The sequence below is a fragment of the Pseudomonas sp. LABIM340 genome, assembly GCF_040017195.2.
Taxonomy (GTDB): domain Bacteria; phylum Pseudomonadota; class Gammaproteobacteria; order Pseudomonadales; family Pseudomonadaceae; genus Pseudomonas.
On the sequence record NZ_CM200227.1, the window covers coordinates 5,577,470 to 5,635,140 of the forward strand.

The window sequence follows — 57,671 nt, forward strand, 5'->3', positions numbered from 1 at the left end:
GCGTGCAGCAGCGCGAACTGCTGCGCGGCAAGATGCACCGCCTCTCGCCGCTGCTGGATAACCTGCTCGGCACCTGGGAAGACTACTCCGGCGCCCGCAAGGAAGAGCTGGTCATCCAGTCCGAACACTACCGCCGCGAGCAGGACGGCCTGCAGAACGAACAGCGCGGCAGCACCGCCGAACTGATGCGCCTGGAGCGCGAGATCAGCGAAATCCAGCGCTGGATGGGCGAACTGGCCGTGCTGAAGAACCGCTTCGCGCTGGTCGAGGACGTCAAGGTGCTGGAGCAGCAACTGCTCGCCGCCAAGGACGCCCACGACGAACTGGCCGGCGCCCTGGCGCACTCCCGGCAGTTCTCCAGCGAAGACCTGGAAGAGCGCATGCGCGACCTGGAGAAGCGCCTCAAAGGCGTCCGCCAGCAGCTCGAACATGCCGACAACAACAGCTACGCCCGCCTGCGCGAGGAGTTCTCCCAGCAGGACGTGGAGCGCCTGATGCGCCTGTTCAACGGTGCGCTGTTCAGCCTGCCGCTGGGCGACAAGGGCGTCGACCTCGACGAGGCCGGCCAGTGGGTCGGCAGCGTCGAGAAGATCCTCGATGCCTTCAAGGGCGAACGCTTCGAAGTGCCCGGCCTGACCATCGACCTCTCCACCATCGAGCCGCCGGCCCTGCAGGCCCTGGCCGACCGCGCCGCCCTGCGCGACCAGAAGGAACGCCTGGAGAAGGAGCTCAAGCAGCTCAAGACCCAGCAGGCCGTGGCCGCCGACCGCAACGCCAGCAAGGCTCAAGCGGACAAGTTCTACCAGGACGTACTCGACGCGCAGAAAGCGCTGGAAGACTTCCGCCGCAGCCAGACCCTGAACGCCGAAGAGCCGGGCAAGCTGGAACAGCTCGCCCAGCTGGAAGCCACCCAGGACGAACTCAAGCGCTCCGCCGACGCCTTCACCGAACGCGTCCAGCAGCTCTCCGCCAAGCTGCAGCTGATCGGCCGCCAACTGGCCGACATGGAAGCCAAGCAGCGCACCCTCGACGACGCCCTGCGCCGCCGCCAGCTGCTGCCGGCCAACCTGCCCTTCGGCATCCCGTTCATGGACCCGGTCGACGACTCCATGGACAACCTGCTGCCGCTGCTCAACGACTACCAGGACACCTGGCAGTCGCTGCAGCGCGTGGATGGTCAGATCGAGGCGCTGTACGCCCAGGTGCGCCTGAAGGGCGTCGCCAAGTTCGACAGCGAGGATGATCCGGAGCGTCGCCTGCAACTGCTGATCAACGCCTACGCGCACCGCACCGACGAAGCCCTCACTCTAGCGAAGGCCAGACGAGCGGCGGTCACCGACATCGCCCGTACCCTGCGCAATATCCGCAGCGACTACGACAACCTGGAGCACCAGCTGGCGCTGTTCAACCGCGAGATCAACAAGCGCCAGGTGTCGAACCTGCAGAGCTTCCGCATCGTGCTGGCGCCGAACAAGGACGCGCTCAAGCACATCGACCAGATCATCCACAGCGCCGGCCAGTACGAAGAAGGCGAGAACCTCTCGGTCTTCGACCTGACCCAGAGCGCCGAGCAAGATGCGAAGAACGAGGAAGCCAAGGACTACCTGTCGCGCCTGGTGGCGGCGAACAACAACCAGCTGGGCCTGAAAGACCTGTTCGAGCTGGCGTTCGAGATCACCAAGATGGGCGGCCAGCCGATCATGCACACCGACATCGACGGCGCTGCATCCAACGGCACCACCATGACCATCAAGGCGCTGACCAACATGTACCTGTTGCTGCACCTGATGGACCGCGAGCAGGCTGGTCGCATCCGCCTGCCCTACTACCTCGACGAGGCGGCGGACATCGACGAACGCAACCAGTCGGCGCTGCTGGAGACCAGCCTGCAGCTGGGCTTCGTGCCAATCCTGGCGAGCGTGAAGCCGCAGGTGTCGGCCCAGGTGGCCATCGACCTGGAAGGCGGAAGCGGCCCCAACGGTATCTACATCGACGAGGCGGACTGGAAGTACATCCGCCGTCGAACTCTCGATAATGGGGACGAGAAGGCTGCGCGCAACGACGTGGAGGCGAGCGCCGAGCCGGCGTGATGCTTTGCAGCGTCGAAAAAAGCCCCGCAATGCGGGGCTTTTTCTTGTGGGCTATTTGTAGGATGGGTGGAGCTTGCGATACCCATTCTGTCCTACCGACCATGTCGATGGGTATCGTTGCGCTCCACGCCATCCTACGGGTGCTGCTCACCCTTCATTCGTACGCGCCACATGAAAAAGGGCCGCAATCGCGGCCCTTTTCCTGTTCGGCTGGAACTCAGTTCGCCTTGCCCAGCGGGATCTTCGGCGCCCAGTCCAGCCACTCGTCGTTTGCCTCGTCGAACAACGCGAAGGTCTGGCCCGGCTTGGCCGGCGAGCCCATCTCGGCATTGTTCGGGGTGGCGAAGGCCACGCCGCCAGCGAGGATGGTCTCCATCGACTCGGTGCGCACCTTCACGCCCTTGAACAACCCGGCATCCACGCCGACACCGCTGGTGTTCCAGAAGCGGCTGCCCGTCCGCACCAGTGCCGCGTAACGCGGTTCGATGAGGACGTGGATCAGCACGCGGTCGGCTGTTTCACCCAGCTCGAAAGACGTCACCTTGCCGACCTGTACCTCACGGTAGGTCACCGGGACGCCAGTCTTCAGCGAGCCACGACGAGCCGCACTCAGCGTCAGGCGCAGGCCATCGGCATCCAGCAGGCGATTCGGTTCGCCCCCCAGCAGGCTGAAGCTGGTCTGCGCCTGGCTGGGCTTGGATGCGGGGAGAACCTCGATGTACTGACCGCTGACGATGGTGCCCAGGTTGCTGACACCGGACAGACCGACCTGCGGCCCCACTACCCAGAATCGGGTCCCCTGGCGAGCGATACGATCCGCCCCGCGGGTCAGGCGCGCTTTCAGCTGCACGCTCTGCAGGTCCTTGCTCAGCTCCACCTGCTCGACGCGGCCCACCTCCAGCCCCTTGTAACGCAGGACGGTGCCTTCCTTCAGGCCGTCGGCGGTATCAGCACGCAGTTCGATCATCTGGCCCTTCAGGTGAGCATCATCCTCACTGTCGAACAGGGCGAAGCGACGCACTTTAGTGATCGGCGCCGCCTTGGGGTCGGGCGTATCGAAGGCAATGCCACCGGCGATCAGCGTCTGCAGCGACTCGCTCTTGAGTTTGATCCCGTCCAGACCGCCACTGATGGTGACACCGCTGATATTCCAGAAGCGCGACGAGGTGTTCACCAGCTTGGCGTATTCCGGCTCGATGTGGACACCGATGACCAGACGCGACGGGTCACGACGGGAGAGCTGGTAGCTCTGCACGCTGCCGACCTTCATCTGGCGATAGAGGATCGGCGTGCCGACTTCCAGCGAACCGAGCTGGTCGGTCGTCAGCACCAGGTGCAGGCCCGGAGCGTCGAGATTCAGCGGCGGCGCCTTGGGCCGGATGACGAAATCACGGGTCGGTTCCCCGCCGCTGGCAAAGCGCACGTTGAGGTAGTTGCCCTTCACCAGCGCCTCGAGCCCCGTGATCCCGGCCAGCGAGATGCTTGGCTTGACCATCCAGAACTCGGTCTTGCTGTTGAGGAACTCTTCGGTGCGCGGATCCATGGACAGGGTGGCAGTGGCACCGTTGAAGTCCTTGTCCATGTCAATGCTCTTGACCGTACCGACTTCAACGCCGTTGTACATCACCGGCGTGCTGCCGGGAGTCAGGCCGCTGACGTCGCTGACCTTCACCTTGACGCTGAGCCCGGCCTGCGCGGCATCGTAGTCCTCATACAGGCGGAAGGGCTTGGTCGGGTCGGTGGGCGGGCTGTCCGCATAGTTCTCCGGCGTGGCGAAGGCGATGCCGCCGGCGGCGATGCTTGCCAGGGACTCAGTGCGCAGCTTCAGGCCGCTGAGGCTGCCGGAAAGGGTGATGCCGCTGGCATTCCAGAAACGCGTATGTTTGCGCACCAGATTGGCGTAGGCCGGTTCGATGTGGACCTTCACCTCGATGGTCTTCTGGTCTTCCGCCAGCCGGTAGCTCTTCACCTGGCCAACCTGGATCTGCCGGTAATAGATCGGGCTGCCCTGCTCCAGCGAGCCCAGGCGATCGGCCTTCAACGTCAGGTGCAGGCCGGGCAGGCTGTCGGAGAGCGGTGGCGGCTCCTTCAGGGCGACGAACTCCTTCTGCTGCTCACCCTTCACCGGGTCGATCGCGATGTAGTTACCCGATACCAGTGTCTCCAGGCCGGTGACGCCAGCGATGGAAACCCGCGGCTTGACCAGCCAGAAGCGCGTGCTCTTGCTCAGGTACTCGGCGGCCTCCTTGCGCATCTCCACCATGGCGATCACGCCCAGGGTCGGCTTGTTCACATGCAGGTCGATGACCTTGCCGACGCCGATCCCCTTGAAGATCACCTCGGTCTTGTTGGCCTGGATACCCTCGCCGCTTTCGAACTGGATCTGGATCATGATCCCCGCCTGGTCATAGGCACGCCATGCCAGCCAGGCACCGATCGCCAGGGCGATCAGCGGGAGGATCCAGATAGCCGACCAGTTGGTGGTCTTGCGCATCTTGGGTGTTGGGAGGTCACTCATCGTTTTCTTCCGCGTCCGTGTTATCCCAGATCAGCCGGGGATCGAAAGTCACTGCAGCCAGCATGGTGAGCACCACCACGCTGGCGAAGGCGGCTGCACCGAGGTTTGCCTCGATGCTGGCCAGATTACCGAAGTTCACCAGCGTCACCAGGATCGCGATGACGAAGATGTCGAGCATCGACCAGCGACCGATCCATTCGATGAAGCGATACATCACATTCCGTTGCAGGGCGGAAAGCGGCTGTCGCCGCTGCACCGAATACAGTAGCAGCGCAATGCCGACGAGCTTGAAAGTGGGCACCAGGATACTGGCGACGAAGACCACGGCAGCGATGGGAATCATGTCCGCGTTGATCAACTCGACCACGCCTTCCATGATCGTCGCCGGCATCCCGTTGCCGAGGAAGTTCACCGTCATGATCGGCAGCAGGTTGGCGGGGATGTAGAGGATCGCCGCCGTGATCAGCAGCGCCCAGGTCCGGATGATGCTGTTGGGCGTCCGCTCATGCACCACGGCACCACAGCGGCTGCAGTGGGTCTCGTCATGTTCCTCGCGCCGGTTGAGCTGGTGGCATTCGCCACACACCACGATCCCCACATCAATGGCTCGCATCGTCGAACTCCCCACACAGCTCGCCCCACACCTGGTGGTGGGACATCGTGACTTCGAGCCAGACCTGAGTGAGCAGCAAGCCCACGAAGCAGGCCAGGCCAACGCTGACGTGCAACTCCGCCATCCCTATCAGCTTGACGATGGAGACGAGGATGCCCATCAGGTACACCTCGAGCATTCCCCACTCCCGCAGGTGCTGGTAGCCGCGCAGTAGCAGCATGCCGTGCTCGCGCAGCGCCTTGTAGCGGATGGACAGCAGCACGAACAACTGACAGAGCAGCTTCGCCAGTGGAATCACCATGCTGCACAGGAACACCAGGAAAGCGACGCCAGCCATATTCGAGTGATACAGGCCAACGACGCCGCTCCACACGGTGTCCATGCTGGTCTGGCCCAGGATGGTGATGTGCATGATCGGCAGGAAGTTCGCCGGGATGTATAGAAACAGCGCCGTCAGCACCAACGCCAGGGCACGGCGGGCCATGTGGGGACGGTGGATTTCCAGTTCATACCCGCAACGCGGACAGACTGATCGGTGCCCAAGCGGAACGGGCTCGCGGCGCATCAGCAGGTCGCACTCGTGGCAAGCCATCAGCTCTTCCAGAGGCAGGTCCTGCAAGGCATGTCCTTCGATGTCGGGCATGTAGGAACTCAGGGAAAATTTGAAGCTATTGTAGACGACGCAACCGCCCATCCGGAGCCCGAACAATGCCTCAAATTTCGTGGAGAAAGCTGCCAGCCGTGCAGTTCTCTGCGACGCCCCTCGTACGCGGGATAGCCGTCATCACCTGTGTGGATTTCCATGGGAAAAAGCAAAACCCCCGGCCAGCGATGCTGACCAGGGGTCTTGGGATTAGCGTTCCTTTCGAAACGTTGTCCCCCACTACCAGGCAGATTCCTAGGCATTACTCACCCGTCCGCCGCTGAATCCGGGAGCAAGCTCCCATCATCCGCTCGACTTGCATGTGTTAGGCCTGCCGCCAGCGTTCAATCTGAGCCATGATCAAACTCTTCAGTTCAATACTGCTTGGGTTTTGAGAAAACCCTAAACTTGGCTCAGCAATCGCATGCTCTATTTAAAGAGCTAAAACTCTCGAATTCACGAGTGTTACTTGCGTTGCTGATAATCAGTCGATCATCAGTCTTACATCACAAGCACCCACACGAATTGCTTGATTCAACTTGTTAAAGAGCAGTTGGTTAAGGCTTTCGTCTCAACCGAGGCGCGCATTCTACGCTAACCTCATCTTCCGTCAAGCTTTATTTTTCGAAAATTTCTTTTCTACTCAATCGCTTGGCTTTGGAGAGCCTGAGCTCTCGTCAGCGGCAAGCACAAACTGTGTGCTTACACTAATAGGCAAAGCCCCGGACAGCGAAGCTGACCGGGGCTTTGGGATAGGAGCTTGACGATGACCTACTCTCACATGGAGAAACTCCACACTACCATCGGCGATGCGTCGTTTCACTACTGAGTTCGGGATGGGATCAGGTGGTTCCAACGCTCTATGGTCGTCAAGCAATTCTTTATGGACGCTCGTGGCAGGTGCACACGCTCATCCAGATTCGGGTATGTGACAGGTAATTTGCGGTTCACACGAACTTTCGGTTCGTTACGTCTTCACCGTACAACACGCAAATTGTTTGGGTGTTATATGGTCAAGCCTCACGGGCAATTAGTATCGGTTAGCTCAACGCCTCACAGCGCTTACACACCCGACCTATCAACGTCGTAGTCTTCGACGGCCCTTCAGGGGAATCAAGTTCCCAGTGAGATCTCATCTTGAGGCTAGTTTCCCGCTTAGATGCTTTCAGCGGTTATCTATTCCGAACATAGCTACCCGGCAATGCCACTGGCGTGACAACCGGAACACCAGAGGTTCGTCCACTCCGGTCCTCTCGTACTAGGAGCAGCCCCTCTCAAATCTCAAACGTCCACGGCAGATAGGGACCGAACTGTCTCACGACGTTCTAAACCCAGCTCGCGTACCACTTTAAATGGCGAACAGCCATACCCTTGGGACCGGCTTCAGCCCCAGGATGTGATGAGCCGACATCGAGGTGCCAAACACCGCCGTCGATATGAACTCTTGGGCGGTATCAGCCTGTTATCCCCGGAGTACCTTTTATCCGTTGAGCGATGGCCCTTCCATACAGAACCACCGGATCACTAAGACCTACTTTCGTACCTGCTCGACGTGTCTGTCTCGCAGTCAAGCGCGCTTTTGCCTTTATACTCTACGACCGATTTCCGACCGGTCTGAGCGCACCTTCGTACTCCTCCGTTACTCTTTAGGAGGAGACCGCCCCAGTCAAACTGCCCACCATACACTGTCCTCGATCCGGATAACGGACCAGAGTTAGAACCTCAAGCATGCCAGGGTGGTATTTCAAGGATGGCTCCACGCAGACTGGCGTCCACGCTTCAAAGCCTCCCACCTATCCTACACAAGCAGGCTCAAAGTCCAGTGCAAAGCTACAGTAAAGGTTCACGGGGTCTTTCCGTCTAGCCGCGGATACACTGCATCTTCACAGCGATTTCAATTTCACTGAGTCTCGGGTGGAGACAGCGCCGCCATCGTTACGCCATTCGTGCAGGTCGGAACTTACCCGACAAGGAATTTCGCTACCTTAGGACCGTTATAGTTACGGCCGCCGTTTACCGGGGCTTCGATCAAGAGCTTCGCTTTCGCTAACCCCATCAATTAACCTTCCGGCACCGGGCAGGCGTCACACCCTATACGTCCACTTTCGTGTTTGCAGAGTGCTGTGTTTTTAATAAACAGTCGCAGCGGCCTGGTATCTTCGACCGGCATGGGCTTACGGAGTAAATCCTTAACCCTCGCCGGCGCACCTTCTCCCGAAGTTACGGTGCCATTTTGCCTAGTTCCTTCACCCGAGTTCTCTCAAGCGCCTTGGTATTCTCTACCCAACCACCTGTGTCGGTTTGGGGTACGGTTCCTAGTTACCTGAAGCTTAGAAGCTTTTCCTGGAAGCATGGCATCAACCACTTCATCATCTGAAAGATGACTCGTCATCAGCTCTCGGCATTAAGACCCCGGATTTACCTAAGATCTCTGCCTACCACCTTAAACTTGGACAACCAACGCCAAGCTGGCCTAGCCTTCTCCGTCCCTCCATCGCAGTAACTAGAAGTACAGGAATATTAACCTGTTTCCCATCGACTACGCTCTTCAGCCTCGCCTTAGGGACCGACTAACCCTGCGTCGATTAACGTTGCGCAGGAACCCTTGGTCTTTCGGCGTGGGAGTTTTTCACTCCCATTGTCGTTACTCATGTCAGCATTCGCACTTCTGATACCTCCAGCAAGCTTCTCAACTCACCTTCACAGGCTTACAGAACGCTCCTCTACCGCGCATCTTGCGATGCACCCGTAGCTTCGGTGTATGGTTTGAGCCCCGTTACATCTTCCGCGCAGGCCGACTCGACTAGTGAGCTATTACGCTTTCTTTAAAGGGTGGCTGCTTCTAAGCCAACCTCCTAGCTGTCTAAGCCTTCCCACATCGTTTACCACTTAACCATAACTTTGGGACCTTAGCTGACGGTCTGGGTTGTTTCCCTTTTCACGACGGACGTTAGCACCCGCCGTGTGTCTCCCACGCTGACACTTCCAGGTATTCGGAGTTTGCATCGGTTTGGTAAGTCGGGATGACCCCCTAGCCGAAACAGTGCTCTACCCCCTGGAGTGATACGTGAGGCGCTACCTAAATAGCTTTCGAGGAGAACCAGCTATCTCCGAGCTTGATTAGCCTTTCACTCCGATCCACAAGTCATCCCCTACCTTTTCAACGGGAGTGGGTTCGGTCCTCCAGTCAGTGTTACCTAACCTTCAACCTGCTCATGGATAGATCGCCCGGTTTCGGGTCTATACCCAGCGACTAAAACGCCCTATTAAGACTCGCTTTCGCTACGCCTTCCCTATACGGTTAAGCTCGCCACTGAATATAAGTCGCTGACCCATTATACAAAAGGTACGCAGTCACCTAACAAAGTAGGCTCCCACTGCTTGTACGCATACGGTTTCAGGTTCTATTTCACTCCCCTCTCCGGGGTTCTTTTCGCCTTTCCCTCACGGTACTGGTTCACTATCGGTCAGTCAGTAGTATTTAGCCTTGGAGGATGGTCCCCCCATATTCAGACAAAGTTTCTCGTGCTCCGTCCTACTCGATTTCACTTCAAAGAACCTTTCACATACGGGGCTATCACCCACTATGGCCGCACTTTCCAGAGCGTTCTGTTAGATTCAAAGAAGCTTAAGGGCTAATCCCCGTTCGCTCGCCACTACTAAGGGAATCTCGGTTGATTTCTTTTCCTCAGGGTACTTAGATGTTTCAGTTCCCCTGGTTCGCCTCTTACACCTATGTATTCAGTGCAAGATACCTAACTTATGCTAGGTGGGTTTCCCCATTCAGAGATCTCCGGATCAAAGTCTGTTTGCCGACTCCCCGAAGCTTATCGCAGGCTACCACGTCTTTCATCGCCTCTGACTGCCAAGGCATCCACCGTATGCGCTTCTTCACTTGACCATATAACCCCAAGCAATCTGGTTATTGTCTCGAACGTGAAGACGACATTCGCCGAAAATTCGCGCTTGAACTCGCAAATTTTACCTTGACTTGAATAATCACCAGTGAAAGAGATTATTCAGTCTACTTCTATCACATACCCAAATTTTTAAAGAACAGTTCTGGCACAAAGACCAGACATCAATGTTCGTTCATCCTGAACATTCATGTCTGAGCTTTCGACGATTAATGGTGGAGCCAAGGAGGATCGAACTCCTGACCTCCTGCGTGCAAAGCAGGCGCTCTCCCAGCTGAGCTATGGCCCCATCGGATCAGCAGCACACCACAACAATTGGTGGGTCTGGGCAGATTCGAACTGCCGACCTCACCCTTATCAGGGGTGCGCTCTAACCAACTGAGCTACAGACCCAATCGTCTAACCAGTGAATCAAGCAATTCGTGTGGGAGCTTATGAAGAAGCTGAGATCTTCGATTAAGGAGGTGATCCAGCCGCAGGTTCCCCTACGGCTACCTTGTTACGACTTCACCCCAGTCATGAATCACTCCGTGGTAACCGTCCCCCTTGCGGTTAGACTAGCTACTTCTGGAGCAACCCACTCCCATGGTGTGACGGGCGGTGTGTACAAGGCCCGGGAACGTATTCACCGTGACATTCTGATTCACGATTACTAGCGATTCCGACTTCACGCAGTCGAGTTGCAGACTGCGATCCGGACTACGATCGGTTTTATGGGATTAGCTCCACCTCGCGGCTTGGCAACCCTCTGTACCGACCATTGTAGCACGTGTGTAGCCCTGGCCGTAAGGGCCATGATGACTTGACGTCATCCCCACCTTCCTCCGGTTTGTCACCGGCAGTCTCCTTAGAGTGCCCACCATAACGTGCTGGTAACTAAGGACAAGGGTTGCGCTCGTTACGGGACTTAACCCAACATCTCACGACACGAGCTGACGACAGCCATGCAGCACCTGTGTTCCGATTCCCGAAGGCACTCCCGCATCTCTGCAGGATTCCGGACATGTCAAGGCCAGGTAAGGTTCTTCGCGTTGCTTCGAATTAAACCACATGCTCCACCGCTTGTGCGGGCCCCCGTCAATTCATTTGAGTTTTAACCTTGCGGCCGTACTCCCCAGGCGGTCGACTTATCGCGTTAGCTGCGCCACTAAGATCTCAAGGATCCCAACGGCTAGTCGACATCGTTTACGGCGTGGACTACCAGGGTATCTAATCCTGTTTGCTCCCCACGCTTTCGCACCTCAGTGTCAGTATCAGTCCAGGTGGTCGCCTTCGCCACTGGTGTTCCTTCCTATATCTACGCATTTCACCGCTACACAGGAAATTCCACCACCCTCTACCGTACTCTAGTCAGGCAGTTATGGATGCAGTTCCCAGGTTGAGCCCGGGGATTTCACATCCATCTTACCAAACCACCTACGCGCGCTTTACGCCCAGTAATTCCGATTAACGCTTGCACCCTTCGTATTACCGCGGCTGCTGGCACGAAGTTAGCCGGTGCTTATTCTGTTGGTAACGTCAAAACAGCAAGGTATTAACTTACTGCCCTTCCTCCCAACTTAAAGTGCTTTACAATCCGAAGACCTTCTTCACACACGCGGCATGGCTGGATCAGGCTTTCGCCCATTGTCCAATATTCCCCACTGCTGCCTCCCGTAGGAGTCTGGACCGTGTCTCAGTTCCAGTGTGACTGATCATCCTCTCAGACCAGTTACGGATCGTCGCCTTGGTAGGCCTTTACCCCACCAACTAGCTAATCCGACCTAGGCTCATCTGATAGCGCAAGGCCCGAAGGTCCCCTGCTTTCTCCCGTAGGACGTATGCGGTATTAGCGTTCCTTTCGAAACGTTGTCCCCCACTACCAGGCAGATTCCTAGGCATTACTCACCCGTCCGCCGCTGAATCCGGGAGCAAGCTCCCATCATCCGCTCGACTTGCATGTGTTAGGCCTGCCGCCAGCGTTCAATCTGAGCCATGATCAAACTCTTCAGTTCAATACTGCTTGGGTTTTGAGAAAACCCTAAACTTGGCTCAGCAATCGCATGCTCTGTTTAAAGAGCTAAAACTCTCGAATTCACGAGTGTTACTTGCGTTGCTGATAATCAGTCGATCATCAGTCTTACATCACAAGCACCCACACGAATTGCTTGATTCAACTTGTTAAAGAGCAGTTGGCTAAGGCTTTCATCTCAACCGAGGCGCGCATTCTACGCTAACCTCATCTTCCGTCAAGCTTTATTTTTCGAAAATTTCTTTTCTACTCAATCGCTTGTGCTTCAGCGAAGGAAACCTTCTCATCAGCGGGAGGCGCATTCTACAGCGATCAAACTCGCTGTCAACCACCTCGGCGATCTTCTTTTCAGCTCACTGCCGGAGCAGCTAACGAAGAGCGGCAAGTGAATCACCTGCCTGACCACCACTCCTAACTCCGAACCTTTGTAAGTACTTGATTTTCAAGTTCTTTCAGCGCTTCGTCGCTGGGAGTGGTGCGCATTATAGGGAGTTTAAATCGGCCGTCAACGACTAATTTAATCTTTCTTCAGTTAGCCGCCAGGCGGCCCCGCAGCAACGGCAGACGACGCGCCACTGGCGGCACCCGCAAAAGCAGCAGAACAAGGCCTATGGCGGCATAGATCGCCCAGCGCTCGAGATCGGAGCGTACGACCCACAGCATATGCAGCAATCCCAGACCGAGGATGACATATATCAGGCGATGCAGCTTCTTCCAGCTCGCACCGAGCTTTCGCATGCTGTACCGGTTGGAGGTGATCGCCAGGGAAAGCAGACCGAGAAAGGCAACGACCCCGACGATGATATAGGGACGCTTGCGCAGCTCGACGCCCAGCTGCGCCCAATCCAAGCCCAGGATGAAGACGGCATAGGCACTCAGATGCAGCACTATATAAGTGAAGCACCACAGACCCAGTTGCCGCCTCACCTGTACCCAGCCTCCCCAGCGGGTGATCTTCTGCAGGGGAGTCATAGCCAGGGTTACAAGCAACAGGATCACGCCGCCCTGCCCCAGTCGGTCAACCAACGCCTTGCCCGGATCCGGGCCCAGATCGAAGATCCACGCCTGGTACAGCCAATAAAGCGGCGGCAGCAACGCAGCCAGAAACACCCCGGCCCGCCAGAACGGATAGCGCATCAGTAATCCTTCCTCAGGTCCATGCCCGCATAGAGTGAAGCGACTTCTTCGGCGTAGCCGTTGAACATGAGGGTAGGACGAACATTGGGGCTGAATAGTCCACTGGGCAGGCGACGCTCGCGCGCCTGACTCCAGCGCGGATGGTCAACGGTTGGATTGACGTTGGCATAGAAGCCGTACTCATCCGAGGCCAGGCTCTGCCAGGTGGTCTTCGGCTGCTCCTCGACGAAGCTGATCCGCACAATGGACTTGGCGCCCTTGAAACCATATTTCCACGGCACCACCAGGCGAAGCGGTGCTCCGTTCTGGTTCGTCAGCACCCGGCCATACATGCCGACTGCCAATATCGCAAATGGATGCATTGCCTCATCCATGCGCAGCCCTTCTACATAAGGCCAGTCGATCAAGGCGAAATTGGACTGCACACCCGGCATGTCCTTTCGATCCACCAGGGTTTCAAAGCGCACGTACTTCGCCTTGCTGGTCGGCTCCACGCGCTTGATCAGGTCGGATATCGGGAAACCAATCCAGGGAATCACCATCGACCAGGCCTCGACACAGCGCAGCCGGTAGATGCGCTCCTCCAGCTGATAGGGATTGATGAAGTCTTCGAGTCCATACTTGCCCGGCTTGCCCACTTCCCCATCGATCACCACCGACCACGGCTCGGTCTTCAGCGCGCCGGCATTGGCGGCGGGATCACCCTTGTCGGGACCGAACTCGTAGAAGTTGTTGTAGGTGGTCGCGTCCTTGAATGGCGTGATGGCTTCATCTTTCACCGTCACGGCATCCCAGCGGGTAGCCGACAGCTTCTCCGCCAACCAGGAAGGAGCAGCCGCTTCCGCCACTTCGGCATAGCGACCGCCATCGGCGAGACTCAGACGCGGCAATCCGGATAACGCGGCAGCCGCCATCGCACCACCGAGAAAGTGGCGACGGGAGAGATAGAGGGATTCAGGAGTGACTTCCGATTCGTGGCAATCGGAAAGGCGGGACGACTTGATCAGCATGACGGGCTCCGCAACGACTGGCTGTATGCGCCAGTAGACTGCGGAGCCCGCTGGAAATTACACGGCAGGCGGCTGCTTGCGACGGCGCAATTGCAACAAGTATTGCACCGGGCCGGAGGTGGCGTAAGCAAGGAACAGCAGGAGCAGGATGCGCGGCGGGTCAGTGAAGACCACCGCGAATGCCAGCACCACCACCAGGATCGCCATGAACGGCACGCGGCCACGCAGGTCGAGATCCTTGAAGCTGTAGTACTTGATGTTGCTGACCATCAGCATGCCGGCGGCAGCGACCATCAGGGCAACCAGCAGGGAAACCTTGGCACCCTGCACGTCGAAGTCGGCGAACGCCCACACCGTACCGGCAACCAGCGCCGCGGCAGCCGGGCTGGCCAGACCGATGAAGTAGCGCTTGTCGGCCTTGCCCACCTGGGTATTGAAGCGAGCCAGCCGCAGCGCGGCACCTGCCACGTAGATGAAGGCGACCATCCAGCCGACCTTACCCAGGCTGCTCAGCGCCCACTCGAAGGCAACCAGCGCCGGAGCGACACCAAAGGCGACCATGTCGGACAGCGAGTCGTACTCGGCGCCGAAGGCACTCTGGGTATTGGTCAGGCGGGCCACACGACCGTCGAGGCCGTCGAGGACCATGGCGACGAAGATGGCGATGGCGGCGTTGGAGAAGTCGCCGTTCATGGCATTGATGATGGCGTACAGGCCGGTGAACAGTGCCGCGGTGGTGAACAGGTTGGGCAGCAGGTAGATGCCGCGATGACGAACCTTGCGACCTTCGGCGTCATGGCCCTCCTCGATGTGCTCATCGATGGGCAGCAGACTTTCTTCGGTGTCGGAAGCCTTGTTCGGCTCCTCGTGACCTTCACTCATGGACGATTCCTTGAGAACTCGTTGAGGCTGAGATTCGCCGGGGCACGCTACTGCGCAGACTCACCCGACGCCCCCGCTTTATACCAGATCACCGCCCCTAAACGAAAAAACGCGGCAAGCGCCGCGTTTCTTCGTTTGTCGAAAGGACCTTAGTTCTTGGTCTTGTCGACGATCTTGTTGGCAGCGATCCACGGCATCATGGCGCGCAGCTGCTCGCCGATGACTTCGATGCCGTGAGCGGCGTTGTTACGGCGCTTGGCGGTCATCGACGGGTAGTTGGTGGCGCCTTCGGAGATAAACATCTTGGCGTATTCGCCGTCCTGGATGCGCTTCAGAGCGTTGCGCATGGCCTGACGGGATTCGGCGTTGATGACTTCCGGACCGGTCACGTACTCGCCATATTCGGCGTTGTTCGAGATCGAGTAGTTCATGTTGGCGATGCCGCCTTCGTACATGAGGTCAACGATCAGCTTCAGTTCATGCAGGCACTCGAAGTAGGCCATTTCCGGAGCGTAACCGGCTTCGACCAGGGTTTCGAAACCGGCTTTCACCAGCTCGACGCAACCGCCGCACAGAACAGCCTGCTCGCCGAACAGGTCGGTTTCGGTCTCGTCCTTGAAGGTGGTTTCGATGATGCCGGTACGGCCGCCGCCAACGCCGCAGGCGTAGGACAGAGCGACGTTCTTGGCATTGCCCGAAGCGTCCTGGTAGATGGCGATCAGGTCAGGGATGCCACCGCCCTTGACGAACTCGGAGCGAACGGTGTGGCCCGGGGCCTTCGGCGCGATCATGATCACGTCGAGGTCAGCGCGCGGTACGACCTGGTTGTAGTGGATGGAGAAGCCGTGAGCGAAGGCCAGGGTAGCGCCCTTCTTCAGGTTCGGCTCGATCTCGTCCTTGTACAGGCGGCCCTGGAATTCGTCCGGGGTCAGGATCATGACCAGGTCGGCAGCGGCAACGGCTTCAGCCACTTCGGCGACTTTCAGGCCGTGGTTCTGTGCCTTGGCAACGGAGGAAGAACCCGCACGCAGGCCGACGGTAACGTCGACGCCGGAGTCTTTCAGGTTGCAGGCGTGGGCGTGGCCCTGGGAACCGTAACCGATGATGGCAACTTTCTTGCCCTGAACGATGGAGAGGTCACAGTCTTTATCGTAGAAAACGCGCATTTGGGTAATCCCCTGTCAGTTGGCCTCGTGGGCCGTATTTCAAATCAGATGCTGAGAGTCTTGTCGCCACGGGCAATGCCGGTGACGCCACTACGGACGACTTCGAGGATCGACGCGGTGCCGACGGCCTGGATGAAGCTGTCCAGCTTGTCGCTGGTACCAGCCAGCTGCACGGTGTAGACGCTGCTGGTGACGTCGACGATCTGGCCGCGGAAGATGTCGGTGGTGCGCTTGACCTCGGCGCGCTGGGCGCCGGTGGCCTTCACTTTCACCAGCATCAGCTCGCGCTCGATGTGTGCGCTCTCCGAGAGGTTCACCAGTTTTACCACCTCGATGAGCTTGTTGAGGTTCTTGGTGATCTGTTCAATGACCTCATCCTGACCGGCGGTGGTCAGGGTCAGGCGCGACAGCGTCGGGTCCTCGGTCGGGGCGACGGTCAGGCTTTCGATGTTGTAGTTGCGCTGGGAGAACAGGCCGACCACGCGGGAGAGCGCGCCGGGTTCGTTTTCCAGCAGGAGGGAAATGATGTGCCGCATGATCAGGTACGCTCCGTCTTGCTCAGCCACATGTCGCGCATCGCACCACCGCGGATCTGCATCGGGTAGACGTGCTCGCTGGTATCGACCTGGATGTCGAGGAAGACCAGGCGATTCTTCATCGCGAAGGCTTCTTCCATCATCGGTTTCAGGTCCTTCAGGTCGGTGATGCGCATGCCGACGTGGCCATACGCTTCAGCCAGCTTGACGAAGTCCGGCAGCGATTCCATGTAGGAGTGCGAATAACGGCTGTTGTACTGCATGTCCTGCCATTGGCGGACCATGCCCAGCGCACCGTTGTTCAGGTTGACGATCTTCACCGGCAGGTCGTACTGCAGGCAGGTGGACAGCTCCTGGATGTTCATCTGGATGCTGCCTTCACCGGTCACGCAGGCGACGTCGGCTTCGGGGAAGTTCAGCTTCACGCCCATGGCGGCCGGGAAACCGAAGCCCATGGTGCCCAGGCCACCGGAGTTGATCCAGCGATTGGGCTTGTTGAAGCGGTAGTACTGCGCCGCGAACATCTGGTGCTGGCCTACGTCGGAAGCGACGAAGGCATCACCATTGGTGACTTCGCAGAGGGTCTCGATCACGGTCTGCGGCTTGATGATGCTGCCGTCGCCCATGTTGTACGGGAACAGGCCACGGGTGCCGCGCCATTCCTCGATCTGCTTCCACCAGGCAGCCTGGGCTTCCTTGTTCGGGGTCTCGCCGATTTCCTTGAGGATCGCGACCATTTCGGTCAGGACGCTGTCCACCGGACCGACGATCGGGATGTCAGCCTTCACGGTCTTGGAGATCGAGGCCGGGTCGATGTCGACGTGGATGATCTTGGCGTTCGGGCAGAACTTGGCAGCGGTCTCGCCGTTGATCACGCGGTCGTCGAAGCGTGCGCCGACAGCGAAGATCACGTCAGCGTGGTGCATCGCGAGGTTCGCGGTGTAGCTGCCGTGCATGCCGAGCATGCCGACGAACTGGCGATCGGTACCCGGATAGCCACCCAGACCCATCAGGGTGTTGGTGACCGGCACATTGAGCATGCGCGCCACTTCGGTCAGCGGCTCAGCGGCATTGCCCATGATCACGCCACCACCGGCGTAGATGATCGGGCGCTTGGCGGCGAGCATCATCTCGGCAGCCTTGCGGATCTGGCCGGAGTGGCCACGGACCGCCGGGCTGTAGGAGCGCAGCTTGACCTTCTTCGGGTAGTTGTACTCGAACTTCTGGGTCGGATCGCCCATGTCCTTCGGAATATCGATCACCACCGGGCCAGGACGGCCGGACTGGGCGATATAGAAGGCCTTCTTGATGACCTCCGGGATTTCCGACGGGTGCTTGATGATGAAGCTGTGCTTCACGATCGGGCGGGAGATACCGACCATGTCGGTTTCCTGGAACGCGTCGGTGCCAACCATGTTGCTCGCTACCTGGCCGGAGATCACCACCATCGGGATGGAGTCCATGTAGGCGGTAGCGATGCCGGTGACGGCGTTGGTCGCGCCGGGACCGGAGGTCACCAGCACCACGCCCGGCTTGCCGGTGGCGCGCGCATAGCCGTCGGCCATGTGGGTAGCGGCCTGCTCGTGGCGAACCAGGATGTGGGTTACTTCGTTCTCTTTGAAGAGAGCGTCGTAGATATGCAGGAGGGCACCGCCCGGGTACCCGTAGATGTACTTAACGCCTTCGTCACGCAGGGAGCGGACGACCATTTCAGCGCCGGATAAAAGTTCCACGTTGTCACCTCTAGAACGCTATATACGGAAACCCCCAACGTGGGGGACCGACTTGGATGGCTGCCCGGCAGACATGGGCGAATGTAATCGCCGGCTACGTCGACTGCCGATTGAGCAGAACCTGGAGACGCTCCTGTTTGTGTTACGGAGAGTCTCCACCCAGCGCGAGGTAACGCGAAACAGGGTGAAACTTTGCGGCGCGGGTAGCACCTCTTGTCTGCCGAGTAAAACCAGCTTGCGGCCGGCCCACTGCAGCGAACCTTGGATTCTTCTGAAACGAAGCGGCCAAGTCAAGCCATATATGGCTTTGAATGAAGCGGGGATGTGAACTTTCTCAGAGTGAATAAGCGCACGATTTGGTTATAGTTACCGACAGACTCCGCATCCCAAGGATCGACAAAGCATGCGACGGACGATTTTCCTGGGCAGCCTGCTGCTCGCACTGGCCCCGACCGTGATGGCCGCGCAGGTCTACAAGTGGGTCGATGCCCAGGGCATCACCCATTTCGGCGCTCAGCCGCCGGAAGGCACCGATGCCGCCACGGTGAACACCAATACAGCGCCGCCCAAGGCCAGCAGCAATTTCCCGCCGCCTGCCGCCGCCAAGCCGACGCTGCCGCCCAGCGCAGACGAAAAGCAGAAGGCCGCCGACGAGAAGGTGCGCCAGGAAGTGGCGCAGCAGGAAGCCGAGCGAGTCCAGCAATGCGAGAAGCTGCGCGCCGATGTGGCCCAACTGAAGAACAACCCGCGCGTCCGCGTGGACGACGGTAATGGTGACCTGCGCCGGATCACCGAAGAGGAACGTCAGGGACGCATCGCGGCCAGCGAGAAGAGCATCCGCGAAAACTGCAACTGACGTCCGCTCAGGGCGTCGGGCTGATCAGCTGATCGAAGGCGCCGAGCGCATCCAGCAGCGCTGCAACGCGCGCGCCTTCGTTGGCATACGCCATTTCAGCGATGGCGCGGATGCCCGAGGCACTGGGCAGATCCGCGCCGCTCTCGATTATCAGCTTCATCCGCGGCAGGAAGATCCACTGCAGCCACTCCTCCAGCGCCAGCGTATCCACGCAGAAGGGCTCGATGCTGGAGAGCCGGTCCGTCGACGGGCTCTCCACTCCCCACATCCCGATCGCACGCAGCTCCCGCTCGATCAGCAGCAACTGATCGGCAACGGCCAGCACGCGCGCGTCCATTACAGGGTCACCTTGGCTTTCTGACGCGCTTCGGCGGCGCCAGCAGCGTTGCCTTGCTGGTCACGGCACTTGGCGATCAAATCCCACAGGCTGGCCTGCATGGTCGGGCGGCCGTTGGCCAGCGACAGGCCGCGCAGCGCCACCTGTTCGGCTTGCGCGGCATCGCCCTGGGCCAGGCGAACCTGGGCCAATTTGTAGAGCACCTGCGGCTCGCGCGGAGCGATGCGCTGGGCACGCTCCAGGCTGGCAGCAGCGCCGTTCAGATCGCCACCGCCCTGTTGCTGCGAGGCGGAGGTCAGCAGCGCCAGCACCGGACCATCCAACTGCTCGTCCGCCGACAGCCCGGAGTTGCTCGAAGGAATCCCGGACGGCCCCTGGTAGGTGCTGCCCTGGCTCGACGGCGCCGCCTGCTGGGTCTGGTACGCCGGCTGCTGGTAGGTCTGCGACTTGAAACCACCATTGGAGGTGATACCGCCACTGGTGGAGATCGGCTGCTGCGAAGAATAGGTCGAGCCGGTAGCACCCGGAGAGGTGGTCATCGGAGTGGTGCTGATCGGCGCGGCGCCGGTCTGTGCCGGGAACGTCTGGATCGGCGCCATGCCGGCATCCTGCGGGACCATCACGGTCACGCCGGAGTCACCCTGCGGGATGCTCTGGCCGCCACCGGCGCGCACCGGCGCCTGGGTGTTGCCACCGCTGCGGCCGACGCGCTCCGAATTGGAGACGGAGGTACCGGAGTCCTGCACGGGAATCGCACCGTGCTGCGGGGACGCACAACCGGACAGAAGCGCCAGAGTCGCCGACGCTGCAAACCAAGCTTTTCTCACTTCCAATCCTCTTGCATCAGTTCAACCAGCCGCGCACCCAGTCCATGACTTCGCCGGCCGGCGTCTGGTTTCCGCAACCTGCGCCCAGCGCAGGCTCGCTTCCTCGAATATAAGGCATCTGCACTGCACCGGGGCAGTTGGCGTCAGTACCCTGCCCGGTATGCGGATCGACCCAGGCCTGCACGACATTATCCGGCATCGGCATGTCCAGCGGCGCCGGATTGGCCTTGCGCATGAAGCTGGTCCAGATCTGCAGCGCACCGGTGGCGCCGGTGAGCGGCGTCTTGCCGTTGTCGTCGCGACCGATCCATACCACGGCCAGCAGGTCCTGGCCGAAACCGGAGAACCAGCTGTCGCGGGAGTCGTTGGTGGTGCCGGTCTTGCCCGCCAGCGTCAGCGACGCAGGCAGCTGGTTGTAGACCGAGCGGCCGGTACCCTCGCGCATCACGCGCTGCATGGCACTCTGCAGCAGGTAGATGGAGCCCGGATCGAAGCGCTGCTCGACCTGGAACGGATAACGCTTGAGCGGCTGCCCGTCGGCCGCCAACACGCTGCGAATGCTGCGCAGCGGGGTATTGAAACCGCCGCTGGCGATGGTCTGGTACATGGTCGCCACCTGCATCGGACTCAGCGCACCGGCGCCCAGCAGCATCGACGGATAAGCCGGCCAGTTCGGCGAAACGCCCAGGCGCTCCAGCGTCTTCAGAACGTTCGGCACGCCAAGATCGAGACCCAGCCTGGCTGTGGAGAGGTTCAGCGAACGGGCCAGCCCCTGGTAGAGGAAGATGGTGCCGTTGGCGGTGCCTTCATAGTTCTTCGGCGTCCATACCTGACCATCCTTGCCCTTCACCTGGAACGGCTGATCCTGGATGTAACTGGTCAGGGTGTACTGGCTCGGCTTTTCCAGTGCGGTCAGGTAGACCGCCGGCTTGACCAGCGAACCGATCGGCCGCACCGCATCGACCGCGCGGTTGAAGCCAGCGAAACGCGGATCACGGCTGCCAAGCAGCGCCTGGATCTCACCGGTTTCCGGATTGGTCACGACCATCGCGGTTTCAGTTTCGGCAACGCCCTTGCGGCCCTCGAGGCGCTTGAAGGTTTCGCTGACGGCAGACTCGGCCTTCATCTGAAGGATGGGGTCGAAGCTGGTGAAGATGCGCAGGCCTTCTTCGGTCAGGTCCTCGTCGCGGTAATCCTCGCGCAACTGGCGTTTCACCAGGTCGAGGAACGCCGGATAGGAGCTGTTGGCCATGCTGCCCTGGCGGGTCACACCCAGCGGCGTCTGCTTGGCAGCAGCTGCTTCGTCGGCAGTGATCACGCCCTGCTCGGCGAGCACGTCGAGCACCACGTTGCGGCGCTCCAGCGCACGCTCGGGGTTGCGGCGCGGGTTGTAGTAGGAGGGCCCTTTCACCATGCCGACCAGCAGAGCCACCTGCGGCAGCTTGAGCTCCGACAGCGGCTGGCTGAAGAAGTACTGGCTGGCGAGGCCGAAGCCGTTCACCGAGCGCTGGCCGTCCTGGCCGAGGAACACCTCGTTGAGATAACCCTCGAGGATTTCGCGCTTGTCGTAATGCAGCTCAAGCAGCACCGCCATCATGGCTTCGGTGAGCTTGCGCGACAGGCTGCGCTCGTTGGTCAGGAAGAAATTCTTCACCAGCTGCTGGGTCAGCGTGCTGCCGCCCTGGCGCAACTGGCCGGCGCTGGCGTTGACCCAGACGGCGCGGGCGATGGACTTGATCGAAACCCCGTGGTGGGTCCAGAAATCACGGTCTTCCACGGCGACCAGGGTATCGATCAGGTACGGCGGCACCTGGTCGAGCTTGATCAGGATGCGGTCTTCGTTGTGCGCGGGGTACAGGCCGCCAATCAGCAGCGGCTCCATGCGCGCGACAGCGAGGTCGCCACCGTTGGCGCGGCTCAGGCCGGCCACATAGTCGCCGGAGAAGCGCACACGAATGCGCTGCGCAGGCTCAGCACCTTCATAGAACTGGAAGCCGCGGGTATTGAGGTCGACGGCGTTGCCGGCCACCGACACGGCGCCCGGCCCTGCGACCGAGGTCTCGCGGCGATAGCCCAGCGCATCCAGCTCGCGCAGGAAGTCGTCCTTGCCCAGTTTCAGGCCGACGAACAGTTCCAGCGGCCGGGCGTAGACCTTGGCGGGAATGGTCCAGCGCTTGCCGGAGAATTTCTCCTGGACAACCGCATCGAGGTACACGGCAAAACCGGCCAGCACCACCACACCAACCAGACCGAGCTTGAGAGCCCAGCCCAGCCACTTGCGCATGGCAGGCGACGATTTGCCGCTTTTTTTACGAGGTTTGGAAGATCGGGGACGCGTCATGGCGGCGCATTATACGTACTTTATCCACAGGAGACAGACGCCGCTCCAGCGGGCGTCCGGGCTTGATGCGAACTGCCGCGCATCTCGCGATTACGGCAGTCGCCGAGCTATGACCCCGCGATGGCCATTTGGTTGCCGGTCGGCCGCAGAGTTTGCAGCTGCCGACCCACCCGCCATAATGCCTGCCTTCAGAAATTCGACCGGAAAGGACATCACGTGAGCCAGACCTTACTCGCAGCCCTGCAGAACCCCGCCCTCTTCCCTCATCCGGTCGACGGTTTCCGGGTCATCGAAACCCACATCTCCTGGGTGCTGCTCACTGGCTCCTACGTCTACAAGATCAAGAAGCCAGTGAACTTCGGCTTCCTCGACTTCACCGACCTCGCCAAGCGCAAGCACTTCTGCGAGGAAGAGCTGCGCCTGAACCAGCGCCTGACCGAAGGCCTGTACCTCGACGTGATCGCCATCACCGGCAGCGAGTCCGCACCGCAGCTGAATGGTGAAGGCGCGGCCATCGAGTACATGCTCCAGTGCCGCGAATTCCCGCAGACCCAGCTGCTCAGCGAAGTGCAGGCCCGCGGAGAACTGGGCGCCGAGCACATCGACGGCCTGGCCAGGCAGATCGCCGACTTCCATCTGCGCACCCTGGTCGTACCGACCGAGCACCCGCTGGGCACCCCGGAAGCCTGCATGGCGCCGGTACGGCAGAACTTCGAGCAGATCCGCCCGATGCTCTCCGACAAGGCCGACCTGCAACAGCTCGATGCCCTGGAAGCCTGGGCCGAATCCAGCTTCGAACGCCTGCACAGCGTGTTCGAGCAGCGCAAGGCGAACGGCTTCATCCGCGAATGCCATGGCGACATCCACCTGGGTAACGCTGCGATCATCGATGGCAAGGCCGTGCTGTTCGACTGCATCGAATTCAACGAACCGTTCCGCTTCACCGACGTCACCGCCGACTACGCCTTCCTCGCCATGGACCTGGAAGACCGCGGCCTGAAGTGTCTGTCACGGCGCTTCGTCAGCCAGTACCTGGAATACACCGGCGACTACCAGTCCCTGGCCCTGCTGAACTTCTACAAGGCCTACCGCGCCCTGGTCCGCGCCAAGATCGCGCTGTTCAGCCTGGCGCACCAGACCGACGCCGTGCAGAAGGCCGCGACCCTGCGCCAGTACCGCAACTACGCCAACCTGGCGGAAAGCTACAGCGCTATTCCCTCGCGCTTCCTGGCAGTGACCGTCGGCGTTTCCGCCGTGGGCAAGAGCCAGGTTGCCCTGCGCCTTGTGGAAGCGCTGGGCGCCGTGCGCCTGCGCTCGGACGTGGAGCGCAAGCGCCTGTTCGGCGAGCAGAAGGCCGACCAGCAAGGCCAGCTCAAGGGTGGCATCTATGACGCCGACGCCACCACCGCGACCTACCAGCGCCTCAACGAACTGGCCGTGGACATTCTCCGCGCCGGCTATCCGGTGGTTCTGGACGCCACCTTCCTCAAGCGCGAACAGCGCGCTGCCGCATGGGAAATTGCCGAGGAAACCGGCGTACCCTTCCTGATCCTCGACTGCCACGCACCGGAAGCCGTGATCGCCGGCTGGCTGACCCAGCGCCAGAACGACGGCAACGACCCGTCCGACGCCACCCTGGAAGTCGTCCAGGCGCAGCTGGCCAGCCGCGACGACCTCAGCACCGAGGAGCAGCAGCACAGCAAGCGCGTCAATACACCGGAAGCCGCCAGCCTCGACGCCCTGGTCGCCAGCATCCGCCAGCGCCTGCCCGGCCTCTGATCCACCACCTGTCGGCCGGAGTCGCCCGCGTGGCGATTTCCGGCCGTTGGCCACGCCGCACGGCCAGCCTTCGACGACGACAACGCCCTGCCCCGCATTCTCGGCGATGTCACAAAGCCACGTTTTTCCCAGTCACCGCTACACTTCCTTCTGAGTGTCCGGCCGCTACGAGCAGTTCTCGGCCCCTTCAAGACCTGACACCCATCGCGCCCATCGCAAGGACAGACGATGAACGACGAACTGCTGCACCTGAAGAACCTAGGCAAGACCTCTGCCCAATGGCTGCATGCCGTGGGCATTCACAGTGCCAGCGACCTGCGCCGTCTGGGGGCGGTCGGTGCCTATCGGGCCGTGCGCGCACGGGGGTTCCGCGCCTCGAAAGTGCTGCTCTACGCCATCGAGGGCGCCCTGCTGGATGTGCACTGGAACGATCTGCCACCCGCGCACAAGGCTGCTCTTCTTGGCGAGCTTGAGACATTTCCCGCACGTAACAAGAGCTAGCTCACAAGCTCTGTGTGAAAATGTTTACGCAAGGTACCTGTCCGCTTATGGTTTCAGGGCCCTTCGTGCGCCCTCGACCGTCGCCATATCAAGGAATTACGGCCATGTACCTACTCGGTGAACAACCCGCCTATGCCGATCGACTGATCAATCGGCTACAGGGCATTCCGGCGCAACTGCTTGCCGGCCTTGAGCCCGCAGGCGAAGCCATCCGCCTGGAGCGCTCCGACGATCTGGAAGGCGAGCTGCCCGGCAAGCACCTGTTCCTCATCGAGAACGGCCTGGTCCATGCCCTGGTGGATGAACGCCCGCTGTTCTACCTGCAGGAAGGCGACCTGGTCGGCCTGCGCCAGGGCATCGAGCTGCCGCCCTGCCGCTATGTCAGCGAAGAGCCGCTGTGCCTGATCCCCTATTCGCGCAGCGAAGTGTTCCGCCATATCCACAGCCACGAGCAGCGTCAGGAGCAGTTCCTGCACTACCTGATCGGCCATACCGCGCTTCTGTCGGATGCCCTGGCGCACCTCAAGCAGCCGGAGATTCGTCCGGCCACCGGCTTCCAGCACTTCGCTGCCGGCGCCCAGCTGATCCAGCAGGGTGACGACGCCGAGCACGTGTTCATCATCATCGAGGGCCACGCCGAAGCCTTCGTCGACGGGCAGAAGGTCGGCGACGTACAGAAGGACGAGATTTTCGGCGCCATGGCCGTGTTCACCCGCGAGAAACGCAGCGCCTCGGTGATCGCCAGCGAGCCGTGCACCGTGATGGTGATCCCCAAGGACCAGTTCCTCAGCCTGATGCAGAGCAACCCGCGTATCGCCCACAGCCTCATCGAAGGCATGGCGCGACGCATCGACCTGCTGAACAAGGAAGTCACCCAGCTGCGCCTGCAACACCAGGCCGACTGACCCGCTTCCGCTTAAAAAAGCCCGGCCCAGTGCCGGGCTTTTTCGTTTGCGCAGGCGGTATTTCGCGGGCGAGAAAAAATCTGCAGAAAAGAGGTTGACTCTCAAATGATAATGATTATTATTGAGTCATCTGGTCGCGAGGCCAGATCGATAACCTCAAGAGACCACGCAGTCGGACTCTTCAGATTATCTCCTCATCAGGCTAATCACGGTTTCGACCCGGCACTTTGCCGGGTCTTTTTTTTGCCCCGATTTTTTCCTTCGCGCAGCGCATTTACGTCCACCGAAAAAATCTTCGGATCGGTCGAAGAAAAGGTGTTGACTCTCAAATGATAATGGTTATTATTACAACCACTGGCTGCGAGGCCAGTTGGATAAGCTCGAGAGACCACGCAGTCGGACTCTTCAGATTATCTCCTCATCAGGCTAATCACGGTTTGGACCCGGCACTTTGCCGGGTCTTTTTTTTGCCCGCGATTTCTGCCACGCCCACCATTCAGACGCTCAAGAAAAAGGGCCTTTCGGCCCCTTCACAGCTTGCCGCGCATCTGCGCGCAGTAATTCGCTGGCGGCTGCGCCGGCGTGTACCAGACGAAGTCCGCCTGAGCGGGCTCCACCGCCCTGCCAACTTCCGCCAGCATCACCACCTTCAGCCCTTGAGCTGCGCCCAGGTCCTGTAGATGCAGCGGAACACCCAGGTCACGGCGCGCGTGGAAGCCGCCGGCAATCAGCAGAGAGGGGGCGGGCGCCGCCTTGAAACGCTCGGCCAGGCGCCGGTCACGCTGCTGCTGCACCGCCAGCATCGCCGGAAGCTGACTGTCCGGCAGCAGGCCACAGTGGGAATCACGGATGTCCTGCAGCAATGCATCGCGCACCGGAGCGGCCGTGGAGGCCGGGCCCTGCAATTCAGGCTTGTTCCGGTAGATGGCCATGATCTCGCTGCGATCCAGGTTGGCCGCCAGCAGTGGCGCCGGCTGCTTCACCAGCCAGGTCACCAGCGGACCGTACTGTGACCAGTCCCAGCCCGATTGCCAGCGCAGCGCACCGATCAGGTCTTTCGGCGTATTGCCCTTCGCTGCCGAGGACTGGGCAACGCTCACGGCGCTCTGCTGATCGGGGTTGAGCATCTCCAGCAGCACGCTGCCAGTCGGACGGCGCTCGGCCAGTGCGCGCGCCAGCCAGAGTTCGAGTGCATGGTGGTCGGGGTTGTCGTGCTGCTCGCCGACTATCACCCGCGGTGCGGCAGCCAGTCGGTCGAGCAGTTGCCCTGGCGACAGCTGCTCACCGCTGCGCAGATCGTGGATTACGCCCAGCTCGGCACTGTTGCGCCCTTCCCGGCTCTGCCAGACCGGTAACGGCGGCGCTGCCACCTGAGCCTGGCAGGCAGCGAGCAGCGCCAGCAGCGGGACGAGCAGGACCTTCTTCATGGCGACTCCTTTCAGCGCGCGATGATCAGCGGATGGCCGCGTTCCGGGTGCTCCTGCACCAGCACATCGAGGCCGAAGACAGTGCGCAACGGCTCGGCCTGCAACACTTCGTGGGGCGTGCCGAGCAGATGCGCGCGCGCTTCGTGCAGCAGCAACAAGCGATCACAGTAGCGCGCCGCCAGATTCAGATCGTGCAGGATCACCAGCACTGCCGCGCCGCGCCCGGCGAAATCACGCACGGCTTGCAGCGTGGTGTGCTGGTGTAGCGGGTCGAGCGCTGAGGTCGGCTCATCCAGCAGCAGCACCTGTTCCGCCCCGCCCGGCCACAGTTGCGCCAGCACACGAGCCAGATGCACGCGCTGGCGTTCTCCCCCAGAGAGCGCCAGATAGCTGCGACCGGACAGGTGCGAGGCATCGGCGGCGGCCAAGGCTTCGCGGATGATTTCCTCGTCACGCTGGCGGCCACTGTCGTGGGGCAAGCGTCCGAAGCCAACCACCGCCTCGACGGGGAATGCGAAGTTCAGCGAAGACGATTGCGGCAGCACGGCCAACCGGCGCGCGCGTTCGGTACCTTTCCAGGAGTCCAGCGGCTGGCCGTCGAGGTTCACTGATCCGCCGGCCAGCGGCAGCTCCCCGTTCATGGCGCCAAGCAGGGTGCTCTTGCCCGCACCATTGGGGCCGAGGACGCCAAGCACTTCGCCCGGCTGCAGCGTCACGCTCACTTCCTGCAGGACGGTCTGGGCGCCGCGCTTCACCAGCAGCTTGTCTGCGCACAGCATCAGGAACGCCCCCGGATCAGCAGATAAAGGAAGAACGGCGCACCGATCAACGCCGTGACGATGCCAATCGGCAGTTCTGCCGGCGCCAGCGCCAGCCGCGCGATCAGGTCGGCCAGTAGAAGCAGGATCGCGCCGCCGAACATCGAGGCCGGCAGCAGCACCCGGTGGTCCGGGCCGACGATCAGGCGCAGCAGGTGCGGCACCACCAGGCCGATGAAGCCGATCATCCCGGCGGCAGCCACCGCCGCCCCGACGCCCAGCGCGGTGCAGAGGATCAGTTCGACTTTCAGCCGCTCGACGTCGAAGCCCAGGTGACGCGCTTCGGATTCGCCCAGCAGCAGCGCATTCAAGGCATTCACCCGGCGCGGCAGCCAGCAGGCCACCAGCAGGGTGATCAGCAGCAGCGGCCACAGTCGCGGGTAGCTCGCGCCGTTGAGGCTGCCGAGGTTCCAGAACGTCAGGGTGCGCAGCGTGGCGTCATCGGCAAGGTAGGTGAACAGGCCGATCAGCGCGCCCGCCAGCGCGGTCAGCGCGATGCCGGCGAGCAGCATGGTCGCCACGCTGGTCTGGCCGTTGTGGCGCCCCAGGCGATAGACCAGCGCCGTCACCAGCAGGCCGCCGGCAAAGGCACATGCAGACAGCAGGTAAGGAGCGAAAGCCTCGGGCAATCCACCGATGGACGCACCAAAGACGATGGCGATGGCCGCCCCCAGCGCGGCACCACTGGAAACACCGATCAGGCCGGGATCGGCCAGCGGATTGCGGAACAGCCCCTGCATGGCCACGCCGGCCAGCGCCAGCACGCCGCCAGTCGCAATGCCCAGCAAAGTGCGCGGCAGGCGGATCTGCCCGACGATCAGCTCGGCCTGGCCGAGGCCATCGGCGGAGACTGGCAGCCCGGCCATGCGCGCCAGCGCGCGCAGGGTATCGCCCAGCGGCAGGCTCACCGGCCCGAGAGCCAGTGAGAGCCAGACGACCAGCAGCAGGAGGAAACCGAGGAGCAGGAACAGCGGTCGAGCGGTAACGATCCGGGTCAAGGACGACTTTCCGTGTTCAGGGCCTGCGCGGAAGGATAAAAGGCCTGGGAGAGGCTAGCCAGCCCGGCCGGGATGCGCGGCCCGAGACCGCCCACCAGCAGGGTCGGATCGAGCACCAATACGCGGCCGTCACGCAGCGCGCTCGTCGCGGCCAGTCCGGGGTTCTGCTGGGTCAGCGCGGCGCGGGCCTTGTCGCCGTCCAGTGTACGGTCGCTGAGTACCACCACCTGTGGATTCAGCGCGGTGAGGGCTTCGGTGGACAGCGTCTTGTAACCAGTGTGGGTCGCCAGGTTGCGGCCGCCGGCATGCTGGATCAGCCAGTCGCCGGAAGTGTCCTGCCCGGCCACCAGCAGGTTGCCGCCGGCGTGCCCGACCAGCAGGACGACACCGGGCGCGGCTTGAGCGGACCGGGCTTTCTTCACCCAGGCGTCCTGCGCGGCGAGGCGGGCATCGAAGTCCGCCTCAACCTGCCTGGCCTTGTCCGGCGAGCCGAGCAGCTTGCCCAGTCGCTGAATGGTGTCGTGCACGGTTTTCTCGTCTGCCTTGGCCGACAGCGTCTCGATCCGCACGCCAGCGGCACGCAGTTGCTGCAGCACCGGTGGCGGGCCCATCTCTTCGCTGCCCAGCAGGATGTCCGGTTTCAGCGCGAGGATACCTTCGGCGGCGAGTTGCCGCTGGTAGCCGATCTTCGGCAGCGCGTGGAGCGATGCCGGGTGCAGGCTGGTGGTGTCTACGCCCACCAGCTTGGCCTCGCCACCCAGGGCGACGACCCATTCACTCAGCGAACCACCGGCGCTCACCCAGCGCTGCGGCAACGAGTCGGCCAGCGCGCTGGTGGCAGTCAGGCAGAGGCCGGCGAACAGCGCGCGTGCAGTCATGGAAGTTTTCATGAGTCGTCCTCAGAGTGCCGGGAAGGATTCGGCGAGTTCGCGCCAGCTCTGCAGCTCCGGAACGCCAGGCTTGCGCGCACCGAACACCTGCAGCACCAGCTCGCCATTGGCGTCGAAGGCTTCCCAACTGGTGACCACGCCATCGCTGCTGGGCTTGCGCACGCGCCACAACTCGACCACGCCCGGCGTCTTCAGGTGCAGGTTGAACAGCGGGTCGAGGACGTTGAACCAGTCGTCCATCCACTTGAGGTTTTCCACGGTGCCGGTGTGAATCTGGATGCAGTGGGCGTTGCCGACGAAGATCATGATCGGCAACTGGTTGGCCCCCGCCGCTTCCAGCAGGCGCGGCAGTTCGCCAGTGGCCAGCGGCTCGGCCCACTCGCGACCGGCAAGGCGCAGCGCCTGGGTGCGCTGGACCTTGTGCTTCTTCAGCAGGGCGAAGAAGTGGTGAGTGTCCTTCAATGCCGACCAGCCTTCGCGCAGGGCGGCGACATCAATCTCGCCATCGGCCAGCGGCGCGGCCTTGGGCTCCAGTGGGGCCAGGTCGAGTGCAACGCTCTGCTCGGCGGCGGTGAAGCTGCGCACCAGCGGGTCCCAGGCGGCGAGGTCGCTCTGCTCGGTGAGGAAGACCTTGTGTACGGCGGTGCCCTGGCGGTCGAACACCTGGATGCTGCGCTGGGTGCCGTGGGCGGTCTCCTCGCTGATGGCGAAGGCGCTCGCCCAGCCGCCGAGGAACAGGCGCAGGTCGATGTCCGGAGACACCACCAGGCCCATCTGGCCATTGGCGGAAACTGTGACGTCGCGGTACGGCCCCTTGCGCTCATGCACGCAATGCTCGTTGCGGGTCAGCGCCATGATCTGGCCCAGTTCTCCCAGCGCCGGCAGCAGCTCGGCCCAGTCGGTGCGCAGGCGCACGGCGTCCACGCCCAGGCGGCTGGCAGTCAGCTCGGCTTCGCTCACGGCCAGGTGTTGCGCGGCATCGCGGGCGCGCAGGCGCGGCTTCTCGGCGCGCAGGGCTTGCCAGGCGCGGTACAGCTCGGAGGCCGGCGCAGTCAGGGTGGTCATCGCAGAATTCCTCGTTCGAAAGGTGGCCTGCCGCGGCGCGGCAGCATGGACGAACCTTGCCACAGGAAAATTAGGAAATCTATTTGATAATTATTTGCATTAAATGTCAGAGAGGCTTAAGGTCGGCGCCGCTCTCGCTGGCAAGACGCCAGCTCAGCCCCTCTTCAGCACACGGAAGTGCACCCTCTTCCGGTACCGCCCCGCGGGCGCGGATAATGTCCGCCTCGTGATGCCGTACCTGAATGGAAGACCCGGATGATCCTGCTCTGCGCCCCGCATGACCTGGCCGAAGGCCAGAGCCGGGGCTTCAAGGCCGCTGGCCTGAATCTCTTTGCCGTGCGCCGCCAGGGCTGTGTCTATGCCTACCGCAACAGCTGCCCGCACCGGGAAATCCCGCTGGGCTACGACGCCGAGCAGTACCTCGATGCCAGCGGACGCCTGCTGCAGTGCGGCCACCATGGAGCGCTGTTCCTGATCGAGACCGGCGAGTGCATCCAGGGGCCGTGCCTGGGGGATGTGCTGGAGGCACTGCCCTGCCGGGAGGATGAGCAGGGTATCTGGCTGGAAATGTAGGAGCGGGCCAGGCCCGCGATCGCGCCCATGGGGCGCTCCTACAACAGCACCTGCATCGGCCGCTCCAGCCGAATTTCCTGCGTATCAATCCGTGCCCCATACGCCAGCACCTCCACGCCGGCGTTGCGCGCCTCCGCCAGCGCCGCGGCGTAGGCCGGGTCGATTTCCACCGCAGGGCGAACCGCCTCGATACCCGACAGGTTCACCGCATACAGCAGCACCGCACGCATGCCCTCGCGCGCCAGCGCCGCCAGCTCGCGCAGGTGCTTGGCACCGCGCAGGGTAACGGCATCGGGGAAGGCGGCGACCGTGGTGTCGTCGAACCCCAGGGTCACACTCTTCACTTCCACGTACACCGGCTTGCCGGCGTACATCAGGCGGAAGTCCGCGCGGCTGTTCTCCTGCCCGTAGGCCACCTCGCGGCGCAGCTCGTCGAAGCCGGCCAGCTCGGTCACCGTGCCGACCAGCAACGCCTCTTCCACCAGACGGTTGGCCCGCCCTGTGTTCACGCAGGCCAATCGCCCCTGCGGAGTCTCTACCAGCTCCCAGGTCCCCGGCAGCTTGCGCTTGGGATCATCGGAGCGGCTGAACCAGACTCGGCAACCTTCGCTCATGCAGTTGAGCATCGAGCCGGTGTTCGGGCAGTGGATGGTGAGCTGCTCGCCACTGGCGGTCTCGATGTCCGCCAGGAAGCGCTTGTAGCGTTTGATCAGGCGCGCCTCTTCCAGCGCCGGCTCGAAGCGCATCAGGGACGCCAGGTCTTCAGGCCGCGGGCGATGCGCTCCACCGCCTGCTGCAGGCGCTCGACGCTCTGGGTGTAGGCGAAACGCACGTGGTGCGAAGCCTGGTAACGCCCGAAGTCGATGCCGGGCGTGAAGGCCACGTGCTCGGTCTCGATGAAGTGCTGGCAGAAAGCGAAGGCATCGCCACCGAAGGCGCTGATATCCGCATACAGATAAAAGGCACCCTCCGGCTCCACGGCGATACCGAAGCCCAGTTCGCGCAGCGCCGGCAGCAGGTAGTCGCGACGGCGTCGGAACTCTTCGCGGCGCTCTTCGAGGATCGCCAGGGTAGCCGGCTCGAAGCAGGCCAGCGCCGCATGCTGGGCCATGCTCGGCGCACTGATGTAGAGGTTCTGCGCCAACTTCTCCAGTTCGCCCACCGCTTCGGGCGGCGCCACCAGCCAGCCCAGGCGCCAGCCGGTCATGCCGAAATATTTGGAGAAACTGTTGAGGACGAAGGCGTCGTCATCCACTTCCAGCACACTGGGCGCATCCAGGCCGTACGTCAGGCCGTGGTAGATCTCGTCCACCACCAGATGGCCGCCGCGCGCCTTCAGGGCGCGAGACAGCGCGGCGAGTTCGTCCTTGTGCAACAGGGTGCCCGTAGGATTCGCCGGCGATGCGGCCAGAGCGCCTACACTGTCCTGATCCCAGTGCCGTTCGATGAGTTCCGGGGTGAGCTGGTAACGGCTCTCCGGGCCCACCGGCACCAGTTGCGCAGCGCCTTCCACCAGGCGCAGGAAGTGGCGATTGCACGGGTAGCCCGGATCGGCCAGCAGCCAGTGCTTGCCCGGATCCACCAGCAGGCTGCTGGCGAGCAGCAGGGCACCGGAGCCGCCAGGCGTGACGAGAATGCGTTGCGGGTCGATCGTCAGGCCGTAGCGCTGGGCGTAGAAGCCGGCGATGGCTTCGCGCAGGGCCGGCAGCCCACGTGCGGCGGTATAGCGCGTGTGACCATTTGCCAGAGCCTTCTGCCCGGCCTCGACGATGGGCGCGGCGGTGGTGAAGTCCGGCTCGCCGATTTCCAGGTGGATGACGTCGTGGCCCGCGGCCTGCAGCTCGTTGGCCCGCGCCAGCAGCGCCATGACGTGGAAGGGTTCGATGGCGCGGCTGCGCGCACTGAAGGTGGTGGCCATGGAATATTCCGAACTTTGCGACAGAGCCAGGATTCTAACAGGCCATCGATGAATTCTGGGCAGCCGCGCCTGAGGCGCGCGGCTTCCAGGAACTTGCAGGCTTCGTCTGGCGAACGCCGACGATTCTGCTCAGGTTTGCAGAAAAACCCACTGGCGATGACCGGTGGGTCGCCGACCTGGCGAGCAGGTCATGTGCGGGCACTGGCAGGCTCGATAACCGGGAGTAGCATCGCGGTTATCGTTCTGGTAAGTTCGCCCGCTGCGAGCGCGGGGCCGGCGGTGCCGGAGAGGGACCATCCGCGAGAGGATTAGCGAGAGTGAGAGGCGGTCATCCATGCCCACCAAAGCAAAGCAACAGAGCAGCCAACTGATTCGTGGCTTCGAGCCCTACCAGGAAACCAAGGGCGAGGAGTACATGAGTGATCGCATGCGCGCGCACTTCACCTCCATCCTCAACAAATGGAAAGTTGAGCTGATGGAAGAAGTGGACCGCACCGTGCACCACATGCAGGACGAAGCGGCCAACTTCCCCGACCCGGCCGACCGTGCCAGCCAGGAAGAAGAGTTCAGCCTCGAACTGCGCGCCCGCGACCGCGAGCGCAAGTTGATCAAGAAGATCGACGAGACCCTGCAGCTGATCGAAGACAACGACTACGGCTGGTGCGATTCCTGCGGCGTCGAGATCGGCATCCGCCGTCTGGAAGCCCGCCCCACCGCCACCCTTTGCATCGACTGCAAGACCCTGGCGGAAATCAAGGAAAAGCAGCTGGGCTCCTGAGCCTGGTTGATCCCGGACGGGGCGCTGCGGCGCCCCGTTTCGTTTCTGCGTTTTATAGATCGTCTTCCAGCAGAGAGCTTCCATGCCCGCCTCCCGCTACATCGGACGCTTCGCCCCCACGCCCAGCGGCTACCTGCACTTCGGTTCGCTGGTGGCGGCAGTGGCTTCCTACCTGGACGCGCGCGCCGTGGGGGGAAAGTGGCTGGTGCGCATGGAAGACCTCGACCCACCGCGTGAAATGCCCGGCGCCCAGGCGGCCATCCTGGAGACCCTCGAACGCTACGGCTTCGAATGGGACGGCCCGGTGGAGCGCCAGAGCGAACGCGGCGACGCCTATGCCGCACAGGTCGAGCAGTGGCTGCGCAGTGGCCTGGCCTACGCCTGCACCTGCTCGCGCAAGCAGCTCGAAGGCAGCCACGGTATCTATCCCGGCACCTGCCGCGACGCCCAGCATGACTGGCACGGCGACGTCGCCATCCGCATCCGCGTGCCGGAGCTGGACTACCGCTTCACCGATCGCCTGCAGGGCGAATTCCACCAGCATCTGGGCCGCGAAGTGGGCGACTTCGTCATCCGCCGCCGCGACGGGCTGTTTGCCTACCAACTGGCGGTAGTGCTGGACGATGCCTGGCAGGGTGTTACCGATATCGTTCGCGGCGCCGACCTGCTGGACAACACCCCGCGCCAGCTCTATCTGCAGGAGCTACTGGGCATCGCCGCACCGCGCTACCTGCACGTGCCACTGATCATCCAGCCCGATGGCCACAAGCTCGGCAAGTCCTACCGCTCGCCGCCACTGGAAACCGACCAGGCCGCCCCGTTGCTGGTGCGCGCCCTGAAGGCACTGGGACAGCAACCGCCGACCGAACTGCTGAATGCCACGCCCCACGAGGTGCTTGCCTGGGGCATCGCGCATTGGAATGCCAATGCCATCCCCCACAGCCTGACGCTGGAAGACGCGCAGCTCTAGACTTGTACCCGTCCCCACTGGCGGCCGGCTTGCCGGCGACTGTGCGCACAGGTAGCCTGCCCGCCGAACAAAGAGAGAGACGACATGTACATCTACCGACTGGTGTTGCTCCTGGTCGTGGGCATCTACCTGTTCTCACCGGCCATCATGGACTGGTGGATCGATCCCCACGGCGCCTGGTACCGCCCGTATCTGCTGTGGCTGATCCTGATCGTCGTCACCTTCATCCTGCAGAGCCAGCGCGATGCTGACGAGCTTTAGCCTCACCCAGCTGATCCTGATCAGCGCCTCCTACCTCATGGTCCTCTTCGGTGTCGCCTGGATCACCGAGCGCGGCTTCATTCCGCGCCGGCTGGTGCGCCATCCGCTGATCTACACCCTGTCGCTGGGCGTGTACGCCAGCGCCTGGGCCTTCTATGGCACGGTCGGGCTGGCCTACCAGTACGGCTACGGCTTCCTGGCGATCTACCTGGGCGTCTCCGGCGCCTTCCTGCTCGCGCCGGTGCTGCTCTATCCGATCCTGCGCATAACGCGGGCCTACCAGCTGTCGTCGCTGGCCGACCTGTTCGCCTTCCGCTTCCGCAGCACCTGGGCCGGCGCGCTGACCACGCTGTTCATGCTGATCGGCGTGCTGCCAATGCTGGCGCTGCAGATCCAGGCGGTGACCGACTCGATCAGCATCCTCACCCGCGAATCCGAACCCAACCGCGCAGCGCTGGCGTTCTGCGCGCTGATCACACTGTTCGCCATCCTCTTCGGCGCACGCCACATCGCCACCCGCGAGCGTCATGAAGGGCTGGTGATGGCGATCGCCTTCGAATCGCTGGTGAAGCTGGTGGCGCTTTGCTCCATCGGCCTGTTCGCCCTCTATGGCGTGTTCGGCGGGCCGGACGGCCTGGAAGTCTGGCTGCTGCAGAACCAGGAAGCCCTGAGCACCCTGCACACACCGCTCGCCGAAGGGCCGTGGCGAACGCTGCTGCTGGTGTTCTTCGCCTCGGCCATCGTCATGCCGCACATGTTCCACATGACCTTCACCGAGAACCTCAATCCGCGCGCGCTGCTCAGCGCCAGCTGGGGCCTGCCGCTGTTCCTGCTGCCGATGAGCCTGGCGGTGCCACCGATCCTCTGGGCCGGCCTGCACCTGGGCGCCTCGACCAACCCGGAATACTTCACCCTCGGCCTGGGCATCTCGGTGGACAGCCCGGCCCTGGCGCTGACCGCCTTCGTCGGCGGCATCTCCGCCGCCAGCGGCCTGATCATCGTGATGACCCTGGCGCTCTCGGGCATGGTGCTCAACCACCTGGTGCTGCCGCTCTACCAGCCGCCGGCCGAAGGCAACATCTACCGCTGGTTGAAATGGACTCGCCGCGCGCTGATCGCCGCGATCATCATGGCCGGCTATGCCTTCTACCTGCTGCTGGGCGCCGAGCAGGACCTGTCCAACCTGGGGATAGTCTCCTTCGTTGCCACCCTGCAGTTCCTCCCCGGCGCGCTGGCTGTACTCTACTGGCCGACCGCCAACCGCCGCGGCTTCATCGCAGGTCTCGTGGCGGGGATGCTGGTGTGGGGCGCGACCATGCTCACCCCGCTGGTCGCGAACATGCAGAGCATCTATCTGCCGCTGTTCAACTCGCTCTACGTGCTCGACGACACCACCTGGCACCTCGCGGCGCTCGCCTCGCTGGCGGCCAACGTACTGGTGTTCACCCTGGTCTCGCTGTTCACCGAAGCCAGCGATGAAGAGAAAGGCGCCGCCGAAGCCTGCGCCGTCGACAACGTACGCCGCCCGCAGCGCCGCGAGTTGATCGCCGTCTCCCCGCAGGAGTTCGCCAGCCAGCTGGCCAAGCCGCTGGGCGCGAAGACCGCCCAGCGCGAAGTGGAACAGGCCCTGCGCGACCTGCACCTACCCTTCGACGAACGCCGCCCCTACGCCCTGCGCCGCCTTCGCGACCGCATCGAGGCAAACCTCTCCGGCCTGATGGGTCCGAGTGTGGCGCAGGACATGGTGGAAACCTTCCTGCCCTACAAGGCCAGCAGCGAAGCCTACGTCACCGAGGACATCCACTTCATCGAGAGCCGCCTGGAGGATTACCACTCCCGGCTCACCGGCCTGGCCGCCGAACTCGACACCCTGCGCCGCTACCACCGCCAGACCCTGCAGGACCTTCCCATGGGCGTGTGCTCGCTGGCCAAGGACCAGGAAATCCTCATGTGGAACCGCGCCATCGAGGAACTCACCGGCGTCAGCGCGCAGCGCGTGGTCGGCTCGCGCCTGGCCGCCCTGCCCGATCCGTGGCGCGGCCTGCTGGAAGGCTTCATCGACGCCCCCGACGAACACCTGCACAAGCAACGCCTGACCATCGAGGGCCAGACCCGTTGGCTGAACCTGCACAAGGCGGCGATCGAAGAACCCCTCGCGCCCGGTAACAGCGGCCTGGTGCTGCTGGTCGAAGACCTCACCGAAACCCAGTCCCTGGAAGACAAGCTGATCCACTCCGAGCGCCTGGCCTCCATCGGCCGCCTTGCCGCCGGCGTGGCCCACGAGATCGGCAACCCGATCACCGGCATCGCCTGCCTGGCGCAGAACCTGCGCGAAGAGCGCGAAGGCGATGGCGAACTGACCGAGATCAGCGGGCAGATTCTCGAACAGACCAAGCGCGTCTCGCGCATCGTGCAGTCGCTGATGAGCTTCGCCCACGCCGGCGGCAAGCAGGTCGCGGCTGAGCCGGTGTGCCTGGCGGACGTCGCCCAGGAAGCCATCGGCCTGCTGTCGCTGAACAAGCGCAGCATCGACGTGCAGTTCTTCAACCTGTGCGATCCGGAACACTGGGTGGAAGGCGACTCCCAGCGCCTGGCCCAGGTGCTGATCAACCTGCTGTCCAACGCCCGCGACGCCTCCCCGCCCAACGGTGCGATCCGCGTGCGCAGCGAAGCTTCCGAGCAGACCATCGACCTGATCGTCGAGGACGAAGGCAGCGGAATACCCAAGTCGATCATCGACCGCCTGTTCGAGCCCTTCTTCACCACCAAGGACCCCGGCAAGGGAACCGGCCTGGGGCTCGCTCTGGTCTATTCGATCGTGGAAGAGCATTATGGGCAAATCACCATAGACAGCCCGGCTGACCCCGAACGCGAATGCGGAACCCGCATCAGCGTCACCTTGCCGCGGCATCCTGGCCCGACGGCCGAGCAGTAAACGAGCACGTCGAGAGAGCTGAATACATGGCACATATCCTCATCGTCGAAGACGAAACCATCATCCGTTCCGCCCTGCGACGATTGCTCGAGCGCAACCAGTACCAGGTCAGCGAAGCTGGCTCGGTGCAGGAGGCGCAGGAGCGCTACAGCATCCCGTCGTTCGACATGATCGTCAGCGACCTGCGCCTGCCCGGCGCACCCGGCACCGAACTGATCAAGCTGGCCCAGGGCACTCCGGTGCTGATCATGACCAGCTATGCCAGCCTGCGCTCGGCAGTGGATTCGATGAAGATGGGCGCGGTGGACTACATCGCCAAGCCGTTCGACCACGACGAGATGCTCCAGGCCGTAGCGCGCATCCTCAAGGATCGCCAGGAGAACCGTAACGCTCCCGCCGAAGCCCGCGGTAACGCCAAGGCCGCCGACCGTAGCAGCGGTAACACCGCCCCCGCGGACGGCGAGATCGGCATCATCGGCTCCTGCGCCCCCATGCAGGAGCTCTACACCAAGATCCGCAAGGTCGCGCCCACCGACTCCAATGTGCTGATCCAGGGAGAGTCGGGTACCGGCAAGGAACTGGTCGCCCGCGCGCTGCACAACCTGTCCAAGCGCACCAAGGCGCCGCTGATCTCGGTGAACTGCGCCGCGATCCCGGAAACCCTGATCGAATCCGAACTGTTCGGCCACGAGAAAGGCGCGTTCACTGGCGCCAGCGCCGGCCGTGCGGGCCTGGTGGAAGCGGCCGACGGCGGCACCCTGTTCCTCGACGAGATCGGCGAACTGCCGCTCGAGGCCCAGGCACGCCTGCTGCGCGTGCTGCAGGAAGGCGAGATTCGCCGGGTTGGCTCGGTACAGTCGCAGAAGGTCGACGTGCGCCTGATCGCCGCCACCCACCGCGATCTGAAGATGCTTGCCAAGACCGGCCAGTTCCGCGAAGACCTCTATTACCGCCTGCACGTCATCTCGCTGAAGCTCCCGCCCCTGCGCGAGCGCGGCCCCGACGTGATGGAAATCGCCCGCTCCTTCCTGGCGCGCCAGTGCTCCCAGATGGGGCGTCCGTCGCTGACCTTCTCCCACGAGGCCGAACAGGCCATCCGTCACTACCCGTGGCCAGGTAACGTGCGCGAGCTGGAGAACGCCATCGAGCGCGCGGTGATCCTCAGCGAAAGCCAGGAAATCCCCGCCGACCTGCTGGGCATCGACATCGAGCTGGATGACCTGGAGGACGACTTCGGCGATGACGGCGACCTGCGCCCGACCAACGGCAGCGCCAGCAACCACGAGCCCACCGAGGACCTGTCGCTGGAGGACTACTTCCAGCACTTCGTCCTCGAGCACCAGGACCACATGACCGAGACCGAGCTGGCCCGCAAGCTGGGTATCAGCCGCAAATGCCTGTGGGAACGCCGCCAGCGCCTGGGCATCCCGCGCCGCAAATCCGGCGCATCGGCTGACTCGTAAGACGTTTCACACTGTTACCGGAGACAAGCTCCGTAACAAAAGCCGGGTTCATCGGTAACGGAAACCCGGCTTTTTTGTGTCTGCCGTTCGAGGGTGAATCCTCGCAAGCCCTTGAAAAATAAGGATTCGCAAAAGTTGGCACGGCATCTGCTTTGTTATTGGTACAACAACAATAACAAGCACGACCACTCACAATAAGAACAAGACGAAACGACTCCAGCACAACAAAAACAAGATCGCGGAGGCGCAGCTAACTGATTCTTTTGGAGAAGGGTAGCCGTCGGGACCAGTCCCGCAACCAGTCAAGAAGAATAAAACTGTCTTGAGACAGCACGCAAAACTGGTTGGATCGAAAGATCATTGCTCACTCAGCGACCAAAGCAATCCGTTTGCTATTGAACACCTTCCAAGTGTGGAAGGTTCCCCGAAGCAGGTAGCTTCGAGGGTCGGGTCTACAAACAAAAACAACAAGCCCGGTAATCATAATAAAAACAAAGCACGCACCTATTTGGGGGGGAGCCTCGGCTCCCCCAGTAGCTTTCGCTACACCCTCCCGCTCTCTCCCCGCAAGTCCCTTTCTTCAGTTTTCTTCATCATCCCACCCCACGATGCTAGAATCGCCGCGGCGCAGACGGCATTCGATTTGCTGCCATTTGTTTCAAGGCAGCGGCAGACACCCGCTATCCTCCAGGAAACGCCGTAATCAGGCGGCTTGCCGAGACCTGCGTATGCCATCCATACACCTATTCCCGATAGTGCACACATGCTGAAAAAGCTGATCCAGTCCATCCGATCCCCACTGCGCCGTCCGCGCGCTGTCCGCACTACTCCGGAAGTCGTTGGCAATCATCAGCACTCGCTGCGGCGGGAACAGTTCAGCAGGAACGCGGTGAACGTCGTGGAGCGCCTGACCAAGGCCGGCTACCAGGCGTACATCGTCGGCGGTGGCGTACGTGACCCGCTGCTGGGCATTCCGCCCAAGGACTTCGACGTGGCCACCAGCGCCACCCCCGAGCAGGTGCGTGCCGAATTCCGCAACGCGCGGGTGATCGGTCGCCGCTTCAAGCTGGTCCACGTCCATTTCGGCCGGGAGATCATCGAGGTTGCCACCTTCCGCGCGAACCATCCGGTCAGCGAAGACGACGACGCCAATAGCGCCCACGCCTCCCGCAACGAGGCCGGCCGCATTCTGCGTGACAACGTCTACGGCACCCTCGAAGACGACGCCCAGCGCCGCGACTTCACCATCAACGCCCTGTACTTCGACGTCACCGGCGAGCGCATCCTCGACTACGCCCACGGTGTACGCGACATCCGCAACCGCCTGATCCGCCTGATCGGCGATCCGGAGCAGCGTTACCTCGAAGACCCGGTACGGATGCTGCGGGCCGTGCGCTTCGCCGCCAAGCTGGACTTCGAGATCGAGAAGCACAGCGCCGCGCCGATTCGCCGCCTGGCGCCGCTGCTCAATGAAATTCCTTCGGCGCGCCTGTTCGACGAAATCCTCAAGCTGTTCCTCAGCGGCAAGGCCGAGCGCACCTTCGAGCTGCTCAACGAGTACGAGCTGTTCGCCCCGCTGTTCCCGGCGAGCGCCAAGGCGCTGAAGGACGACCCGGAGTACGCCGGAAAGCTGATGCGCCAGGCCCTGGCCAACACCGACGAGCGCATCCGCATGGGCAAACCGGTCACCCCGGCCTTCCTGTTCGCTGCGCTCCTCTGGCCGGCCCTGCCTGCCCGCGTGCTGAAGCTGCAGGACCGTGGCATGCCGCCGATCCCGGCGATGCAGGAAGCCGCCCACGAACTGATCCTCGAGCAGTGCCGCCGCACCGCGGTGCCCAAGCGCTTCACCATCCCGATCCGCGAGATCTGGGACATGCAGGAGCGCCTGCCGCGCCGCCAGGGCAAGAAGGCCGACCTGCTGCTGGAGAACCCGCGTTTCCGCGCCGGCTATGACTTCCTGCTGCTGCGCGAGAGCGCCGGCGAGGAAACCGGTGGCCTCGGCGACTGGTGGACCGACTACCAGGAAGCCAGCGACGGTGAACGCCGCGGCATGATCCGCAACCTGGCCAGCCAGCAGGAAGAAGGCGGCGCCGCCGCACCGCGCAAACGCCGCCGTGGCGGCAGCAACCGTCGCCGTCGTGGCCCGCGCACCGAAGGCACCAGCAGCGAATGAGCGAACGGGTGTATATCGGGCTCGGCAGCAACCTCGCCGAGCCGCGCCAGCAGCTGGAAGCCGCGCTGAAGGCCCTGTCGCAAGTCCCCGCCACCAAGGTGGCGGTGGTCTCCCCGCTCTACGCCAGCGACCCGCTGGGCCCGCCGGACCAGCCACGCTACGTCAACGCCGTGGCCGCCCTGGATACCGACCTGGAGCCCCTCGCACTGCTCGACGCCCTGCAAACCATCGAGCTGGAACAGGGCCGTGTACGCAAGGACGAGCGCTGGGGGCCACGCACCCTCGATCTCGATATCCTGCTGTTCGGCGAGCGCCTGATCAACGAGCCGCGCCTGACCGTGCCGCACTATCACATGCACGCCCGCGCCTTCGTGCTCTACCCGCTGGCGGACCTTGCCCCGCAACTGCGTTTCCCCGACGGGCGCACCCTGCCCGAACTGCTCGCCGCCTGTCCGTTCAGCGGCCTCGAGCGCCTGTCCTGAGGCATGCTGCGCCCCAGGCGTGGGGCGCACTGGCAGTAACGCCGTAACAGTCCGGTAACACCTGCAATTGACTTAGCCTTTTTCGATCCGGACTATAGGGCCCCGTTTGCCCCTGCCCGGCGCAGAACCGAGGACACTTTCATGCCTGATGTCACCCTGACCACCCTGCAAGGTCTCAAGCAAAGCGGCGAAAAGATCGCGATGCTGACCTCCTACGATGCCACTTTCGCCCACACCGCCAGTCTGGCCGGTGCCGAAATGCTGCTGATCGGTGACTCCCTGGGTATGGTGCTGCAAGGTCACGACAGCACGCTGCCGGTGACCGTTGAGGACATGGCCTACCACACCGCCGCCGTGAAACGCGGTAACAAGGGCGCACTGATCGTCACCGATCTGCCGTTCGAATCCGGCACCTCGCTGGACCAGCTGCTGCGCGACTCGGTGAAGGTCATGCAGGCCGGCGCCCACATGGTCAAGCTCGAAGGCGGCGCTTGGCTCGCCGAGCCGATCATCCGCCTGGCCCAGATTGGCATCCCGGTGTGCGCACACCTGGGCCTCACCCCGCAGGCCGTCAACCTGTTCGGCGGTTTCAAGGTCCAGGGCCGCCAGGAAAACCAGGCGCGTCAGCTGCGCGCCGACGCAATCGCCCTGGAGCAGGCCGGTGCCGCCGTGCTGCTGCTGGAGTGCGTGCCGTCCGCCCTGGCGAAGGAAATCACCGAAGCCGTGAAGATCCCGGTCATCGGCATCGGCGCTGGCGCCGGCACCGACGGCCAGGTGCTGGTGATGCACGACATGCTCGGCCTGTCGCTGTCCGGCCGTTCGCCGAAGTTCGTGAAGAACTTCCTCGACGGCCAGCCCGACATCCAGTCCGCCTTCGCCGCCTACGTGAAGGCAGTCAAGGACGGCACCTTCCCCGGCCCGGAGCACGGTTTCGCCTGATGAATACAGTCAAGACAGTCCGCGAGCTGCGCGCCGCCGTGGCGCGCGCCCGTAGCGAAGGCAAGCGTATTGCGCTGGTCCCGACCATGGGCAACCTGCACGCCGGCCACGCCGCGCTGGTGACCAAGGCCAGCCAGCGCGCCGACTTCGTGGTGGCGAGCATCTTCGTCAACCCGTTGCAGTTCGGCCCCAGCGAAGACCTGGACAAGTACCCGCGCACCCTGGCGGCGGACCAGGAGAAACTGCTCAACGCCGGCTGCCACCTGCTGTTCGCTCCCACCGTCGAGGAGATGTACCCCGACGGCATGGAAGGCCAGACCAGACTGCATGTCACCGGCGTCTCCGAGGGCCTGTGCGGCGGCAGCCGTCCGGGTCACTTCGATGGTGTCGCCACGGTGGTCTGCAAGCTGTTCAACATGGTCCAGCCCGACATGGCGCTGTTCGGCGAGAAGGATTTCCAGCAGTTGGCGGTCATCCGCAAGCTGGTGCGTGACCTGAACCTGCCGATCCAGATCTTCGGCGAACCCACCGTGCGCGCCGAGGACGGCCTGGCCCTGTCGTCGCGCAACGGTTACCTCACCGAGGAGCAGCGCGCCCTCGCACCGGTCCTGCAGCGCACCCTGAAGCAACTGGCCGAGCGTATCCGCCAGGGCGAGCGCGACTTCCCCGCGCTGCTGTCCGAGGGCAGCCAGCAGATCGAAGCGGCCGGCCTGCGCATCGATTACCTTGAGGCCCGCGAGTCCGCCGGCCTGCGCCCGGCCACGGCGCAGGACCATCAGCTGGTGATACTGGTCGCCGCCTTCCTGGGCACCACCCGGCTGATCGACAACCTCGCCTTCCACATCGACTGATTCCTCGCCCGACACCCGAATTTTCGCCTCGAAGCCGCGCCAGTCGCGGCCTTGAGCGACTTCGGGTGCTCGGGCATACTCGCCCCGCTCTCCTCGACCAGAAGAAAAACAGGAGCCACGCCATGCAGAGCATCATGCTCAAAGCCAAACTGCACCGCGCCGAAGTCACCCACGCCGTGCTCGACTATGAAGGCTCCTGCGCCATCGACGGCGAATGGCTCGATCTCGCCGGCATCCGCGAGTACGAACAGATCCAGATCTACAACGTCGATAACGGCGAACGGTTCACCACCTACGCCATCCGTGGCGAGGATGGTTCGCGGATGATTTCCGTCAACGGCGCCGCCGCCCACAAGGCCAAGGTGGGTGACCGGGTGATCATCTGCGCGTACGCTCAGTTCAGCGACGCCGAGCTGGAAGGCTACCAGCCGCGCATGCTGTACATGGCGCCTGGCAACGAACTCAGCCACACCAGCAACGCCATCCCGGTTCAGCTCGCCTGAGCCACGGGGAAGGCCCGGAACCACCGGGCCTTCCCAAGTTCCAAAGCCTCGTTCAAACACGCCCGTCTTACCCGAAGGTACGTCATGGAACACCACCTCAACCCGCTGGATGCCACAAAACTGGCAAGCTGGCAGGCATTGGCCGCCCACCGCCAGGATCTGCAGAACTTCACCATGCGCGAGGCATTCGCCGAGGACCCGGAGCGCTTCAAGCGTTTCTCCCTCGCCGCCTGCGGCCTGTTCCTCGACTTCTCGAAGAACCTGATCCGCCAGGACACCCTCGACCTGCTGGTGAAGCTCGCCGAGGAAGCCAAGCTGGGCGAGGCCATCCAGTCGATGTTCCGGGGCGAGGTGATCAACGCCTCAGAACGCCGCCCGGTGCTGCACACCGCGCTGCGCCGCCCCATCGGCGACAAGGTGATGGTCGATGGCGTCGACGTGATGCCCGAGGTGCACCGCGTACTGCATCAGATGACCGAGCTGGTCGCCGCCGTGCACAACGGCCTGTGGCGCGGCTACACCGAGAAGCCGATCACCGACGTGGTGAACATCGGCATCGGTGGTTCCTTCCTCGGCCCGCAGCTGGTCTCCGAAGCGCTACTGCCTTTCGCCCAGAAAGGCGTGCGTTGCCACTACCTGGCGAATATCGACGGCAGCGAGTTCCGCGAGATGACCGGCAAGCTCAACGCCGAGACCACGCTGTTCATCGTCTCGTCGAAGTCCTTCGGCACCCTGGAAACCCTGAAGAACGCCCAGGCCGCACGCGCCTGGTACCTGGCCCAGGGCGGCAGCGAGGCGGAGCTGTACCGCCACTTCATCGCCGTCTCCAGCAACAAGGAAGCCGCATCGGCCTTCGGCATCCGTCCGGAAAACGTCTTCCCGATGTGGGACTGGGTCGGCGGTCGTTACTCGCTGTGGTCGGCCATCGGCCTGCCAATTGCCATGTCGGTGGGTATCAACAACTTCAAGGAATTGCTGTCCGGCGCCTACAACATGGACCAGCACTTCCTCACCTCGCCGTTCGAGAAGAACATCCCGGTGCTGCTGGGCCTGCTCGGTGTCTGGTACGGCGACTTCTGGGGCGCGCGCAGCCACGCGATCCTGCCCTACGACTACTACCTGCGGAACATCACCGACCACCTGCAGCAGCTGGACATGGAGTCCAACGGCAAAAGCGTGCGCCAGGACGGCACCCCGGTGTCCGCCGGCACCGGGCCGGTGATCTGGGGCGGCGTGGGCTGCAACGGCCAGCACGCGTACCACCAGTTGCTGCACCAGGGCACCCACCTGATCCCGGCCGACTTCATCGTCCCGGTCTCCAGCTACAACCCGGTGGCCGATCACCACCAGTGGCTGTACGCCAACTGCCTGTCGCAGAGCCAGGCCCTGATGGTCGGCAAGAGCCGCGCCGAGGCCGAAGCCGAGTTGCGCGCCAAGGGCGTGGACGAAGCCGAAGTGCAGCGCCTGGCGCCGCACAAGGTGATTCCGGGCAACCGCCCGAGCAACACCCTGGTGATGGAGCGCATCAGCGCCCGCCGCCTGGGCGCGCTGATTGCCATGTACGAGCACAAGGTCTACGTGCAGAGCATCCTCTGGGGCATCAACGCCTTCGACCAGTGGGGCGTGGAGCTGGGCAAGGAGCTGGGCAAGGCCGTCTACGGCCGTCTGGTCGGCAGCGAGGAAAGCGCCGCCGAAGACGGTTCCACCCAGGGCCTGATCGACTTCTTCCGCGGCCGTCACCGCGGCTGACGGCGAAACGGACGGATGCGCCCCCAGCGCATCCGTCCGCTTCCTGCTAGCGGCAGAAGCGCCGCCGAAACTCCGCGGGCGTTACGCCCAACGCCTGCACGAAGGCGCGCCGCAAGTTGTACTCGCTGCCAAAGCCCGCGTGCTGCGCCACGCGCTTGAGTGACGACTCCCCCGCCTCCAGCAATTGGCTCGCCTTTTCCAGACGCAACTCCAGCAACAGCTTCGCCGGAGTGATGCCCATCTCCGCCTGACAATGCCGATGCAGGGTGCGCGCTGACATGGCCATCTGCGCCGCCATCTCCTCGACATCGAGGGCTTCCGCCAGCCGCTCCCGCAGCCACTCCACCAGGCGCTCCATCTGCCCGCCCGGCGGCGCCTGCTGCGCCAGCAGCTCCGCACTGAACTGGCGCTGGCCGCCAGGGCGGCGCAGGTACATCACCAGTCCACGGGCAACCCGCAGCGACAGGTCGCGGCCATGGTCCTCCTCCACCAGGCTCAGGCACAGGTCCATCCCGGCCGTCACCCCGGCGGAGCTGTAGAACTTCTCGTCGCGGACGAATAGCGAGTCGTGCATCACCTGCAAGTGAGGAAACAGCCGCTGTAACAGGTCGGCGTAACGCCAGTGGGTAACCACCGGGCGTCCCTCCAACAGCCCTGCCTGTGCCAGCAGAAAGGCCCCGGTGCACACCGAGCCGCAACGCGCGGCATGGATTGCCGCCCGCGCCAGCCAGCGCGCGACTTCGCCTCTCTGCAGGACCGCCTGCACCCCATGGCCGCCCACCACCAGCACGGTACAGCCGGCCGCCTGCTGCGGCTCCGGCAGGGCCCTGGTCGCCAGTTCCAGTCCGGTGCTGGAGCGAACCAACCCGCCATCGGGGGATATCGCGTCAAGCTGGTAAGCGGGACGGGCAGCGGCCGGCAGGTGCTCGTCCACTGCCGCGAACACATCGGCCGGCCCGCTGGCATCGAGCAACTGGAAGTCCGGGAAGACCAGCAACAGAACGCGGTGCGGAGCATTCATCGGAGCGAATCCCTGGCGGCGATTGGCAGATATTCATCCATCAGCGTCAGAAGTGACAGACGTATCCGCGCCAGCATGGAAATCCCTACCCGGAGACGGCCATGCACACTTTCCTGCTGCTCCTCATCCTGCTGCTCTGCACCCACGCCGCCCAGGCTGACGACGAGTCGCTCGCACCCTATCAACCACGCCTCGGCCGCGAGCGCCCGGTCATCGCCGTAGTCGCCCAGAACCGCATGACCGAACTCGCGGATTACGTCATCCCTCTCGGCGTACTGCGCCGTTCGGGAGTAGCGCATGTGCTCGCCCTTGCGACGGAGCCAGGACCGGTGCAACTGATGCCCGCCCTGCGGCTTCAGCCGCAGGGCACGCTGGAGGAGTTCACGCAACGTTATCCACAGGGCGCCGACTACCTCATCGTGCCTGCCGTGCATGACAGCGAGGACCCCGCCCTGCTGGTTTTCGTCCAGGCCCAGGCGGCGCGGGGCGCGACCGTCGTCGGCGTCTGCGATGGCGTCTTGGTGCTGGGCAACGCGGGGCTGTTGCACGGTCGACGCGCCACCGGCCATTGGTACTCGCGTAGCCAGCGCCTGGAGGACTTTCCCGATACTCACTGGGAGGAGAATCGCCGCTACGTAGCGGACGGCAAGGTGGTCACCACCTCTGGTGTTTCCGCTGCGCTACCGCTATCCCTTGCACTGGTAGCGGCCATCGCCGGCGAACCCAGGGCCGCCACGCTCGCTCGGGAGTTCGGCGTGCAGGACTGGTCGCCGCGACACGACAGCCAGCGCTTCAGCCTCGGCGCCAGCGGCTACCTGATCGCCGCCGCCAACTACCTCGCCATCTGGAACCACGAGGTCTTCAGCGTCCCCCTGCAGCAGGGCTTCGACGAAGTCAGCCTGGCACTGACCGCGGACGCCTGGGCGCGGACCTTCCGAACAGAAGTACGGGGCAGCGCCGCGCACCCCGTCAGCAGTGCCGGTGGCCTGCTGTTCCTGCCGGACTCACCGGATGACCATCCAGTATTGCCGGGACCCGGCGCCACGGCGATCCCGACGCTCGACAGCGCGCTCGATGGGATAGCCCGGCGCTACGGCGAATCGACCCGGCGCCTGGTCGCCGCCCAGCTGGAATACGCCCCGCCTGAACGATCCGACCGCCTGGCGCGTCGAAACAACATGGACAACCCTTGAACCCGCCTGGCCTTGGATGCACCCTTGGGGGCATCTCGGCTCAACAACAACAAGGATTCCCCATGTACGAGATCAGCCTTCACCCCGTGCCGGAGGCCGTACGCAAGCGTGCCTACCTCGACAACGACGCGTACCAGCGCCTCTACAAGCAGTCGGTAGACGACCCGGAAGCCTTCTGGGGCGAGCAGGCCAAGGCCTTCCTCGACTGGTTCAAGCCCTGGCACTCGGTGCACCACGGCGACCTGGCGAAGGGCCAGGCCACCTGGTTCAAGGGCGGCCAGCTCAACGTCACCTACAACTGCATCGACCGCCACCTGGAACAGCGCGCCGAACAGGTCGCGATCATCTGGGAAGGCGACAACCCCAGCGAATCCGCCAACATCACCTACCGCAAGCTGCACAGCCATGTCTGCCGCCTGGCCAACGTGCTCAAGAGCCGCGGCGTAGGGAAAGGCGACCGGGTCTGCATCTACATGCCGATGATCCCCGAGGCGGCCTACGCCATGCTGGCCTGCGCGCGGATCGGCGCGATCCACTCGGTGGTGTTCGGCGGCTTCTCCCCGGACGCCCTGCGTGACCGCATCAACGATGCCGACTGCCGCACCGTGATCACCGCCGACGAAGGCGTGCGCGGCGGCAAGTACGTCCCGCTGAAGAAGAACGTTGAAAAGGCCCTGGCCGACTGCCCGAACGTCTCCACCGTGGTGGTGGTCGAGCGCACCCAGGGCGAGATCCCATGGGTCGAAGGCCGCGACATCTGGTACCACGAGGCGCTGCGCGAAGTCAGCGAGGACTGCGCTCCCGAGCCGATGGACTCCGAGGACCCGCTGTTCATCCTCTACACCTCCGGTTCCACCGGCAAACCCAAGGGCGTGCTGCACACCACCGGCGGCTACCTGCTGGGCGCGGCAATGACCCACAAGTACGTGTTCGACTACCACGACGGCGACATCTACTGGTGCACCGCGGACGTGGGCTGGGTCACCGGCCACAGCTACATCGTCTACGGCCCGCTGGCCAACGGCGCCACCACCCTGATGTTCGAGGGCGTGCCGAACTACCCGGACGCCTCGCGATTCTGGCAAGTGATCGACAAGCACCAGGTGAACATCTTCTACACCGCGCCGACCGCAATCCGCGCCCTGATGCGCGAGGGCGAAGCCCCGGTGCAGAAGACCGACCGCAGCAGCCTGCGCCTGCTTGGCTCGGTCGGCGAGCCGATCAACCCGGAAGCCTGGGAGTGGTACTACAACGTGGTGGGCGAAAAGCGCTGCCCCATCGTCGACACCTGGTGGCAGACCGAGACCGGCAGCATCCTGATTACCCCGCTGCCCGGCGCCACCGACCTCAAGCCCGGCTCCGCCACCCGCCCCTTCTTCGGCGTGCAACCGGTGCTGCTGGATGAGCAGGGCAAGGAAATCGACGGCCCCGGCTCCGGCGTCCTGGCGGTCAAGGCCAGCTGGCCGAGCCAGATCCGCAGCGTCTACGGCGACCACCAGCGGATGATCGATACCTACTTCAAGCCCTACCCCGGCTACTACTTCACCGGCGACGGCGCGCGCCGCGACGAGGATGGCTACTACTGGATCACCGGCCGCGTGGACGACGTGATCAACGTTTCCGGCCACCGCATCGGCACCGCCGAGGTGGAGAGTGCGCTGGTCCTGCACGACTCGGTGGCCGAGGCCGCCGTGGTCGGCTATCCGCACGACCTCAAGGGCCAGGGCATCTACGCCTTCGTCACCACCATGAACGGCATCGAGCCCAGTGATGCGCTCAAGCAGGAACTGCTGGCCCTGGTGAGCAAGGAGATCGGCAGCTTCGCCAAGCCGGAAATGCTGCAATGGGCGCCGGGCCTGCCCAAGACCCGCTCGGGCAAGATCATGCGACGCATCCTGCGCAAGATCGCCTGCAACGAGCTGGAAAACCTCGGCGATACGTCGACCCTGGCCGACCCCAGCGTGGTCCAGGGGCTGATCGACAACCGCCTCAACCATTGATGTGCGCTACAGGCCAAGGGCGCAAAGATGCTAGGTTTAGCAAACAGACCTGTCGTCCTTGCCCCGAGGCCTGTCCGCCGCAATGGAAACCGTCCGCCGTCATATCGAAAGCCAGGTACTCAGCCTGACCGGCCTCGCCCTGGGCGGGGTCGACTTCGAGTCGCCCAAGGGCGATCCCGGCCTGTTCGGGCCGGACTCCGTGAGCTGGAGAGTCCACGGGGACTTCAGCTCGATGCTCATCGGCGGTATCAGCGCCCTGCTCCTGCAGATGCTGCACCCCGCTGCTCTCGGCGGCGTCTGGGACCACTCCAACTTCCGCGCCGACATGCTCGGCCGCCTGCGCCGCACCGGGCAATTCATCTCCGCTACCACCTACGGCTCGCGCAGTGACGCCGATAAGCTGATCGAACGGGTGCGACGCATCCACGACAACGTGCACGGCAAGCTGCCCGACGGCACAGCCTATGCAGCCAGCGACCCGGACCTGCTGACCTGGGTACACGTCGCCGAAGTCAGCTGCTTCCTCGCCTCGCACCTGCGCTACCTGAACCCGGACCTTTCCGGCGAAGAACAGGACCGTTACTACAACGAGATCGCCCTCATCGCCGAGCGTCTCGGCGCACGGGAAATACCACGTTCGCGCGCCGAGGTGGCGGCTTACCTGCAACGCATGCGGCCGCAGCTTCGCTACGACGAACGCACCCGCGAGGTGGTCAGCGTATTGTTCAACGCCCCCGCCCCGAGCTTCCTCGCCAAACCCTTCGGCATGCTGATGATGCGCGCCGGCATCGACCTGCTGCCGGAGTGGGCCACGGACCAGCTCGGCCTCAGCCTGGGCAGTCTGCAACGGCAGCTGATCCGCTCCAGCGTGAGGCGCAGCGTGCCACTGCTGCGCTGGGCGGTACGCAACGGCTCGCTGCACCGCGCACGCCGGCGCATGGGCCTACCCCCTCTGCGCTGAAGCGTGACCACCCGGTTCGGAGGGTGGTGAGCCGGCGGCGGGCATGCAACCATGACCGCTCGCTGCGGCCTCGCCGCTTCCGACAGAGGATTCGTGTCATGCAAGAAGTCGTCATCGTCGCTGCCACCCGTACCGCCATCGGCAGCTTCCAGGGTTCGCTTTCCGCGCTGCCGGCCCATGAACTGGGCGCCGCCGTCATCCGCAGTCTGCTGCAACAGACCAGCCTGGACCCGGCACGTGTCGACGAGGTGATCCTCGGCCAGACCCTGACCGCCGGCGCCGGCCAGAACCCGGCACGCCAGGCCTCCATCGCTGCGGGCCTGCCCAACAGCGTACCGGCGATGACGGTGAACAAGGTCTGCGGTTCCGGCCTCAAGGCACTGCACCTGGCGACCCAGGCGATTCGCTGCGGCGACGCCGATATCGTCATTGCCGGCGGCCAGGAAAGCATGAGCCTCGCTCCCTACGTCATGCCCGGCGCCCGCACGGGCCTGCGCATGGGCCACGCCAAGCTGATCGACAGCATGATCCAGGACGGCCTGTGGGACGCCTTCAACGACTACCACATGGGCATCACCGCCGAGAATCTGGTGGAGAAGTACGGCATCAGCCGCGAGGAGCAGGACGCCTTCGCCGCCGACTCCCAGCGCAAGGCGACCGCGGCTATCGAAGAAGGCCGTTTCAAGGCCGAGATCACTGCCGTCGAGATTCCGCAGCGCAAGGGCGAAACGCTGCGCTTCGATACCGACGAGCAACCGCGCGCCAGCACCACCGCCGAGTCCCTGGCCAAGCTCAAGCCGGCGTTCAAGAAAGACGGCAGCGTAACCGCCGGCAACGCTTCGACCCTCAACGACGGCGCCGCCGCCGTTCTACTGATGAGCGCTGCCAAGGCCGCCGAACTGGGCCTGCCGGTCCTGGCCCGCATCGCCGCCTACGCGAACGCGGGTGTCGATCCGGCGATCATGGGCATCGGCCCGGTCTCGGCCACCCGTCGCTGCCTGGAGAAGGCCGGCTGGCAACTCGCCGACCTGGACCTGATCGAAGCCAACGAAGCGTTCGCCGCCCAGGCACTGTCCGTGGGCAAGGAACTGGGCTGGGATGCTTCGAAGGTGAATGTAAACGGCGGCGCCATCGCCCTCGGCCACCCCATCGGCGCCTCAGGCTGCCGCGTGCTTGTCACCCTGCTCCACGAGATGCTCCGCCGCGACGCGAAAAAAGGGCTCGCGACACTCTGCATCGGCGGTGGACAAGGCGTGGCGCTGGCTTTGCAGCGGTAATAACCGCTGGCTTGCTGCGCAGAATTCACTCTGCGCAGCAAGTCTCCACGCACGCGGGCAGGCCAAGGCCCTCCCAACTTGATTCCCCGCATGCTTTGGGTCCTACGCATAGGAATATTCCGAAGGAGCTTGAACAGCTGGTCTATCTTCAAGGTCAATGCGCGCAGTTATTCAGACTCTAAGGGAGCTAACTATGAAGAAGCGTGTCGTGTTGATCGAAGATCACCCCGCGATGCGCCTGGCCATTCGCTCGCTGCTTGAACAGGATCCCCAGTTCGAAGTGGCTCGTGAAGCGGCCGATGGCCATGGCGGCCTGGATGCTGTCCGCAAGGAGCGTCCGGACCTGGTGATACTCGACCTCAATCTGCCTGGCATGGACGGCCTCGACCTGCTGGCGCGCATCCATATCTTCGACGAGAACATCCGCCTGCTGGTGTTGAGCTCGCAGGATGAACGCCTGTACTCGAGCAAGGTCGAAGCGGCGGGTGCGCATGGATTCGTCAGCAAGAACAAGGACACCAGTGCCATTCTCAACGCCGCGCGCATGCTGGTTTCGGGCTATCGCTGCTTCCCGGAAAAGGCCCTGAGCATCGACAAGAACACCGACCCGGTGGCCAGCCTCACGCCACGGGAGCTGGTCGTGTTGCGCAGCCTGGTGAGAGGCATGAGCAACAAGGACATCGCCGAGGAGCTGTTCCTCAGCCAGAAGACCGTCAGCACCTACAAGACGCGAATTCTTGAGAAGCTGAACCTGGAAAGCCTCGTGGACCTGGTGGAATTTGCCCGCACCCATCGCCTGAATGACTGACAGACATCACTGAAAACCGCGTCCGAAGGCGACTATCGAATCGAAGAATCACAGCCGTGCCATACTCCTGTGGCACGTCACGACGGAAACGACTCTCGCCATGTCCAAAGGATTGAAACGCGCCATCGGCGCGGTAGTGCTGTTGGTCCTCTTCTATTGCCTGCTGGGTTTTCTCATCCTGCCCGGCGTTGGACTGCGGATAGCCAACCAGCAACTGGCCCACTACTCGACCGTTCCGGCGCGTCTGGAGCGCATCGAGTTCAACCCGTTCAGTCTCGAACTCACCCTCTGGGGCCTGCATCTGGGCGCCGACGGGCAGGAGCAGGTACGCTTCCGTCGCCTTTACGCCAACCTCGAACTCGACAGCCTGTGGAAACGCAGGCTGCACCTCGCCGACGTTGAGCTGGACGCACCGCACACCGAGTTGCTGTTCGCCGAGAACGGCACGCTGAACCTGAGCAAACTGTTCAAGCTGCCGCCCAGTGAGCCGGCCCCGGCCAAGGAAGAACCCAGCGATCCGTTCCCGTTGCGCATCGACCGCATCCGCCTCGCCGAAGGCAGCCTGCACTTCCTCGACCGCCGCCCCAGCGAGCCGGTGGAGTTCGTCTTCGACCCGATGGGTTTCGAGCTGCACAACCTCAGCACCCTGCCTGAAGATGGCGCCGAAATGACTCTGGTCGCCACCGGCCCCCACGGCGGCAAGCTCGACTGGAAGGGCGACCTGAGCATCGTGCCCTTCACCTCCAAGGGCAGCTTCACCCTCGACGGCGTGCCGCTGAAGGCCTGGTGGCCCTACGTACGGGACAACGCACCGCTGAACCTGAACAACGGCATCCTCAGCGTGGCCTCCGACTACCAACTTGACCTCTCGAAGGGAACGCAACTCCTGCTGGACAAGGCCGCCATCAAGCTGCGCGACCTGGACCTCAGCTCCCCCGAAGGCAAACCACTGGCCAAGCTCGCCACCCTGGATGTCGCCGAAACCACCCTGGACCTCGTCAAGCAGGAAGTGGTGGTCGGCCAGATCCGCAGCCAGGGCCTGGAAGCCTGGGCGGCGCGGGAGAAGGACGGCCAGCTGGACTGGCAAAAACTCTTCGCCAACTTCAAACCCTACAAGCGCCCCGAGGAGCCCACGCCGCAGGCGCAGGCCGCTCCCGAGCCCGCCCCCGCCGCTGAGGCAGCTGCGCAGCCCGGCAAGGAACCGCCGGCCTCGGCCGAGAAACCGGCAGCCAAGCCCAGTGCTCCCGTCCAGACGGCCCAGACCGAGCCAGCCAAACCAGCCGCTCCGTCCCAGCCAGAAACCAAGCCCGCCGAGGCAGACCAGCCTGCGCAGATGGTCGAGCAGACCAAACCGGCCGAGCCGCAGAAACCATGGCATGTGGTTTTGCGCGACACCCAGCTGCGCGGCTACAAGGCTCACCTGGCCGATCGCGCGCCGGGTAAACCGGTGGCCCTGGAAATCGGCCCGCTGGACCTGGACCTGCAGAACGTCGACAGCGGCCTGACCTCGCCACTGCAGCTCAAGCTCAAGACAGGCCTCGGCCCGCGCGGGCAGATCGAAGCCAGTGGCCAAGTCATCCCCAACCCGGTGAGCGCCAAGCTGAAGGTTTCGACCCGCGACATCGACCTGCGCGTCGCCCAGTCCTACATCGATCCATTCATTCGCCTGGAGCTGCGCAGCGGCCTGCTGTCCAGCGACCTGAACATCGACCTCAAGGGCACCGAGCCGCTGGCCTTCAGCGTCACCGGTAGCGCCCAGGTGACCCAACTGCACACCCTGGACACCCTCAAGAGCCGCGACTTCGTCAAATGGACCAAGCTGACCCTCGACGGCCTGGCGTACAAACATGGCGACAGCCTGGTGATCCAGACCGTTTCCCTGGAAGAGCCCTATGCGCGCTTCATCATCAACGAGGACCGCAGCACCAACGTCAGCGAGCTGATCATTGCGCAACCGGAATCCGCCTCGTCCACAGCGAGCAAGGGCAGCGCTTCGAGCAGTAACAGCAAGCCGCTGGGCATCCGCATCGGCGGCGTGAAGATCAACAACGGTTCGGCCAACTTCGCCGACCTGACCCTGCGCCCGGACTTCGCCACGGCCATCCAGCAACTCGCTGGCGAGATCGGCACCATCGACAACCGCAATCCGGCACCGGCCTCGGTGGACGTGAAGGGCAAGGTCGACAAGTACGCGCCGGTCACCATCAAGGGCAGCCTCAATCCGTTCTCGCCGCTGGAGAAGCTGGATATCGCCACCAGCTTCAAACGCGTCGAGCTGACCACCCTGACGCCCTACTCCGGCAAGTTCGCCGGCTACCGTATCCGCAAGGGCCGGCTGAACCTCGACCTGCATTACCAGATCACCCAGGGCAAGCTCAAAGCCGACAACAAGGTGCTGGTGGAACACCTGCAGCTGGGCGAGAAGGTCGACAGCCCGGATGCCGTGGACCTGCCGGTGAAACTGGCGATCGCCCTGCTCAAGGACGCCAATGGCAACATCGACATCCAGCTGCCGGTGGAAGGTGACCTGAACAACCCGCAGTTCAGCGTCATGCCCATCGTCTGGCAGACCCTGCGCAACCTGGTCGTGCGCGCCGTGCAGGCGCCCTTCAATTTCATCGCCGGCCTGGCTAGTGGCGGTGGCGGGCCGGACCTGAGCAACGTGGTGTTCGCGCCCGGCTCCAGCGAGCTGGACGCCAGCGCCCAGGGCAATCTCGACAAGTTGGCCGAAGCGCTCAAGCAGCGCCCGGCGTTGAAGCTGGAAGTCGAAGGCGTCGCCGCGGCCGCCAGCGACGGCCCGCTGCTGGCCGACAAGCGCCTGAAGCAGGAATACCAGAAGAACTACTACAGCATGTTGCAGCGCCGCGGCGACAAGGTGCCCAGCGACGCGAGCCAGCTGGAGGTACCGGAAGACCTGCAGCCGGTTCTGCTCGAAGGCGTCTTCCGTGCGCGCCTGAAGAAGCAGCCTCCGGCGGAGTGGCAGGACCTGAGCAAGGACGAGCGTTCGGCGAAGATGCGCCAGGCCGTGCTCGACTCCTGGAGCGACAGCCAGTTGCTGCTGCGCAAGCTCGGTCAGGAGCGCGCAACCCAGATCAAGGACTACCTGGTCGCCAAGGGTGGCCTGGGTGACGACCGTATCTACCTCATCGACGTCAGCTTCGGCGAAGCGGAGAATGGTGGCAGTGTGGCCACCCAGCTTCACCTTGATAGCGAATAAGGAGTCGTTCGATGAAAGCCCTGACCTGGACGTCCTGCGCCCTGCTGCTCTGCGCGGCGGGCGCCCAGGCGGAAAGCATGCGCTGCGGAAGCGCCCTGATCAACGCCGGCGACCGCGCCTGGGAAGTCGAGCAGAAGTGCGGCGCACCGGATCACCGTGACGAAGTCGGTTATACCCTCGGCGGTTACGATCGCCGCGAGTACCGGGTCGAGGAGTGGGTCTACGGCCCGCGCAATGGCACCAGCTACATCCTCACCTTCGAAGCCAACAAGCTCAAAAGCATCGAGTTCAAACGCAATTGAAGACGCCCCTCGTACTCCGCCTGGCGGCCCTCCTGCTGCCCCTCACCTTCACGGCCCTTGAGGCACAGGCCGCCAGCCTGCGCTGCAGCAGCAAACTGATCAGCACCGGCGACGTCACCAGCGACGTACTCAGCCGCTGCGGCGAGCCGGTCAGCCGCTCCTTCCTCGGCTACAAGCAGGTACCCGGCCCGCGTTACGGCGAGTCGATGGAAGTAGCCGTGGAAGAATGGATCTACGGCCCCTGGAGCGGCATGCTGTATTTCGTCCGCTTCGAGGGCAACCGCCTGAGCGACATCC

At 63.2% G+C, this 57,671-nt stretch carries 45 protein-coding genes, 2 tRNA genes and 3 rRNA genes (2 of these 50 running past the window's edge); 25 read left to right on the top strand and 25 right to left on the bottom strand.

Annotated elements, in window-relative coordinates; genetic code table 11:
* A protein-coding gene (gene mksF, locus ABKS89_RS25710) for an Mks condensin complex protein MksF (protein WP_348587579.1) crosses the window boundary here: on the top strand, positions 1-2,090 show its 3' portion. Its footprint begins 757 nt before the window's first position; the window shows 2,090 of its 2,847 coding nt (coding positions 758-2,847); its start codon lies beyond the left edge, outside the window; it ends in the stop codon at positions 2,088-2,090.
* 217 nt (positions 2,091-2,307) lie between these two features.
* On the opposite strand, the gene ABKS89_RS25715 is transcribed toward mksF, so the two are convergent.
* The 14 genes from ABKS89_RS25715 to ABKS89_RS25780 all read right to left on the bottom strand — a co-directional run bounded on the left by ABKS89_RS25715 (position 2,308) and on the right by ABKS89_RS25780 (position 18,256).
* Positions 2,308-4,608 carry a PqiB family protein gene (locus tag ABKS89_RS25715; RefSeq protein ID WP_348587581.1) on the bottom strand — a complete coding sequence of 767 codons (2,301 nt, stop codon included), beginning with the start codon at positions 4,606-4,608 and terminating at the stop codon, positions 2,308-2,310.
* The gene (locus tag ABKS89_RS25720) at positions 4,601-5,221 is read right to left on the bottom strand and encodes a paraquat-inducible protein A (protein ID WP_348587583.1); all 621 of its coding nucleotides are present in this window, start codon (positions 5,219-5,221) and stop codon (positions 4,601-4,603) included. The genes ABKS89_RS25715 and ABKS89_RS25720 overlap by 8 nt, the downstream gene beginning before the upstream one ends.
* Positions 5,208-5,864 (bottom strand): paraquat-inducible protein A, encoded by a 657-nt coding sequence (locus ABKS89_RS25725; RefSeq protein WP_348587585.1) that lies wholly within the window; start codon positions 5,862-5,864, stop codon positions 5,208-5,210. The genes ABKS89_RS25720 and ABKS89_RS25725 overlap by 14 nt, the downstream gene beginning before the upstream one ends.
* Positions 5,865-6,622: 758 nt before the next feature.
* Positions 6,623-6,738, bottom strand: a 5S ribosomal RNA gene (gene rrf / locus ABKS89_RS25730).
* 135 nt (positions 6,739-6,873) lie between these two features.
* Positions 6,874-9,765 (bottom strand): 23S ribosomal RNA (locus tag ABKS89_RS25735).
* 229 nt (positions 9,766-9,994) lie between these two features.
* Positions 9,995-10,070: transfer RNA gene (locus tag ABKS89_RS25740), tRNA-Ala, on the bottom strand.
* Positions 10,071-10,097: 27 nt separating this feature from the next.
* Positions 10,098-10,174, bottom strand: a tRNA-Ile gene (locus ABKS89_RS25745).
* A 64-nt stretch (positions 10,175-10,238) separates the two neighbouring features.
* Positions 10,239-11,775 (bottom strand): 16S ribosomal RNA (locus tag ABKS89_RS25750).
* Together the 16S, 23S and 5S rRNA genes with 2 tRNA genes alongside form the textbook arrangement of a ribosomal RNA operon.
* A gap of 545 nt (positions 11,776-12,320) precedes the next feature.
* Positions 12,321-12,929, bottom strand: coding sequence for a protein-methionine-sulfoxide reductase heme-binding subunit MsrQ (msrQ, locus tag ABKS89_RS25755; protein ID WP_348588183.1), 609 nt, complete (start codon positions 12,927-12,929; stop codon positions 12,321-12,323).
* Positions 12,929-13,939, bottom strand: coding sequence for a protein-methionine-sulfoxide reductase catalytic subunit MsrP (msrP, locus tag ABKS89_RS25760; protein WP_348588184.1), 1,011 nt, complete (start codon positions 13,937-13,939; stop codon positions 12,929-12,931). Before msrP ends, msrQ begins: the two co-directional genes overlap by 1 nt.
* Positions 13,940-13,996: 57 nt before the next feature.
* Positions 13,997-14,821 (bottom strand): CDP-diacylglycerol--serine O-phosphatidyltransferase, encoded by an 825-nt coding sequence (pssA, locus tag ABKS89_RS25765; protein WP_017516328.1) that lies wholly within the window; start codon positions 14,819-14,821, stop codon positions 13,997-13,999.
* Between the two features lie 149 nt (positions 14,822-14,970).
* Complete coding sequence (ilvC, locus tag ABKS89_RS25770) at positions 14,971-15,987, bottom strand: ketol-acid reductoisomerase (protein WP_017516327.1); 1,017 nt, start codon at positions 15,985-15,987, stop codon at positions 14,971-14,973.
* A gap of 44 nt (positions 15,988-16,031) precedes the next feature.
* Positions 16,032-16,523 carry an acetolactate synthase small subunit gene (gene ilvN, locus ABKS89_RS25775; RefSeq protein WP_081520739.1) on the bottom strand — a complete coding sequence of 164 codons (492 nt, stop codon included), beginning with the start codon at positions 16,521-16,523 and terminating at the stop codon, positions 16,032-16,034.
* A gap of 2 nt (positions 16,524-16,525) precedes the next feature.
* Positions 16,526-18,256 carry an acetolactate synthase 3 large subunit gene (locus ABKS89_RS25780; protein WP_081520738.1) on the bottom strand — a complete coding sequence of 577 codons (1,731 nt, stop codon included), beginning with the start codon at positions 18,254-18,256 and terminating at the stop codon, positions 16,526-16,528.
* A gap of 403 nt (positions 18,257-18,659) precedes the next feature.
* Here ABKS89_RS25780 and ABKS89_RS25785 point away from each other — a divergent pair, with 403 nt between their 5' ends.
* On the top strand, positions 18,660-19,112 hold the full coding sequence (locus ABKS89_RS25785) for a DUF4124 domain-containing protein (protein WP_138214265.1): 453 nt from the start codon (positions 18,660-18,662) through the stop codon (positions 19,110-19,112).
* 7 nt (positions 19,113-19,119) lie between these two features.
* Here ABKS89_RS25785 and ABKS89_RS25790 read toward each other — a convergent pair whose 3' ends face one another.
* Genes ABKS89_RS25790 through mrcB form a run of 3 tightly spaced genes read right to left on the bottom strand, consistent with a single transcriptional unit; the run spans position 19,120 to position 22,617 of the window.
* On the bottom strand, positions 19,120-19,449 hold the full coding sequence (locus ABKS89_RS25790) for a YqcC family protein (protein WP_348588186.1): 330 nt from the start codon (positions 19,447-19,449) through the stop codon (positions 19,120-19,122).
* Positions 19,449-20,276 carry a tetratricopeptide repeat protein gene (locus tag ABKS89_RS25795; RefSeq protein ID WP_348588187.1) on the bottom strand — a complete coding sequence of 276 codons (828 nt, stop codon included), beginning with the start codon at positions 20,274-20,276 and terminating at the stop codon, positions 19,449-19,451. The genes ABKS89_RS25790 and ABKS89_RS25795 overlap by 1 nt, the downstream gene beginning before the upstream one ends.
* 16 nt (positions 20,277-20,292) lie before the next feature.
* Complete coding sequence (gene mrcB / locus ABKS89_RS25800) at positions 20,293-22,617, bottom strand: penicillin-binding protein 1B (protein ID WP_138214262.1); 2,325 nt, start codon at positions 22,615-22,617, stop codon at positions 20,293-20,295.
* 216 nt (positions 22,618-22,833) lie between these two features.
* On the opposite strand from mrcB, the gene ABKS89_RS25805 reads away from it, so the two are divergent.
* From ABKS89_RS25805 to ABKS89_RS25815, 3 genes are all read left to right on the top strand, one after another.
* Positions 22,834-24,396 (top strand): bifunctional aminoglycoside phosphotransferase/ATP-binding protein, encoded by a 1,563-nt coding sequence (locus tag ABKS89_RS25805; protein ID WP_348588188.1) that lies wholly within the window; start codon positions 22,834-22,836, stop codon positions 24,394-24,396.
* 228 nt (positions 24,397-24,624) lie between these two features.
* Complete coding sequence (locus ABKS89_RS25810; RefSeq protein WP_045216847.1) at positions 24,625-24,897, top strand: TfoX/Sxy family protein; 273 nt, start codon at positions 24,625-24,627, stop codon at positions 24,895-24,897.
* Between the two features lie 104 nt (positions 24,898-25,001).
* A complete protein-coding gene (locus ABKS89_RS25815) occupies positions 25,002-25,802 on the top strand; it encodes a cyclic nucleotide-binding domain-containing protein (RefSeq protein WP_348588189.1) in 801 nt (266 codons plus the stop codon).
* Positions 25,803-26,332: 530 nt separating this feature from the next.
* Here the strand turns inward: ABKS89_RS25815 and ABKS89_RS25820 are convergent.
* Genes ABKS89_RS25820 through ABKS89_RS25840 form a run of 5 tightly spaced genes read right to left on the bottom strand, consistent with a single transcriptional unit; the run spans position 26,333 to position 31,000 of the window.
* Positions 26,333-27,229, bottom strand: a complete 897-nt coding sequence (locus ABKS89_RS25820; RefSeq protein WP_348588190.1) for a ChaN family lipoprotein — start codon at positions 27,227-27,229, stop codon at positions 26,333-26,335.
* A gap of 11 nt (positions 27,230-27,240) precedes the next feature.
* Entirely contained in the window at positions 27,241-28,008 is a 768-nt protein-coding gene (locus ABKS89_RS25825; protein WP_348588191.1) for a heme ABC transporter ATP-binding protein, read from the bottom strand.
* A complete protein-coding gene (locus ABKS89_RS25830) occupies positions 28,008-28,991 on the bottom strand; it encodes a FecCD family ABC transporter permease (protein ID WP_138214293.1) in 984 nt (327 codons plus the stop codon). Before ABKS89_RS25830 ends, ABKS89_RS25825 begins: the two co-directional genes overlap by 1 nt.
* 50 nt (positions 28,992-29,041) lie before the next feature.
* On the bottom strand, positions 29,042-29,935 hold the full coding sequence (locus ABKS89_RS25835; RefSeq protein ID WP_348588192.1) for a heme/hemin ABC transporter substrate-binding protein: 894 nt from the start codon (positions 29,933-29,935) through the stop codon (positions 29,042-29,044).
* 9 nt (positions 29,936-29,944) lie between these two features.
* Positions 29,945-31,000 (bottom strand): hemin-degrading factor, encoded by a 1,056-nt coding sequence (locus ABKS89_RS25840; RefSeq protein WP_348588193.1) that lies wholly within the window; start codon positions 30,998-31,000, stop codon positions 29,945-29,947.
* 255 nt (positions 31,001-31,255) lie between these two features.
* Here ABKS89_RS25840 and ABKS89_RS25845 point away from each other — a divergent pair, with 255 nt between their 5' ends.
* A complete protein-coding gene (locus tag ABKS89_RS25845; RefSeq protein ID WP_348588194.1) occupies positions 31,256-31,573 on the top strand; it encodes a Rieske (2Fe-2S) protein in 318 nt (105 codons plus the stop codon).
* A gap of 38 nt (positions 31,574-31,611) precedes the next feature.
* Here ABKS89_RS25845 and sfsA read toward each other — a convergent pair whose 3' ends face one another.
* The gene (sfsA, locus tag ABKS89_RS25850) at positions 31,612-32,319 is read right to left on the bottom strand and encodes a DNA/RNA nuclease SfsA (protein ID WP_138214255.1); all 708 of its coding nucleotides are present in this window, start codon (positions 32,317-32,319) and stop codon (positions 31,612-31,614) included.
* Complete coding sequence (locus tag ABKS89_RS25855) at positions 32,319-33,491, bottom strand: pyridoxal phosphate-dependent aminotransferase (RefSeq protein WP_348588195.1); 1,173 nt, start codon at positions 33,489-33,491, stop codon at positions 32,319-32,321. The genes sfsA and ABKS89_RS25855 overlap by 1 nt, the downstream gene beginning before the upstream one ends.
* 334 nt (positions 33,492-33,825) lie before the next feature.
* On the opposite strand from ABKS89_RS25855, the gene dksA reads away from it, so the two are divergent.
* From dksA to pgi, 11 genes are all read left to right on the top strand, one after another.
* A complete protein-coding gene (dksA, locus tag ABKS89_RS25860; RefSeq protein WP_015478905.1) occupies positions 33,826-34,269 on the top strand; it encodes an RNA polymerase-binding protein DksA in 444 nt (147 codons plus the stop codon).
* A gap of 82 nt (positions 34,270-34,351) precedes the next feature.
* Positions 34,352-35,239: a tRNA glutamyl-Q(34) synthetase GluQRS gene (gene gluQRS / locus ABKS89_RS25865; RefSeq protein ID WP_348588196.1), complete on the top strand. Its 888-nt coding sequence runs from the start codon at positions 34,352-34,354 to the stop codon at positions 35,237-35,239.
* Positions 35,240-35,323: 84 nt separating this feature from the next.
* Complete coding sequence (locus ABKS89_RS25870; protein ID WP_015478907.1) at positions 35,324-35,500, top strand: hypothetical protein; 177 nt, start codon at positions 35,324-35,326, stop codon at positions 35,498-35,500.
* The gene (locus ABKS89_RS25875) at positions 35,484-38,435 is read left to right on the top strand and encodes a sensor histidine kinase (protein ID WP_348588197.1); all 2,952 of its coding nucleotides are present in this window, start codon (positions 35,484-35,486) and stop codon (positions 38,433-38,435) included. Before ABKS89_RS25870 ends, ABKS89_RS25875 begins: the two co-directional genes overlap by 17 nt.
* Before the next feature lie 26 nt (positions 38,436-38,461).
* Positions 38,462-39,898, top strand: a complete 1,437-nt coding sequence (locus ABKS89_RS25880) for a sigma-54-dependent transcriptional regulator (protein ID WP_081520722.1) — start codon at positions 38,462-38,464, stop codon at positions 39,896-39,898.
* A gap of 763 nt (positions 39,899-40,661) precedes the next feature.
* A complete protein-coding gene (locus ABKS89_RS25885) occupies positions 40,662-42,071 on the top strand; it encodes a polynucleotide adenylyltransferase PcnB (RefSeq protein ID WP_348588198.1) in 1,410 nt (469 codons plus the stop codon).
* Positions 42,068-42,553, top strand: coding sequence for a 2-amino-4-hydroxy-6-hydroxymethyldihydropteridine diphosphokinase (gene folK / locus ABKS89_RS25890; protein ID WP_348588199.1), 486 nt, complete (start codon positions 42,068-42,070; stop codon positions 42,551-42,553). The genes ABKS89_RS25885 and folK overlap by 4 nt, the downstream gene beginning before the upstream one ends.
* A gap of 141 nt (positions 42,554-42,694) precedes the next feature.
* The gene (gene panB / locus ABKS89_RS25895) at positions 42,695-43,492 is read left to right on the top strand and encodes a 3-methyl-2-oxobutanoate hydroxymethyltransferase (RefSeq protein ID WP_348588200.1); all 798 of its coding nucleotides are present in this window, start codon (positions 42,695-42,697) and stop codon (positions 43,490-43,492) included.
* On the top strand, positions 43,492-44,343 hold the full coding sequence (panC, locus tag ABKS89_RS25900) for a pantoate--beta-alanine ligase (protein WP_192292620.1): 852 nt from the start codon (positions 43,492-43,494) through the stop codon (positions 44,341-44,343). Before panB ends, panC begins: the two co-directional genes overlap by 1 nt.
* A 122-nt stretch (positions 44,344-44,465) precedes the next feature.
* The gene (panD, locus tag ABKS89_RS25905) at positions 44,466-44,846 is read left to right on the top strand and encodes an aspartate 1-decarboxylase (RefSeq protein WP_138214246.1); all 381 of its coding nucleotides are present in this window, start codon (positions 44,466-44,468) and stop codon (positions 44,844-44,846) included.
* 84 nt (positions 44,847-44,930) lie between these two features.
* Complete coding sequence (gene pgi / locus ABKS89_RS25910) at positions 44,931-46,595, top strand: glucose-6-phosphate isomerase (protein ID WP_138214245.1); 1,665 nt, start codon at positions 44,931-44,933, stop codon at positions 46,593-46,595.
* 46 nt (positions 46,596-46,641) lie between these two features.
* Here the strand turns inward: pgi and ABKS89_RS25915 are convergent, their stop codons facing one another.
* Positions 46,642-47,616, bottom strand: a complete 975-nt coding sequence (locus ABKS89_RS25915; RefSeq protein ID WP_348588201.1) for a GlxA family transcriptional regulator — start codon at positions 47,614-47,616, stop codon at positions 46,642-46,644.
* A 101-nt stretch (positions 47,617-47,717) separates the two neighbouring features.
* Between ABKS89_RS25915 and ABKS89_RS25920 the strand changes: the two genes are divergently transcribed.
* The 8 genes from ABKS89_RS25920 to ABKS89_RS25955 all read left to right on the top strand — a co-directional run.
* Positions 47,718-48,809, top strand: a complete 1,092-nt coding sequence (locus tag ABKS89_RS25920) for a DJ-1/PfpI family protein (RefSeq protein WP_348588202.1) — start codon at positions 47,718-47,720, stop codon at positions 48,807-48,809.
* A gap of 62 nt (positions 48,810-48,871) precedes the next feature.
* Complete coding sequence (acs, locus tag ABKS89_RS25925) at positions 48,872-50,809, top strand: acetate--CoA ligase (protein WP_138214242.1); 1,938 nt, start codon at positions 48,872-48,874, stop codon at positions 50,807-50,809.
* 82 nt (positions 50,810-50,891) lie between these two features.
* Positions 50,892-51,770 carry an oxygenase MpaB family protein gene (locus ABKS89_RS25930; protein WP_138214241.1) on the top strand — a complete coding sequence of 293 codons (879 nt, stop codon included), beginning with the start codon at positions 50,892-50,894 and terminating at the stop codon, positions 51,768-51,770.
* 98 nt (positions 51,771-51,868) lie between these two features.
* The gene (locus ABKS89_RS25935) at positions 51,869-53,047 is read left to right on the top strand and encodes an acetyl-CoA C-acetyltransferase (RefSeq protein ID WP_348588204.1); all 1,179 of its coding nucleotides are present in this window, start codon (positions 51,869-51,871) and stop codon (positions 53,045-53,047) included.
* Between the two features lie 193 nt (positions 53,048-53,240).
* Positions 53,241-53,855 carry a response regulator transcription factor gene (locus tag ABKS89_RS25940; protein WP_045216783.1) on the top strand — a complete coding sequence of 205 codons (615 nt, stop codon included), beginning with the start codon at positions 53,241-53,243 and terminating at the stop codon, positions 53,853-53,855.
* A 100-nt stretch (positions 53,856-53,955) separates the two neighbouring features.
* Positions 53,956-57,072, top strand: coding sequence for a DUF748 domain-containing protein (locus ABKS89_RS25945; protein WP_348588205.1), 3,117 nt, complete (start codon positions 53,956-53,958; stop codon positions 57,070-57,072).
* A gap of 11 nt (positions 57,073-57,083) precedes the next feature.
* Entirely contained in the window at positions 57,084-57,374 is a 291-nt protein-coding gene (locus ABKS89_RS25950; RefSeq protein WP_138214238.1) for a DUF2845 domain-containing protein, read from the top strand.
* Positions 57,371-57,671, top strand: the 5' portion of a protein-coding gene (locus ABKS89_RS25955; protein ID WP_348588206.1) for a DUF2845 domain-containing protein. Its footprint extends 23 nt past the window's final position; only the first 301 of its 324 coding nucleotides appear in the window; its start codon is at positions 57,371-57,373; its stop codon lies beyond the right edge, outside the window. The genes ABKS89_RS25950 and ABKS89_RS25955 overlap by 4 nt, the downstream gene beginning before the upstream one ends.

What these genes read in the sequence shown, in the direction of transcription:
- ABKS89_RS25715 (WP_348587581.1), bottom strand. Translation starts at nt 4,608, where the DNA reads ATGAGTGACCTCCCAACACCCAAGATGCGCAAGACCACCAACTGGTCG.
- ABKS89_RS25720 (WP_348587583.1), bottom strand. Translation starts at nt 5,221, where the DNA reads ATGCGAGCCATTGATGTGGGGATCGTGGTGTGTGGCGAATGCCACCAG.
- ABKS89_RS25725 (WP_348587585.1), bottom strand. Translation starts at nt 5,864, where the DNA reads ATGCCCGACATCGAAGGACATGCCTTGCAGGACCTGCCTCTGGAAGAG.
- msrQ (WP_348588183.1), bottom strand. Translation starts at nt 12,929, where the DNA reads ATGCGCTATCCGTTCTGGCGGGCCGGGGTGTTTCTGGCTGCGTTGCTG.
- msrP (WP_348588184.1), bottom strand. Translation starts at nt 13,939, where the DNA reads ATGCTGATCAAGTCGTCCCGCCTTTCCGATTGCCACGAATCGGAAGTC.
- pssA (WP_017516328.1), bottom strand. Translation starts at nt 14,821, where the DNA reads ATGAGTGAAGGTCACGAGGAGCCGAACAAGGCTTCCGACACCGAAGAA.
- ilvC (WP_017516327.1), bottom strand. Translation starts at nt 15,987, where the DNA reads ATGCGCGTTTTCTACGATAAAGACTGTGACCTCTCCATCGTTCAGGGC.
- ilvN (WP_081520739.1), bottom strand. Translation starts at nt 16,523, where the DNA reads ATGCGGCACATCATTTCCCTCCTGCTGGAAAACGAACCCGGCGCGCTC.
- ABKS89_RS25785 (WP_138214265.1), top strand. Translation starts at nt 18,660, where the DNA reads ATGCGACGGACGATTTTCCTGGGCAGCCTGCTGCTCGCACTGGCCCCG.
- ABKS89_RS25790 (WP_348588186.1), bottom strand. Translation starts at nt 19,449, where the DNA reads ATGGACGCGCGCGTGCTGGCCGTTGCCGATCAGTTGCTGCTGATCGAG.
- mrcB (WP_138214262.1), bottom strand. Translation starts at nt 22,617, where the DNA reads ATGACGCGTCCCCGATCTTCCAAACCTCGTAAAAAAAGCGGCAAATCG.
- ABKS89_RS25810 (WP_045216847.1), top strand. Translation starts at nt 24,625, where the DNA reads ATGAACGACGAACTGCTGCACCTGAAGAACCTAGGCAAGACCTCTGCC.
- ABKS89_RS25815 (WP_348588189.1), top strand. Translation starts at nt 25,002, where the DNA reads ATGTACCTACTCGGTGAACAACCCGCCTATGCCGATCGACTGATCAAT.
- ABKS89_RS25820 (WP_348588190.1), bottom strand. Translation starts at nt 27,229, where the DNA reads ATGAAGAAGGTCCTGCTCGTCCCGCTGCTGGCGCTGCTCGCTGCCTGC.
- ABKS89_RS25825 (WP_348588191.1), bottom strand. Translation starts at nt 28,008, where the DNA reads ATGCTGTGCGCAGACAAGCTGCTGGTGAAGCGCGGCGCCCAGACCGTC.
- ABKS89_RS25835 (WP_348588192.1), bottom strand. Translation starts at nt 29,935, where the DNA reads ATGAAAACTTCCATGACTGCACGCGCGCTGTTCGCCGGCCTCTGCCTG.
- ABKS89_RS25840 (WP_348588193.1), bottom strand. Translation starts at nt 31,000, where the DNA reads ATGACCACCCTGACTGCGCCGGCCTCCGAGCTGTACCGCGCCTGGCAA.
- ABKS89_RS25845 (WP_348588194.1), top strand. Translation starts at nt 31,256, where the DNA reads ATGATCCTGCTCTGCGCCCCGCATGACCTGGCCGAAGGCCAGAGCCGG.
- sfsA (WP_138214255.1), bottom strand. Translation starts at nt 32,319, where the DNA reads ATGCGCTTCGAGCCGGCGCTGGAAGAGGCGCGCCTGATCAAACGCTAC.
- ABKS89_RS25855 (WP_348588195.1), bottom strand. Translation starts at nt 33,491, where the DNA reads ATGGCCACCACCTTCAGTGCGCGCAGCCGCGCCATCGAACCCTTCCAC.
- dksA (WP_015478905.1), top strand. Translation starts at nt 33,826, where the DNA reads ATGCCCACCAAAGCAAAGCAACAGAGCAGCCAACTGATTCGTGGCTTC.
- gluQRS (WP_348588196.1), top strand. Translation starts at nt 34,352, where the DNA reads ATGCCCGCCTCCCGCTACATCGGACGCTTCGCCCCCACGCCCAGCGGC.
- ABKS89_RS25870 (WP_015478907.1), top strand. Translation starts at nt 35,324, where the DNA reads ATGTACATCTACCGACTGGTGTTGCTCCTGGTCGTGGGCATCTACCTG.
- ABKS89_RS25875 (WP_348588197.1), top strand. Translation starts at nt 35,484, where the DNA reads ATGCTGACGAGCTTTAGCCTCACCCAGCTGATCCTGATCAGCGCCTCC.
- ABKS89_RS25880 (WP_081520722.1), top strand. Translation starts at nt 38,462, where the DNA reads ATGGCACATATCCTCATCGTCGAAGACGAAACCATCATCCGTTCCGCC.
- ABKS89_RS25885 (WP_348588198.1), top strand. Translation starts at nt 40,662, where the DNA reads ATGCTGAAAAAGCTGATCCAGTCCATCCGATCCCCACTGCGCCGTCCG.
- folK (WP_348588199.1), top strand. Translation starts at nt 42,068, where the DNA reads ATGAGCGAACGGGTGTATATCGGGCTCGGCAGCAACCTCGCCGAGCCG.
- panB (WP_348588200.1), top strand. Translation starts at nt 42,695, where the DNA reads ATGCCTGATGTCACCCTGACCACCCTGCAAGGTCTCAAGCAAAGCGGC.
- panC (WP_192292620.1), top strand. Translation starts at nt 43,492, where the DNA reads ATGAATACAGTCAAGACAGTCCGCGAGCTGCGCGCCGCCGTGGCGCGC.
- panD (WP_138214246.1), top strand. Translation starts at nt 44,466, where the DNA reads ATGCAGAGCATCATGCTCAAAGCCAAACTGCACCGCGCCGAAGTCACC.
- pgi (WP_138214245.1), top strand. Translation starts at nt 44,931, where the DNA reads ATGGAACACCACCTCAACCCGCTGGATGCCACAAAACTGGCAAGCTGG.
- ABKS89_RS25915 (WP_348588201.1), bottom strand. Translation starts at nt 47,616, where the DNA reads ATGAATGCTCCGCACCGCGTTCTGTTGCTGGTCTTCCCGGACTTCCAG.
- ABKS89_RS25920 (WP_348588202.1), top strand. Translation starts at nt 47,718, where the DNA reads ATGCACACTTTCCTGCTGCTCCTCATCCTGCTGCTCTGCACCCACGCC.
- acs (WP_138214242.1), top strand. Translation starts at nt 48,872, where the DNA reads ATGTACGAGATCAGCCTTCACCCCGTGCCGGAGGCCGTACGCAAGCGT.
- ABKS89_RS25930 (WP_138214241.1), top strand. Translation starts at nt 50,892, where the DNA reads ATGGAAACCGTCCGCCGTCATATCGAAAGCCAGGTACTCAGCCTGACC.
- ABKS89_RS25935 (WP_348588204.1), top strand. Translation starts at nt 51,869, where the DNA reads ATGCAAGAAGTCGTCATCGTCGCTGCCACCCGTACCGCCATCGGCAGC.
- ABKS89_RS25940 (WP_045216783.1), top strand. Translation starts at nt 53,241, where the DNA reads ATGAAGAAGCGTGTCGTGTTGATCGAAGATCACCCCGCGATGCGCCTG.
- ABKS89_RS25945 (WP_348588205.1), top strand. Translation starts at nt 53,956, where the DNA reads ATGTCCAAAGGATTGAAACGCGCCATCGGCGCGGTAGTGCTGTTGGTC.
- ABKS89_RS25950 (WP_138214238.1), top strand. Translation starts at nt 57,084, where the DNA reads ATGAAAGCCCTGACCTGGACGTCCTGCGCCCTGCTGCTCTGCGCGGCG.